This window comes from Microvirga guangxiensis (assembly GCF_900102135.1).
GTDB lineage: Bacteria > Pseudomonadota > Alphaproteobacteria > Rhizobiales > Beijerinckiaceae > Microvirga > Microvirga guangxiensis.
In genome coordinates, this window is record NZ_FMVJ01000005.1 from 212736 (window position 1) to 269938 (window position 57203).

The following is a 57203-nucleotide window of genomic DNA, read 5'->3' on the forward strand; positions in this document are numbered from 1 at the left end:
GAGATGATTTTTGGCAAGGAGAAGGTGACGTCGGGGGCGCAGTCGGACATTGAGCAGGCGACGCGTCTGGCGCGGATGATGGTGACCAAGTGGGGGTTCAGCCCTGAGCTTGGCACGGTGGCCTATGGCGAGAACCAGGACGAGGTGTTTCTGGGGATGCAGATGGGGCGTCAGCAGAACGTGTCGGAGGCGACCGCGCAGAAGATCGACTCGGAGGTGCGCCGTCTGGTGGAGACGGGCCTGAACGATGCGCGGCGGATCCTGACGGAGAAGGCGGCGGATCTGGAGGCTCTGGCGCGGGGTCTGCTGGAGTATGAGACGCTGACCGGCGAGGAGATCCGCAACCTGCTCGACGGACAGCCCCCCATCCGAGACACCGGTGATACGGTGACCCCGGCCCGCGGCTCCGCCGTTCCCACGACCCGGACCGGCCGTCCGCGGGAGAACGACGGCGGTATGGAGCCGCAACCGCAGGCTTAAGAATTTAAGCCCTTCCGAATTACCCAGAACGCTCGCATTCCAGCGAGCGTTCTTTTTTGTTTATCTGATCCCTCTAGCTTCATTGTCGTAAGAGAAGGTTCGCACTCTGTAATATTTACTCATCACTTGTGATGAGGCTTGGCGGGGTGAAGTCTTGACCCGGATCGGGGGGATTGCTTTGAAAAAAGCAAAGCATGCAGTCGCATAACGAGATCGGGAGCTGAAGCTCATGCGGAAATACTTCGGGACCGATGGCATCCGGGGACGGGCCAACGGGATCATCACGCCGGATCTGGCCCTGCGGGTCGGCCAGGCGGCTGGCCTCATGTTCCAGCAGAACGGCGATTACCGCCACCGGGTCGTGATCGGCAAGGACACGCGCCTGTCCGGCTACATGATCGAGAATGCCCTGGTCGCCGGATTCACCTCGGTGGGCATGGACGTGCTGGTGCTCGGTCCCATGCCGACCCCGGCCGTGGCCATGCTCACCCGTTCCATGCGCTGCGATCTCGGCGTCATGATCTCCGCCTCCCACAATCCCTACGAGGACAACGGCATCAAGCTGTTCGGCCCCGACGGCTTCAAGCTCAGCGACGAGACGGAGATGCGGATCGAGGCGCTGATCGATTCCGATCTGACCGCGCGCCTTGCAGGCTCCTCGGCCCTCGGCCGTGCCAAGCGCGTCGAGAGCGTCCAGGCCCGCTACATCGAATTCGCCAAGCGCACCCTGCCGCGCCAGCTCGATCTTGAAGGCATGCGGGTCGTGCTCGATTGCGCCAACGGCGCAGGTTACAAGGTGGCCCCTGAGGCTCTCTGGGAACTCGGGGCAGAGGTGGTCAGCATCGGCGTGGAGCCCAACGGCTTCAACATCAACCACGAGGTCGGCTCCACCGCTCCCGAGGCCCTGATCCAGAAGGTGCGCGAGCTGCGCGCGGATGTCGGCATCGCCCTCGACGGCGACGCGGACCGCGTGCTGATCATCGATGAGAAAGGCCAGAAGGTCGATGGGGACCAGCTCATGGCCGTCGTCGCGCGCTCCTGGAAGGAAGACGGACGCCTTTCGCAGCCGGGCATCGTGGCGACGATCATGTCCAATCTCGGCCTAGAGCGCTACCTGAACGGCCTCGACCTCAATCTCGTGCGCACGGCCGTCGGCGACCGCTACGTGCTTGAGCACATGCGCGCGCATGGCTTCAATCTCGGCGGCGAGCAATCCGGCCACATCATCATGTCGGACTACACCACGACGGGCGATGGCCTTGTTGCGGCGCTTCAGCTCCTCGCCGTCGTGAAGAGCATGGGCAAGACCGTGTCGGAAGTCTGCCATTGCTTCGAGCCGCTGCCGCAGATCCTGAAGAACGTGCGCTACAAGTCCGGCAAGCCGCTGCAGGAAGCCTCCGTGATCAAGGCGATCGAGGCGGGCCGCGAGCGGCTCGGGGCCTCGGGCCGCCTCGTCATCCGCCCCTCCGGCACGGAGCCGGTGATCCGCGTGATGGGCGAGGGCGACAACGAGGATGTCGTCACCAAGGTGGTGGATGACGTGGTGGACGCAGTTACCCAGGCCGCCTCCAAGGCCGCCGCTTAAGCGGTACCTCGCAACGCGTGTGAACACGGGCATGGATGGCAGCATCCATGCCCTTCTCTTTGCCTCCCTGCGCCGGGCCTTCGCGGCGGCGGCTCTGCAAGGACGCGAACAAGGCTAAGAATTAAGATTAACGCTCTCTTCACAGCCAAGGACTACCTTCTCATGCAACCGCCGACGGTTATCGCGGCGCGTGCTTGATGAGTGAAGAAGAGTACGATGAGTTTCATCAGGGCTGCGTTCCTGGCCGGCCTTGCCGGCATGTCCGCCTCGGCTGCGATGGCAGCCGATCTCCCGCGTCGGGTGGAGCTTCCACCCGCTCCGATCCTCGATACCACCGAGACCTGGTATCTGCGCGGCGATGTGGGCTACACGCATTACAAGCGCCCGGAAGCCGACTTCACGGCGGTGGCGCTCGCGGGCGGCATGACGCGTGAGAGCTTTCGCGACAGCGCGGTGCTCGGCATCGGCATGGGCTATCGCTTCAGCCCGATGTTCCGCGCGGACGTCACCCTCGATCACCGCTTCAACTCGCGCTTCAAGGGCCTGCCGTCCGGTGACGGCATCGCAGCGGGCTCCGTGTTCGACAAGGGCCGCTTCCAGTCTTCGACGCTGATGCTCAATGCCTATGCGGATCTCGGCACCTATCGCGGCCTCACGCCTTATGTGGGCGCCGGCATCGGCGTCGCGCGCAACGTGCTCGCCAACTACGTCCGCATCACCGACCCGGCTGCGGAAGATCGCCTGTCCGGCGGCGGTGATTACGACTTCGCCTGGGCTCTCATGGCGGGCCTGGGCTACAAGCTCTCCGACAGCTTCACCCTCGATCTCGGCTACCGCTATGCGAGCCTCGGCGATGTGAAGACGCGCGGTTACGAGACAGGTGCGGGCGCCGACGTGAAATTCATCGGCTCGCACGAGATGCGCCTGGGCGTGCGTTACGCGTTCCAGTAAGCACCCGGCTTCATCGGTTTGGGGACTCGCTCATAAAAGCGCCACCGCTTTTCCCTTCCCTCTTGCGGGGAGGGAAGTGCGTGCCAGATCCTTCAAAGAAAATCCGGAAAGCGGAGTCTTCGGATTGCATTGTGTTCGCGAGGCGCTCCAACAAAAAAGCCCCGGACAGAGCCGGGGCTTTCTGTTTGATCCGTCCTTCGCTTACTCAGCCGGATGGGCCGGAGGGTGCTGGACATGCGGGGCAGGGGCCTCGCCGTGCGGGCGCTGGCCTGTCTGAGCGCGCAGCTTGTCGAGCATCTCGCTCACATATGTGGCGGGCTTGGTGTAGCCGCCGATGAGGAGATAGATCGCAGGCACCACGAGCACGGTCAGCATCGTCGACATGGTCACGCCGCCGACGATCACCGTGCCGATGGCGTTGCGGGCTTCCGCGCCCGCGCCGGAGGACCAGGCCAGCGGGATCGCGCCGCCGATCATGGCGATCGACGTCATGAGGATCGGACGAAGGCGCAGCACCGAGGATTCGATCACGGCCTCGCGCACGGACATTCCCTGTTCGCGAAGCTGGTTGGCGAATTCGACGATGAGGATGCCGTTCTTCGTCATCAGGCCGATGAGCAGGATCATGCCGATCTGGCTGTAGATGTTGAGCGTCTGCCCCGTGATCACCAGCGCCGCCAATCCGCCCGTCACCGCGAGCGGCACGGTGAGCATGATGATGAACGGGTTGATCCAGCTTTCGAACTGCGCCGCCAGCACGAGGAACACCACCAGCAGCGCCATGCCGAAGGTGACATAGATCGCGTTCGAGGATTCGAGGAACTCCTGCGACTGGCCGGAATAGCCGATGCGCGCTTCCGCCGGCAGGTTCTCGCGCACGATCTGTTCCAGAACCGCAAGCCCCTCGCCGATGGACGCGGTGCCGACAAGGCCCGCGTCGATGGTGATGGCGCGCATCCGGTTGAAGCGGTTGAGCATCTGCGGGGCTGCGGCTTCGGTGAGCGTGACGAAGGATGAGAGCGGCACGAGCTCACCGTTCGTGGAACGCACGAAGGTGTTGGCGAGATCGTTCGGCGTGGCGCGGTCTTCGGCGCGTCCGCGCATGATGACGGAATATTCCTCGCCGCGGTTCACGAAGGTGGAGATCTCGCGCTCGCCGAACATCAGTTCGAGCGTGCTGCCGATATCCTGGACGGACACGCCGAGATCGGCGGCGCGCTGCCGGTCGATCTGCACGCGGATGTCGGGCTGGGATTCCCGGTAATTGGAATCCATGTTCACGAACATGCCCGTTTCCTGCGCCTTCTGCATGACGATGTCGCGCCATTCGCGCAGCGTGTTGTAGTCGGGGCCGCCGAGCACGAACTGGATTGGCTTCGACGGGCCGCGCTGGCCGAGGGAGCCGGGACTGATCGGCGACACGCGCGCGCCGGGGAAGTTCGCGACCTTGCGGTTGATGTCCTGCACCAGCTCCTGCTGGCTCACCGTGCGCTCGCCCCATGGAACGAGACGCACGATGATCATGCCGGAATTGACGGGCGAGGGGCGCGCGAAGCCCGGCGCCACCTGGCTGGTGATGGATGAGACGACGCCCTGCTCCTGATAGGGCAGAAGGATCTTCTCGACCTCCTTCACGCGCTCGCGGGTGTAGTCGAGGCTCGAACCCTCGGGGGCTTCGACGCGCACGATGATGGCGCCGCGATCCTCGGACGGCGCGAAGGTTTTCGGAAGCATCTGGAAAAGGCCGTAGGCCGACAGACACACCATGAAGCCGAAGGCCAGAATGACGAGGGGCGCTCTGAGAGCCCAGGTCAGGATCCTGCGATAGACATTGTTCATGCCCGTGAAGAAGGGCTCGGTCATCCTCTGGATGCGGCCGTGGGCCGGCACCATCAGCTTCGAGCACATCATCGGCGTGAGCGTGCGCGCCACGACGCCGGAGAAGAAGATGGCGGCGGCGAGCGTGATGCCGAATTCCCGGAAGAGCTGACCGGTATTGCCGGTCATGAAGGCGAGCGGCACGAACACGGCCATGAGGGTGGCGGTGGTCGCGATCACCGCGAAGCCGATCTCGCGCGCGCCGTCGAAGGAAGCGAGCAGCGGAGGCTGGCCTTCCTCGATGCGGCGATGGACGTTCTCGATCTCCACGATGGCGTCGTCCACCACGATGCCGATGGCGAGCACCACGGCGAGCAGGGTCAGCACGTTGATGGAGGCGTTGAAGAACGCCATCACCATGCAGGCCGCGATGATCGACACCGGAATCGCAACGATGGCGACGATGGTGGAGCGCCAGTCGCGCAGGAAGATCAGGATCACCAGGACGACGAGCCCGATGCCTTCGATGAGCGTATTCAGAACGCCGTCGATGGAAGCGCTGATGAACTGGCTTTCATCGTAGGAGATCTGGGCCGTGGTGCCGGGAGGAAGCGAGGATTTCAGGTTCTCCAGTTCCTCGCGCACGCCCTCGGCCACCGCGAGGGTGTTGGCCGTCGACTGGCGCACGACGCCGAGGCCCATGGCGACCTTGCCGCCTTCATAGAACTCGAACCGGTTGTCCTCGGGTCCGACCTCGACCCGGGCGACTTCGCCCAGACGCACGAGATAGCCGTTCTTGTTCGAGACAATGAGCTGCTCGAAATCCTGCTGGCTGGAGAGGCGGGAATCCGTCTTCACCGTGAATTCGCGCTGCGAGGATTCGATGCGGCCGCCTGGAAGCTCCACGTTCTGGCGCTGGATGGCGGAGGAGAGGTCCTGCACCGTGAGGCCGCGCGCCGCCAGCGCCGGGCGGTCGACCCAGATGCGCATGGAATAGCGCCGCTCGCCGGCGAGGTTGACGTTGGCGACGCCCGGCACGGTGGAGAGGCGGTCCACGTAGACGCGCTTCAGGAAGTCGCTGAGCTCGAGCGCGTCATAGGTGGAGGAGGTGACGCTGATCCACATGATGGCGGAGGCGTCGTCGTCCACTTTGCGGATCACAGGCTGATCCACGCCGTCGGGCAAGCGGCCAACCACGCGGAACACGGCGTCGCGCACGTCGGAGGTTGCGCCCTCGGGGTCACGAGACACGTCGAACTCGATGGTGACGGAGGAGCGCTCGTCACGGCTCTGGGAGCGGATCTGCTTGATGCCTTCGATGCCTGCGACCGCGCCCTCGATCACTTCCGTCACACGGCTCTCGATGACCTCGTTCGAGGCGCCGCGGTAAACCGTTGAGATGGACACGACCGGACGATCCACGCTCGGATATTCGCGGATCGGCAGATTCATGAGTGCGGCCAGCCCGCCCACGATCAGCAGCAGGCTCACCACGACGGCGAAGACGGGACGGCGGATGAAGAGGTCTGAAACCTGCATGGCTCTGGTCGTTCCGGTTAGATCAGAATAACGCGACGGTACACTCCTCCCCCATGTGGGGGAGGGGAGGGAGCTGTGTCCTGCAACGGCGCAACTACTTTGCCTCGGCCGCCTGCGCGGTGCCGATCGCGGTTGGCGCATTCAGCGTGCTGCGGGACGGCTGTTGGCGATTGGCTGCGGGTGCGGGTTGCGGATCCTGGGCGCTCGAGCCGAGCGGGCGGGCGATCACCTCGGCGCCGGGGCGCACGCGCTGGACGCCCAGCACCACGATGGTCTCGCCAGCCTTCAGGCCCTCCACGACCTCGACCTTGCCACCCTGGCGTTGGCCGATGGTGATGACGCGGCGCTCCACCTTGCTGTCCTTGACCGGATAGACCACATGGCGCAGGCCTTCGCTGACGATGGCCTCCTCCGGCACCACGACGGCTTCGTTGTTCGCCGAGACCTCAAGGGACACCGCGAGGAACATGCCAGGCTTGAGGGCTTCGTCGGGGTTCTCGAACTCGGCGGTGAGGCGCGCCGTGCGGGTGGCCTGATCGACGCGCGGGTCGATGGTGGAAACCTTGCCCTTGAAGGTGCGGCCCTTGTAGGCCGCGGAAATGGCATTCACCGTCTGGCCGGGTTCCAGGCGGGCGAGAAGATTCTCAGGCACCGCGAAGTCGAGACGGACCTTGGAGAGATCGTCGAGGGATGTGATGCGTGTCCCAGGCGCAATGTAAGCGCCGAGCGAGACGGCGCGGGTGCCGACGCGGCCGTTGAAGGGAGCCCGGATCGTCAGATCCTCCAGCCGCGCTTCGGCTGCCTTGCGCTGGGCCTGGGCCGAGGCAATGGAGCCTTCGAGGGATTTCATCTGGGCCGTCAGGTCTTCCACCTGGGCGCTGGTGCCGGCTCCGGTGCGGTTCAAGGCCTGGGCGCGCTCGAGCTTGATGGCGATCTCGTTCCTCAGCGCGACGGCGCGGTTGGCCTCGGCCACCGCCTGATCGATCTCGGCCCGGCGCTCGGCGGCGTCGAGCTGCACCAGCACGTCGCCTGCATTCACCTTCTGGCCTTCCTCGAAGCCGATCTGGTCGATGACGCCCGCCACCTTGGCGGTCACGGTGATGGATTCGTAAGCGCGGACGGTGCCCACGGCCTCGCGGACCTCCACGATGCGCCCGGTCTTGACCGTGTCGACCTCGACGGTCGCGGGCCCTGCGGCACCGCCCCGGTTGCCTCGAGCCCCGGCGGAAGCGCCCTGCTGCGCGGCCGGCTGGTTTCCTAGGTATCCGCCCTGATACGCATACCACCCGCCAAACCCTGCTGCCCCCAACAAGGCGATGACGGCGAGTTGACCGGACACACGCATGCTCGCTCCTTGAATTCTCAGAAGTCTTCTTCAGTCACGAAATATTCGGATGAGACCTAACACATCAAAGGTCAGGTCCCATGACTATAACGCAGCAAACACGATGTTTTGTATTACGATTTCGTAATCTGAGACTTTTATCCGCCGCCTAACGTTGCGCCATCCGCCTTGACCCTGGGCGTCTCTTCCGCCATACCGGTCGGCGGGACACCTCTCCCCACCGAGAGGCGCCCATCTGTAAGGATGGATCACATGACAGACCTGCCCAACGCGCGTCCGCGCGCGCCTTTCTTTTCATCCGGTCCCTGCGCCAAGCGCCCCGGATGGTCCTTAGCAAACCTGAAAACCGAATCCCTTGGCCGCTCGCACCGCGCGAAGCTCGGCAAGGCGCGCCTGAAGCTCGCCATCGACCTCACCCGCGAGGTGCTGGACGTGCCGGCCGATTACCGCATCGGCATCGTGCCCGCCTCCGACACGGGCGCCGTCGAGATGGTGCTGTGGTCGATGCTGGGCGCCCGCCCCGTCGACATGCTGGCCTGGGAGAGCTTCGGCGAGGGCTGGGTCACCGATGTGGTCAAGCAGCTGAAGCTCCCTGACGCTCGCGTGATCAACGCCCCTTACGGCGAGCTGCCCGATCTCTCGCAGGTCGATACGAAGAACCGCGATGTGGTCTTCACGTGGAACGGCACGACATCCGGCGTGCGCGTGCCGAACGCCGATTGGATCGCGGCCGACCGTGAAGGTCTCACCATCTGCGACGCGACCTCCGCAGCCTTCGCGCAGAAGCTCGATTTCTCGAAGCTCGATGTGGTCACGTTCTCCTGGCAGAAGGTGCTCGGCGGCGAAGCGGCTCACGGCATGCTCATCCTCTCGCCGCGCGCGGTGGAACGCCTCGAGACGTACAAGCCCGCCTGGCCGCTGCCGAAGATCTTCCGCATGACCAAGGGCGGAAAGCTCATCGAGGGCATCTTCGAGGGCGAGACCATCAACACCCCGTCCATGCTGGCGGTCGAGGACTACATCGACGCGCTCGAATGGGCGAAGTCCATCGGCGGCTTGGATGCGCTCGTCGCCAAGGCCGCCGCAAACGCGAAGGTCATCCTCGACTGGGTTGCGAAAACTCCGTGGATCGCAAACCTCGCGAAGGATCCGGCCACCGCTTCCAACACCAGCGTGTGCCTCGTCATCGCCGATCCCGACATCGTCGCGAAAGGCCCCCAGGCCGTGACGCAGGTTGCCAAGGGCATCACGTCCGCGCTCGAAAAAGAGGGCGTCGCTCTCGATATCGGCGCGTACCGCGATGCGCCTCCCGGCCTTCGCATCTGGTGCGGCGCAACGGTCGAGCAATCGGACCTCGAAGCGCTGACGCCATGGCTCGACTGGGCCTTCGCGCAGGAAAAGGCGAAGCTCGCGAAAGCGGCCTGATTTCATGCGTCATCCCGGACGCGGGCTAAGGCCGCGATCCGGGATCGCTTTCACCAGCTAAACTCCCATCACGATCCCGGCTCGCGCTGCGCTTGGCCGGGATGACGCCATAGGCACAGGTGCACCATGCCCGCTCCCCGCGTACTCATTTCCGACGCTCTGTCTCCCGCTGCCGTGCAGATCTTCAAGGATCGCGGCATCGAGGTCGATTTCCAGCCCGATCTTGGCAAGGACAAGGAGAAGCTCGCGGCCATCATCGGCGATTATGACGGTCTCGCGATCCGCTCCGCCACGAAGGTGACGGCGAAGATTCTCGAACAGGCCAAGAACCTGAAAGTGATCGGCCGCGCCGGCATCGGCGTGGACAATGTCGAGATCCCCGCCGCAACGGCGAAGGGCATCATCGTCATGAACACGCCCTTCGGCAATTCCATCACGACCGCGGAGCATGCCATTGCGATGATGTTCGCGCTCGCGCGCCAGATCCCGCAGGCCGACGCTTCGACGCAGGCCGGCAAGTGGGAGAAGAACCGCTTCATGGGCGTCGAGCTCACCGGCAAAGTTCTCGGCGTCATCGGCTGCGGCAATATCGGCTCCATCGTGGCCGATCGCGGCATCGGCCTTCGCATGAAGGTGATCGCCTACGATCCCTTCCTCTCGCCGGAGCGCGCGGTCGAACTCGGCGTCGAGAAGGTGGAGCTGGACGATCTGCTCCGCCGCGCCGACATCATCACCCTGCACGTGCCGATGACGGAGAAGACGAAGAACGTTCTCTCGGCGGAAAACATCGCCAAGACGAAGAAGGGCGTGCGCATCATCAACTGCGCCCGCGGCGGCTTGGTCGATGAGGTCGCGCTTCGCGCGGCGCTCGATTCCGGCCATGTGGCCGGTGCGGCCTTCGACGTGTTCGTCGAGGAGCCTGCGACGTCGAACCCGCTCTTCGGCCATCCCAACGTGGTCTGCACGCCGCATCTGGGCGCAGCCACCACGGAAGCGCAGGAGAACGTGGCGCTTCAGGTGGCCGAGCAGATGTCGGATTACCTGCTCCAGGGCGCGATCCAGAACGCGGTGAACTTCCCCTCGATCACCGCGGAGGAAGCGCCGCGCCTGAAGCCTTTCGTGGCGCTCGCCGACAAGCTCGGCTCCTTCCTCGGCCAGCTTACGGAAGCCTCCATCAAGGGCATTCGCATCGAGTATGAGGGCGCTGTTGCGGAGATGAACACCCGCGCGCTCACCTCCGCCGCCGTCACCGGCGTCCTGCGTCCCTTCCTGCAGGACATCAACATGGTGTCGGCCCCCGTCGTTGCGCGCGAGCGTGGCATCACGGTGGAAGAGGTCAAGCGCGAGAGCGCCGCGCGCGACTACGAGAGCTTCATCCGCATCGTCGTGGATGCGCAGGACATGTCCCGCCACGCCGGCGGCACCGTGTTCCAGGACGGCAAGCCGCGCGTCATCGAGATCCGCGATATCGCCGTGGATGCGGAATTCGCGCCGCACATGATCTATGTGCGCAACGACGACAAGCCCGGCTTCATCGGCCGCTTCGGCACATTGCTCGGCGAATCCGGCGTGAACGTTGCGACCTTCGCGCTCGGCCGCGACAAGCCCGGCGGCGATGCGATCTGCTTCGTCTCGGTCGATGAGCCCGTCTCGGACGAGCTCCTGCGCAAGATCGAAGAGATTCCACAGGTCAAGCGCGCCCGCGCGGTGCGGTTCTGAGAGTTGCGCCCCTTCCTCTTGAGGAGGGGGCTGCGCTCAATGGAGAAGAAATCTAACGAGCTCCGCCCGGGTCGCAGGAAAAATCAGGATCAGGCAGAGAATAATCTGGAGCAGGGTGATCAGCAGGAGTTGCGTGCGGAAAGGTTCCTTGCGCGTCTTGTGCCGTAGAATCCATCGCGCGGCGAAGGCTCCGAATGTGCCGCCGACAAGAGCAAATCCGAGAAGAGTTCCCTCGGATATGCGGTACTCCCCTGCTTGCGCTCTACGCTTGTCCACGGCGTAGGCGACGTAGGTGGCAGCGTTGATAAACAGGATGTAGAGAGCAAAATGCAACAACATTCAGAACTTGTATCTTGCGCTCTCCTCTTCTGCAAGCCAATCGCTGATTAGACCCCAATTCATGAGCGGCGCGCATCGCGCCGCGCGTATCGGAAAGTATCGAGAACAGGCATCATGACATCATCCTCCTCGCAACGCTTCGTCCTGACGCTCGCCTGCGCGAACCGTCCCGGCATCGTGGCCGCCGTGGCGGGGCATCTGTCGGACGCCGACCTCAACATTCTCGATGCCCAGCAATACGACGACACGCAGACGGATCGTTTCTTCATGCGCGTCGTCTTCGATCCCGTGAGCGGCGAGGCCAATCTCGCCGCTCTCAAGAGCGCTTTCGCGCCGCTCGGAGAGCGCTTCGGCATGACATGGACCCTCTGCGATCAAAGCGAGAAGCGCCGCGTCATGCTCATGGTCTCCAAGTTCGACCATTGCCTCGCCGATCTTCTCTATCGCTGGCGCATCGGCGAGCTCGACTTCGAGCCTGTCGGCGTCATCGCCAATCACCCTGTCGAGACCTACAGCCATGTGGACCTCGGCAAGGTGCCGTTCCACTACCTGCCGGTGTCGAAGAATACGAAGCTCGAACAGGAAGCGCAGGTCTGGGAGGTCATCCGCGAGTCACGGGCCGATCTCGTGGTGCTTGCGCGCTACATGCAGGTTCTGTCCGATGGCCTGGCCGCGAAGCTCGCAGGCCGCTGCATCAACATCCATCACTCGTTCCTGCCGAGCTTCAAGGGCGCGAAGCCCTATCACCAGGCCCATGCGCGCGGCGTGAAGCTGATCGGCGCAACCGCCCATTACGTGACGTCCGATCTCGACGAGGGGCCGATCATCGCGCAGGACGTGGAGTCGATCACCCATCGCGACAGCGCGGAGGATCTCGTGCGCAAGGGCCGCGACATCGAGCGGCGCGTTCTCGCCCGCGCGGTGCGCTACCACCTCGAGGACCGCATCCTGCTCAACGGCCGCAAGACGGTGGTGTTCGCGGATTGACGGTGTCGTCACCGGCCTCGTGCCGGTAATCCCTGCCTTCTCATAACTCAGTCCTCATCCTGAGAAGGTCGCAGATGTCGACGGGGTGAAAGGTTTACTTCCGCTCCGCTAGCCAGATGCCGCCCAGCACCAGGAGCAGGCCGAGCGCGTGGTAATAGGCGAAGGGCTCGCCGAGCAGCAGCACGGCAAGCAGCGCGCCGAAGACCGGGACGAGGTTGACGAATAATCCTGCCCGCGCCGGACCGATCAACTCCACGCCGCGAATGAAGAAGATCTGCGAGATAAGCGACGGAAAGAGGCCGATATACAGGAGGATCAGCCATCCTGTGAGGGTCGGCCATTGCACGGTGCCCTGCGCGATCTCCATCGCCAGCAGGGGGATCGACGTGAGAAACGCAACGCCTGCCATCGCCGTGAAGAAGACAAGTCCGGCTACGGGCGGGCGGCGGCGCAGGCCCAGCGTGTAGCCCGCATAGAACACACAGGCGATCAGCATCCACACGTCGCCGATATTGAGCGCGAGCGTCTTCAGCACCTCGAGATCCGCTTTCACCGAGACGAGCACCACGCCGAGGATCGTCACGATCATGCCGATGATCTGCAGCGGGATCACGCGCGCTCCGAAGAACAGGATGGTGCCGATGAGCACGAGAACCGGAATGGCGCCCTGAAAGATCGTGAGGTTCACCGCGCTCGTGTGATAGGCGGCGGCATAGAACAGGGCATTGAAAGCGGTGAAGCCCGCGGTGCCCATGAGGATCGTGTAGAGCCAGCGCGAACCGATCTTCGGCCATTCGGCGACGACCTGCGGCCCGATGAGGGGACCCAGGATGACGACCACGATGATCCAGCGGATGCAGGTGAGCAGCATGGGCGATACCTCGCCCACCGCCAGGCGCCCGGCAATGGCGTTGCCGCCCCACATGAGGGTGGTGAGGATCAGGAGCAGGTAAGCCTGGCCCCAAAGTCCCTTCCAGAGCGTTCGCAGGATTTTCATTACAGGATTTTCATGGAGGGGCTGACCTCATGGCGCTTGCCGCCGCGCGTGGTTTCGATAAACCAACGCCAACAATGAGCGGGTGATGCAGATGGCCTTAAGGTTTCTGGTGGTTGAGGGCAATACGCGTGGTGCAAGGGAGGCCCACAGGGCAGCCTATGGACAGATGCTCTCCGAGTCGTATGCGCAGGTGATTCACGAGGCCGAGCCGGAAGCCGTCTGCGACATCGCCTTCGCGGCGGACGAGGGCGCGAACCTGCCGGACCGGGCGGGACTCGAGAGCTACGACGGCATCGTGCTCACCGGCTCGCATCTCAGCATCTACGACCGCACGCCGGAGATCATGCGCCAGATCGACCTGATGCGGGCGATCTACGCCTCCCGCACGCCGTCCTTCGGTTCCTGCTGGGGGCTGCAGGTGGCGGCGGTCGCGGCCGATGGCGACGTGCAGAAGAACCCGCTCGGCCGCGAAGTGGGCTTCGCCCGTCGTCTGCGGCGCACGGAAGCGGGGAGGGGACATCCCATGCTCGAGGGCCGCCCCGAGGTCTACGACGCGCCCGCCATCCATCTCGACATGGTCACGACCCTGCCGAAGGACGCGACGGTGATTGCGACCAACCCGGTCTCCGAGGTCCAGGCTGCGGAGATCCGCCAGGACGGCGGCATGTTCTGGGGCGTGCAGTACCACCCGGAATTCAGCCTCGCCGAACTCGCCGTCATCATCCGGCAGCGAACGGAGCTGATGATCCGCGAAGGCTTCTGCCGCACGGCTGAGGAGGTGCACGCTTACGCGGACGACCTCACGACGCTCGACAGGGAGCCCTCACGCTTCGATCTCGCCTGGCGCCACGGCGTCGACGCCGAAGTGCTCGACACGACCCGCCGCACCCGCGAAATCCGCAACTTCATCGAGCATCGGGTGAAGGTGGAAAAGAGCGCGAGGGGGCGGGGCTGACGATCGTCACATCGTCGCTGGACGCTCAGAGCACATCCACGATGATGCGTTGAGACACAGGAGTGGCGGCGGACGGCGCCTGCACCACGAAGCCCCGACATCTCGTGGTGACAGGGCGGATGGGGGTGCGGTGCTTGTCGGCTCCGACCATGTAATTGACGGTGTAGTAGGTGTGACCGCCCACGAAAGCGGTTTCCTTGGTGTCGAAGACATATCCGATCTCGGTCGGATTGATCCGGTAGGTTGCCTGCGGCGGCCCGAGGGCCGCAATCCGTTCCGAAATCGGCCGGCCGATGTAGTCCGTGCATGAGACCGTCACGGTTTCGTGCGTCGTTGACACGCATCCTGCGGCGCCCAGGGCCATGCCCATAGCTACAATCGTTCTTTTCACGTCAGTTCCCCATGCCATCCATGAAGGAAGGATCTAGAGGAGGGGTTGCCCCAAGGGAAGCTGTCAAGCTTGCCGGTGCCGCGATTAGGGAAGAAGCTGCACTTCAGGCTCTTCCTCGCGGCGTGGCGGAGCGGGCTCCGGGAATCGTGTGATGGGTGGAGCGCGTGTTTCCCTCCCCCTTGCGGGGAGGGATCGAGGGTGGGGGTCGGAGTGTCGGAGCGCTGCGCTTCATCCAGAACGTACGACAGCCCTACAATGTCATGGCCGAGCTTGTCCCGGCCATCCCGATGTTCTTCCCTCTGCCCTCATCCTGAGGAGCAGCGCAGCTGCGTCTCAAAGGAGGCCTCCCGTGCACTCTGGATCCTCCTTCGAGACGGCCTTTCAGACCTCCTCAGGATGAGGCCGAGCATGAGGGGATCGAGGCTGGGGTCGAACAGTCAGAGCGCTGCGGCTGCTCTAGTGAACATGACGGCCCTACAGCGTCCCCTCTCCTGGGTGGGAGAGGGGCAGGGGTGAGGGACCGCCCTTTCCGGGTCAGGCAGTCCCTCACCCGGAGCTGCGCTCCGACCTCTCCCACCCGGGAGAGGTCTTCCCGTGTCTCACTGGTTTGAGGTCTCAACCAGTCAAACCACCCCCACCCCTGCCCCTCCCCGCAAGGGGGAGGGAACACGGCCAGGCTTGTCTGACGCTCCCGGCTCGGCTGTGGGAGGCGGCTGTCATGTTCTTACTTTGTTCTTGACTTCTGTCCTAAGCTCGGCCATAGTGTGGCGGTCTGCTTCTCGCGAGGGACGCGCCCGAGGCGTCGGTGGCGGAAAGCAGAGGCGGCTCTGAGATGCCGGCGGTCTCGCACCCGCCGGCCTCAGCGATCCGAGCGGGGAGGAAGAGGCGCTGAGCCTGATCGGGCAGGCTGCGTCGACGCTCCCCCAGCCTCGCCGGGTCTGGAGCACGCTCTCCAGCCCCGCGTGCCCAGCCACGCCGTATCGCGTCTCTGAGGGTTCGTCCCTGATGGCGCCGGAGTGCCGAGGCCGGATGGTGATGAAGCCGCGCGCGGGAGGCGTTGCGCTTTCCGAGCCCGGGCGGGAAACCCGTCCCGACCCCATCTTCGCGCGCTCCGCCCGAGCCTGCGAAGCCAATGCCTTCCGCGCCATCCCTCGGTCACGACGGATAGCCAGCACCAGCCGGAAGCCCTTTGCGTCCCAAGGCGCGAAGTCGCCTGTGCATGGATGGAGGTGGATCTGCCGAATGTGCCGGGCCAATCGATCCTCTGCACTGGAGAGTCTCCGCCGGAGCGCTATGGTTCATTCAACCCCAACCTCGATTCGATCATGCCCGCAAAAAACATCCCCTCTCTGAAGTCTGTCGATGAACTGACGCTCAAGGAAGCCCGTGCCGAGCACGAGGCGCTGAGCACCGAGATCGCGGAGCATGACCGGAGATACTACGAGGAAGATGCGCCTACGGTCTCGGATGCGGAATACGACACCTTGCGCAAGCGCTATGAGGCGCTGGAAGGGATGTTCCCTGAACTCAAGACGTCCGAGAGCCTGACGCAGAAGGTCGGCTCCAGGGCGTCCGAGAAATTCGCCAAGATCCGGCATCGGGTACCGATGCTCTCTCTCGCCAACGGCTTCGCCGACGAGGAGGTCGAGGAATTCGTCGAACGCATTCGCCGTTTCCTGCAATGGAAGGCGGATGCGCCGCTGGTGTTCACGGCCGAGCCCAAGATCGACGGGCTCTCGTTGAGCCTGCGCTACGAGAAGGGAAAGCTCGTCTCGGCAGCGACCCGCGGCGACGGCGCGGAAGGGGAGGATGTGACGGCGAACGCGCGCACGGTCGACGACATTCCGCATGTGCTGAAAGGCTCGGATATTCCCGACGTGTTCGAGGTGCGCGGCGAAGTCTATCTCTCACATAAGGATTTCGCTGCGATCAACGAGCGGCAGGAAGCGGCGGGCAAGCCGCTCTTCGCCAATCCGCGCAATGCGGCGGCGGGCAGTCTGCGCCAGTTGGATCCCAAGATCACGGCATCGCGCCCGCTCTGCTTTTTCGCCTATGCGTGGGGCGAGGTGAGCAAGATGCCTGCCGACACGCAATACGGCATGATGGAAGCACTGCGCGGTTTCGGCTTCACGGTGAACAAGCTCACGCGCCGCTGCTCAAGCATCGCGGAAATGCTCGAGCATTATCATGAGATCGAAACGGATCGCGCCAATCTCGGTTACGATATCGACGGCGTCGTCTACAAGGTCGACGATCTCGGTCTGCAGCAGCGCCTCGGCTTCGTGTCGCGCTCGCCGCGCTGGGCGCTCGCGCACAAGTTCCCCGCGCAGAAGGCGGTGACGGTGCTTGAGGGAATTGAGATCAATGTGGGCCGCACGGGCTCGCTCAATCCCATCGCACGCCTGCGCCCCGTCACTGTCGGCGGCGTGGTGGTGTCGAATGCGACCCTGCACAACGAGGATTACATCAAGGGCATCGGCGGCAACGGCGAGAAGATCCGTGAGGGCGTCGATATCCGCATCGGCGATACGGTGATCATCAACCGCGCGGGCGATGTGATTCCGAAGGTGCTCGATGTGGTGCTCGAGAAGCGCCTCGACGATGCGAAGCCGTATGAATTCCCGACCCAATGCCCCGCCTGCGGCAGCCATGCGGTGCGCGAGGTCAATCCGCGCACGGGCAAGGAGGATGCGGTGCGCCGCTGCACCGGCGGCCTCATCTGTCCGGCGCAGGCGCGCGAGCGTCTGAAGCATTTCGTCTCGCGCAATGCCTTCGACATCGAGGGCATGGGTGAGCAGCGCATCGACGAGTTCTACGAAGAAGGCCTGGTGCAGCGTCCGCAGGACATCTTTACCCTCGCGGAGCGCAACGCACGCAGCCTCAAGCGTCTGGAGAACCGGGAAGGGTGGGGCGCAACGAGCGTCAGCAATCTCTTCGCTGCCATCGAGGCGCGGCGCTCGATAGCACTCAACCGCTTCATCTTCGCGTTGGGCATCCCGCATATCGGCGAAACCTCCGCGCGATTGCTCGCACGCCACTTCCACACCTTCGATGCTCTGCGCGAAGCCGCCAAAGCCGCAGCCGATCCTGAGTCGGAAGCGCATGCGGAACTCACCGCCATCGGCGGCATCGGCCCCGTGGTTGCGGAAACCGTGGTCGAATTTTTCAAGGAAGAGCACAACGAGGAAATGCTCGACGCCCTGCTGGCGCAAGTGAATGTGGAACCGATGGAAGCGCCCGCGACTCTCAACTCGCCGGTGGCGGGCAAGACGGTGGTCTTCACCGGCTCGCTCGAACAGATGACCCGCGAGGAGGCCAAAGCCATGGCCGAGCGTTTAGGGGCCAAGGTTGCAGGCTCCGTGTCCAAGAAAACGGATATCGTTGTGGCCGGTCCGGGGGCGGGTTCGAAGCTCGCGAAAGCGGCCGAGTTCGGTGTTCAGGTGATGGACGAGGACGGCTGGTTCGCGCTGGTGGGGCGCAACGGGTCGTGAGCGGCTCCTCTATGACAAGCTACAAGCGCGAGATCCGCGCGGGCCTGCGCGACATCGCGCCCGTTGCCGTTGCAGCCGTTCCCATCGGCCTGCTCTTCGGCGCGCTCGCCGCCGCCAAGGGATTGTCGCCGGTGGAGGTTGCGCTGATGTCCGGCCTCGTCTTCGCCGGCGGCGCGCAATTCGCCGCGACCGAGGCGTGGCTTCACCCGGCTCCCATCGCGGCTCTCACCTTCGCGACGCTGCTCATCAATGCGCGCCATGTGCTCATGGGAGCGTCGCTGTCGCCGAAGCTGAAAATGTCTCGCTCCCAGCAGCTCCTCGCGATGTTCTTCCTCACTGACGAATCCTGGGCGCTCTCGGAGAGACGCGCGCTCGAAAGGCCGATCACGGGAGCCTATTGGGCTGTGATGGCCGTCATCCTCTGGTCGAACTGGACGATCTCCAGCACCCTTGGCGCAGTTCTAGGCTCGTTCATGGGCGACCCTGCGCGGATCGGCGCAGACTTCGCCTTCACGGCATTGTTCATCGGCTTAGTGGCGGGTTTCGGACGCAGCCGCGTGACGCTCGTGACGGTTGGCGTCAGCGCGGCGGTGGCGGCGCTTGTTCATTATTTCGTGGGCGCGCCGTGGCATGTGGCATCCGGCGCGTTGGCGGGTATCGCCGCCGCCTATCTCGCGGCTCCCAAGGAGGTACGCGAATGAGCCTCGATACGACAACCCTGCTTGCCATCATCGCGATGGCGGTCGTGACTTACATCACGCGCATCGCGGGACTTTACGTGGCGGATCGTCTCGTGCTCACGGGGCGCGCCAAGGCAGCCTTCGATGCGATCCCGCCTGCGGTGCTTGTCTCGGTGATCGCGCCGACGGCACTGACGACAGGATGGGCGGAGGCGATTGCCGCCGCCATCACCGCTGTCGTCGCCTTCCGGCTGCCTCTGCTCGCAACCATCGCCGTGGGCGTTGCCTCGGTCGTGCTGCTGCGCAATCTGCTCTAGCCAATCATGCGCGTGGCGTCTTCGAGACACGCGCGTGTCTCAGTATCGGGGTATGCTACTGCTGGAACTTGGCGCCAATCCCGATGCGAGTATGGCCTGTTAGACCGACAGATCGAAAACTGGAACCCAATGCCCGTCTACGAGCTGCTCGAAAACACCCCACTCAGGCTGCCCCCGATCTCTGCCCTTTACACGGACTGGTTTAATCCAATCGTGCTGACAGCCGGGCATCGGATCGGGAACTTCCTGCCAAGCCTCTAATTCAATGCCAAAGCGCGAGCGACAAGCCGCTTGAGCATCCTTTGTACATTCGTACCACTCGTCGGCAAAAGAGCCTTTGTCCTCCATTGATCGCGATAGGAAGAGGTAAACGCCATCGCTTGTTTCGCAGAGAATAACTCGCTTCACTTCATCTTCGGGATTACGGGCAAAGGCTAGCAGGCGCATTCACGTACCTATCGCGGATAGCTGCGCTAGCCGATGGGGCGCGTGGCGCTCTCAAGCCATGCGCGCGTATCGGCATCGAGATGCGGGCCGATCTTCTCGCGCACCTTCGCATGATAATCGTTGAGCCACGCGATCTCGTCCTTCGTCATGAGCGCAGGCTCCACGAGGCGCAGGTCGATGGGCGTGAAGGTAAGCGTCTCGAAGCCCAGCATCTCGCGGTCGCCTCCGGGGATGGCGCGCGGCTCCACGAGGATCAGATTCTCGATGCGGATTCCGTAATCGCCCTGCTTGTAGAAGCCGGGTTCATTGGAAAGCATCATGCCCACTTCGAGTGGCGTCGTACCGGTCTTGGCGATGCGCTGCGGCCCCTCATGCACGGAGAGATAGCTGCCGATGCCATGGCCGGTGCCGTGATCGAAATCGAGGCCGGCATCCCACAGAGGCTTGCGGGCGAAGGCGTCGATCTGCGCTCCTGTCGTGCCCTTCGGAAAAACGATGCGTGCGATGGTGATGTGGCCCTGCAGCACGCGGGTAAAGCGATCTCTCATCTCGGCTGTCGGCACGCCCACGATGATCGTGCGCGTGATGTCGGTTGTGCCGTCCTCGTATTGCGCGCCGGAATCGATGAGGAAGATCTGGTTGATCTCGAGTTTGCGGTTGCTCGACGTAGTGACGCGGTAATGGGGCAGGGCAGCATTGGGGCCCGCGCCCGAGATGCTCGGAAAGGAGATATTCCGCAGCGCGCCGGTTTCGATGCGGAAAGCCTCCAGCGCTTCGACCGCATCGATCTCCGAGAGCTGACCCTTGGGGGCTTCGTGGTCGAGCCACGCGAGATAGCGCGCCATGGCCACGCCATCGCGCAGGTGCGCTGCATGCGAGCCCGCGATCTCGGCCTGATTCTTTACCGCCTTCATGAGGGCGATGGGATCTGCGCCCACATCGACCTTGCCGCCCGCGGCTTCGATGCGTCGGATGAGAGCGACGGCGCCGGTTGCGGAATCCACGCGCACCTTGCCGCCTTTCTGGCCCAGTGCATCGAGAGCATTTTGGAAGGCCTCGATGGGCGCGAATTCGGCGAGCTCGCCGACAGCGGCGCCCGCCTCGTTGGTAATCTTCGCCGGATCGAAGAACAGGCTGGCGCGGCCTTCGCGAGGTAGCACCGCATATCCCAGCGGGAGTGGCGTGTGGCCGACATCGCCGCCGCGCAGGTTGAAGGCCCAGGCAAGGCTATGCGGGTCGGAAATAACCAGCGCGTCGAGCTTTGCCTCCGCCATTTTTCTGCGGATGCGTTCCAGCTTCGCCTCGGCTGTTTCACCCGCGTAGTCGATAGGGTGGGGCCGGACCGGCGCTTGCGGCGGGGCAGGGCGGTCGATCCAGATGACGTCGACCAGATTGATGTCGACCGGGGACAGCTTGCCGCCAGCCTTCGCTACTGCCTGCTCCAGGCGCTTCAGGCTGTCGCTCGTGTGCAGCCAGGGGTCGTAGGCAAGAACGCCGCCTTCCGGCAAATTAGCGCCGATCCAATCTTCCGCAGACATGTGGGCGAGCTGCACCGGGGCGATCACGGAAGTGTCGACCTGCTCCGCGGCTTGCACCGTATAACGCCCATCGACGATGAGAGCGGCCTTGCTTGTGAGGATCACCGCAGTGCCTGCCGACCCGGTGAAGCCCGTAAGCCAGGACAACCTCTCGGCGCTCTTCGGCACATACTCTCCCTGGTGCTCGTCGGCCCGGGGCACGATGAAGCCATCGAAGCCACGACGGCTCAGTTCGGAGCGCAGCTTGGCAATGCGGGCAGGGCCCTGAGAGGGGGAGGTCGTATCGTCGAAGAATTGGAACTGAGCCATCCGAAGGTCACCGGAAGTGGAATGAGGAAGGCAGCACGCTATGCCGGAGCCTTAAGCCCTGCAACCGTCATGCAGCGTAGAAGCATGGCTAGCCGATAGGCAATTTGCCCAAGCCATACTCGCCAGATGCCTCAGCATTAGCGTCTTCCGATTGTGCAGTGCAAAAGATGCATGGCTCTCATGCAAAGGGTCCGTCTACTACTAAAGTCGGGCATGGCTTATGTATAGCATAACAAGAACAGAGGAACGCTGAACCGAAGGGTCTCAACGCCAATCTGTTGGAGATGAGCCCATGAACACAGCCGTTTTATCCCCCGTCTATGCCGATCGGACCAAGGCCCCATCCACGTTTTTGCGGGTTGCCAAGAACGTCATGAAGGCTCTTGTCGAGAGCCGCGCCAGAAGCGCCGAGCGCGAGTTGCGCCGCCACCTGGCCCTCAGAGCGGACCTCAGCCGTAAGCAGGATCACTCCGCTGACTTCCTGCGCCAGACCACCGATCTGCCCTTCAAGATCTAACCCAAAAACCCAGTCCGAAGAGAGAAGAGTAAAGCCATGTTGATCGTTGTTGCCATGAAGCTCGTACGCGACGTTTTCGCCGATGCTTTCCAGCTCCGCCGCGAGATGATGAAGCGCTATCCCGGCGTCCTCGCCGAGTAAGCCTGACGAACCAATCGTTTATCGGCGGGGCTGCGGACGTGCGCTGCCTCGCTTCAGAACGAGGGCTGCCCAGCCTTCAAGATTGTAGCGCCGCTGGAGATACCAGCCCTGATGCGCATAGGCCGACAGCACGCCCGGTACGTCATGGCCAAGCAGCCCTGAGAGAATGAGCGTCCCGTCATTGCTCGCGACCCGAGCCAGAGAGGGCGCCAGGATCCGCAGGGGCTTTGCCAGAATGTTGGCGAAGACGAGGTCGAAATGACCCGGCCGGTCGGCTTCGGCGTTGCGCGTGCCGGGGCCCACATAGAGCCTCATCCACGGCCCAATCCCGTTGAGACGCGCATTCTCCTTCGCCACCCGCACCGCTTCAGGATCGATATCGCCTGCAACCACAGGGCGCTTGAGCACCTTGGCAGCGGCGAAGGCCAGGATACCCGTGCCGGTGCCCACATCGAGTACATGGCGGGGTGTGCGGATCTTCAACTCATCCACGAACGCCTGGAGGCAGCTTAGCGTCGTGCCGTGGTGGCCCGTGCCGAAGGCCAGGCCCGCCTCGATTTCGATGGCGATGTCGTTGGTGCGGCGATGCTCCCGGTCATGGGAACCGTGAACCAGAACGCGGCCGGCCCGAACGGGCCTCAGGCCCTCAAGCGAAGCCTTCACCCAATCCTTCTGCTCCAAGGGCAGGAACACGCCCTTGTCCGCCTCCTCGCCGACGATGGGGCGCACGAGATCGCGGATGGCAGTCTCGTTCGGCTCATGGGCAAAGTAGGCCTCGAGCAGCCATGGGCCGTCCTCCACCGTCTCGAAGGCGGCCACCGCCGTCTCGGCGGGGTCGAAAATCTCTCCGATCAGATCCGTCATGGCGCGCGCCGAGCGCTCGTCCGTCGTGATGCGGAAGACATGGGTGGGGCGGTTGGGGTGCAGACCTTCAAGCATGGGGCTGCTCTAGCACCCCCTGTGCTCTCTCTCAAGCGATCACAAGCAGGGGCAGAGGAGGAACCGCCCGGATTCAGGCCCGTTCTTCAAGCGCTAAGCGTATTCCCCACGATGCTTGAAGCGGCGCTTGAGCGCCTGCAGGAGACCCCCATGTCCGGACGTCTTTTCGATAAGGTCGCCATCATAACCGGTGCCGGTACCGGCATCGGTGAGGCCATTGCCCTCAAGTTCGCCCGCGAAGGTGCGCGCCTGCTCCTCGTCGGCCTCCCTGACGATCCGGTGGAGGATGTGGCGCAACTCATCAACAGGGCAGGGGGCTTCGCCGAGATTTATCTGGGCGACATTGCCGAGGAGCACCACGCTCAAGCTGCGGTCGAGGCGTGTATGAGCGCCTATGGGCGCATCGACGTACTCGTCAACAATGCAGGCGTGTTCCTGGCTGTGGCCGAAACGCAGGATTACCCCATCGACAAATTCGACGAGACCTTCCGTTCGAACGTGCGCTCGGTGTTCCTGATGACGAAGTTCGCGCTGCCTTACCTGCAGGAGACTCAAGGCAACATCATCGCAACCGGCTCGGAGGCTGGCATGCTCGGTCATCCGAAGAACACGCCATACGGCGGCACGAAGGCTTTCATCCATTCGTTCATTCGGGGCATTGCAGCAGAACAGGTGCCCTATGGCGTGCGGGCAAATTGCGTGTGCCCCGGACCCATCGATACGGCATGGACGCACAAATCCACCGGACCGATGGATGCTGAACTCGCAACGATGATCACACAGGCTACACCTATGGGACGACGGGGGACCCCGGAGGAAGTGGCGAATGTATTCTGCTTCTTGGCATCGGACGAGGCGAGCTTCGTGACTGGCGCGCTTTATATGGTGGATGGTGGCATCACGATCTCGAAAGGCCCGGTCGGGGCGAAGGCGTCCTCAAGTTTCAAGAAACAGCCGAAGGGAACCTTGCCCACACGCCACTCGCACGATGGGCTGAAAAACAAGGACTACGAGACGCTAACCTGATGAGCGGGATGCCGGCTCCTAAGCCGGCATCAACTCTCTTGCCGGTTCGAGGATCTTGAGACGTTCCGCCTCTATGGATTTGTAGTGACGCTGCAGATCCGTGATGTAATCGCGCACGATGGGCGCAGCATCACGCTTGCGGGCAAGCTGCATGTGGAAGACGAGTTGGCTGCCCGTAGTGAACATCGTCTCTGCGCTGATTAGATAAAATTCGAACATCCGGCAGAAACGCTCATCGTACATGGCGGCGATCTTCTCCCGATTGGCCTCGAAGCGCTTGTGCCAGTGGTTCAACGTCTTGGCATAATGGACGCGGAGGAACTCGAGGTCCGTCACCCAGAGAGAATTCTGCTCGGTCACCGGAAAGACCTCCGACAGGGCAGGGGAATAGGCGCCAGGGAAGATGTACTTGCGCAGCCATGGGCTTGCAGTGCCAGGCGGGCTCATCTTGCCGATGGAGTGCAGCACCATCAATCCGTCATCATCGAGCAGCGCATTGATCTTGGCAAAGAACTCTCCGTAATGATGAACGCCCACATGCTCGAACATGCCCACCGACACGATGCGGTCGAAGCGCCGGTCGACCTTGCGGTAATCGAGCAACTCAAAGCGCACGCGATGCGATAGGCCAGCGCGCCGTGCTTTCTCGTTCGACAATTCATATTGCTCTTTAGAGAGCGTGACGCCCGTAACATCCACATCTTCCATGGCAGCAAGGTAGAGCGCGAGATCGCCCCAGCCGCTGCCAATGTCGAGAATTTTCAGTCCAGGCTTGAGCTGCAGCTTCGCGGCGATGAGACGCAGCTTGTTCTGCTGCGCCTCTTCCAGCGTATCGTCCTCGTTGACGAAGTAGGCGCAGGAATACTGCATCCCCTTGTCGAGAAAGAGCCGGTAGAAATCGTTCCCGAGATCGTAGTGATGCGCCACGTTTTGTTGCGCCTTGCCGACCGGGTTGGCTTGCTGAAAGCGTTTCACGGTACGCGAAACGCGCTTCAGCACGCTCTGCAGCGGGTAATTCGCCAGGGTCGAGCGGTTCATTGAGAACAGGTTGAGAAAATCGCGCAGGCTCGAGCCGTCCTCGAAGCTCATGCGCCCGTCCATATAGGCCTCGCCTGCGTGAAGCTCGGGATTCAGGAAGAGCTTGTGGTATAGCGACTTGTCCGTCAGCCGCATTGTTACGCTGGGACCTGGCTTCTCACCACCGAAGACATGCACGCCGCCCTCGGCATCTACCACCTTCAAAGTACCTGCGCGGATGAAGGATTTGAGCATATGGGACAGGGGAAACATCTAAGCCTCATCGGTCGCATCGAAGATGCAGGATAGTTCCACAGTTACGGGCAGGTGACCAGAGGGTTAGATCAGAGCCTCTCTAATGTAGAGGTTATCCTGAGAAGTCGGGGAACAACCGTGAATCGCTCTTGTTGAAAGGCAGTCGTGTGCCGGGCTGAGTAGCCCTTCAAATTCAACATCAAGGAGCAGCCGATGTTCTTCCGTCAACGGCAACTGGCTTATCACGCCAAGCCGGAAAGACCCGATCCGCTTTTCGCTAAGATGCTTCAGGAGGCTCTCGGGGGACAATGGGGTGAGATGAGCGTGATGATGACTTATCTCTTCCAGGGCTGGAACTGCCGCGGTTCGCAGAAGTACAAGGATATGATCATGGATATCGGGACCGAGGAGATCGGTCACGTCGAGATGCTCGCCACCATGATCGCGCGTCTGCTCGAAACCTCGCCTGTCGACCAGCAGGAGGAGATGGCAAAGAATTCCGTGATCGGGGCCGTCATGGGCGGCGCCCGTGTCGAAGACGCTATCGTCGCCGGCATGAACCCTCAGCACTACATCGTAGCCGGATTAGGCTCCAGGCCAACGGACAGTACCGGTAATCCCTGGTCGGCAACTTACATCATAGCAAGCGGCAATCTGCTGGCGGATTTCCGGTTCAATGTGACGGCTGAGAGCCAAGGCCGGCTGCAGGTTGCCCGTCTCTACAATATGACGAACGATAAGGGCGTGCGCGATATGCTCTCCTATATGCTCGCGCGCGATACGATGCACCAGAATCAATGGCTTGCCGCAATCGAAGAACTCAAGGCGGATGGTCTGGAGGACACACCAGTGCCCTCGAATTTCCCGCAAGAGCTTGAGAAGGGCGAAGTCGCCTATCAGTTCCTCAACCACTCGGAAGGCATGGAAAGCCAGGAAGGCCGCTGGGCCAAAGGCCCTTCGCCGGATGGGAAGGGCGAATTCACTTACGTGGATCGTCCTCCTGCCTTCACGGAAGACGAAGGCAAGCTCAATCCGGTCGATCCGAGAACCTACGGCACACCACCTATGCCGGTTCCGCCGTCCGCGGCTGAGTGATCATCCAGTCTGATGGCCGGGCTCGACCCGGCCATTTCCATCTTCTTCCCTCACACAAGCCCTCATTCCAAAGAGCGTAGCATCCGAGAGATGAAAGCACCTCTCGTGCTCTCTGGATGACACTTCGAGGCGCCGCTTGCAGCAGCTCCGAGGAAGGTATTGGTATGATGAAGTGCTCTGCCTAGCCCAGCGCCTCGACGAAGCTGTCGAGCACCATTTTGCGCCCGGCCTTGTCGAACTCCACCGTGAGTTTGTTGCCGTCGACGGCCTCGATGGTGCCGGGTCCAAACTTCGTGTGCAGCACGCGTCCTCCGACGGCAAAGCCTGACGTGCCGGTGGACTTCGCCACCAGCTCGCCTTCGATCATCATTGGGCCGCGACGCTCGCCTGACCGCCGCGCCGAATAGCCGCCATCTTCCGTATTAGCGCGATGCGCCTGTGCGCGCTGCCAGCCAGGCGTCTGATAGGACGAGCCGCTGAAGGGCTGCATGCGGTCGAAGCGTGAACCACCGTAACCGCCGCCATAGGAGAAATTCGCTGGGGCTTCCACGATCTCCACATGGCCTTCCGGCAGGTCGTCGATGAAACGGCTGGGAACGGTCGAGTTCCACAGGCCATGGATACGCCGGTTGGAGGCGAAGTAGATTTTCGCACGACGCTTCGCGCGGGTAAGGCCCACATGAGCGAGGCGGCGCTCTTCCTCCAACCCGGCACGGCCGCTTTCATCCAAGGCGCGCTGATTGGGGAAAAGCCCTTCCTCCCAGCCAGGCAGGAATACCGTGTCGAACTCCAGACCTTTTGCAGCGTGGAGGGTCATCAGGCTCACGCGCTCGATGGTGTCCGTCTCGTTCGCTTCCATCACGAGAGAGACATGCTCCAGGAAGCTCTGCAGATCTGGGAACTCTTCCATGGAGCGTACAAGCTCCTTGAGGTTTTCCAGGCGGCCTGCCGCATCGGCGGATTTTTCTTTCTGCCACATGTCGGTGTAGCCGGATTCTTCCAGCACTGCCTGCGCGACTTCCGATTGAGACATGGTTTCGGAGAGCTTCGACCAACGCCCGAAGGAAATGAGCAGGTCGCGCAAGGTCGCGCGCGGCTTGGGCTTCAGCTCGTCGGTCTCGACGATGAAACGCGCCGCTTCCACCAATGGCACGCGGGCCGCGCGGGCATGATTGTGCAGGACTTGGATCGTCGCATCACCAAGGCCACGCTTGGGCACGTTGACGATACGCTCAAACGCAAGATCGTCGGCAGGCTGATTGACGACGCGCAGGTAGGCCAGGGCATCACGAATTTCCGCGCGCTCATAGAAGCGTGGGCCGCCGATGACACGATAAGGAACGCCGAGTTGCACGAGCCGGTCTTCGATCTCGCGCATTTGAGCCGAGATGCGGACCAGAATAGCGACTTCCGAGAGCGGATGTTTCTTGGCTTGAAGAGCCTCGATTTCCTCACCGATGAGGCGTGCCTCCTCCTCCGAGTCCCAGGCGCCGGTAATCGACACCTTCTCGCCAAGCTCGTCTTCCGTGTGAAGAGTTTTTCCGAGACGGCCCTGGTTCTTGGCGATCAGAACGGAGGCTGCGGAGAGGATATGGCCGGTAGAGCGATAGTTCCGCTCAAGCCGGATCACGGTAGCGCCGGGGAAGTCGTGCTCGAAGCGAAGGATGTTGTCCACTTCCGCGCCGCGCCAGCCATAGATCGACTGATCGTCGTCGCCCACGCAGCACAGGTTCTTGCGCTTCTGCGCGAGCAGGCGCAGCCAGAGATACTGCGCGACGTTGGTGTCCTGATATTCGTCCACCAGCATGTAGCGGAACCGTTCCTGATACTGCTCAAGAATATCCGGATGCTCCCGCCACAGGCGGAGACATTCGAGCAGCAGGTCTCCAAAGTCGACCGCATTCAAGACCTTCAGGCGTTCCTGATAGGCACGGTAAAGCCTGCCGCCCTTGCCGTTGGCAAAGGCTCCCGCTTCTCCGGCGGCCACCTGATCGGGCCCGAGGCCGCGGTTCTTCCAGCCGTCGATGAGACCGGCGAGCTGGCGCGCCGGCCAACGCTTCTCGTCGATGCCCTCGGCCTCGATCACCTGCTTCATCAGGCGTAGCTGGTCATCGGTGCCGAGAATGGTGAAATCGGAGCGCAGGCCGACAAGCTCCGCATGACGCCGCAGGATCTTGGTGCCGATGGAGTGAAAGGTCCCGAGCCATTGCATGCCCTCGGCCACTTCGCCGATGGCGCGGCCGATGCGCTCGCGCATCTCTCGGGCGGCCTTGTTGGTGAAGGTTACCGCCAAGATCTGTGACGGCCAGGCTTTACCGGTGGCGATCAGATGGGCGATGCGGGTGGTGAGCACCCGGGTCTTGCCGGTGCCGGCGCCGGCGAGCACGAGGACCGGCCCCTCGGTCGCTTCCACGGCAGCGCGCTGCTCTGGGTTCAAGCCGTTCAGATAAGCGAGTTGGGGCGCAACCGCAGCACGGGCGCGGGCGCTTAGGGAACCGGCGGATGGCTGGTGCGCCAGATCGTCTTGAGGATCGGGGCTGTTATCAGGCTGATTCATCGGCGGGACCATGGATCAAAAGGCGAACGGCGTCGAGCCCGGAAATGCCGATTTTCATGAGGTTAGACGGGCGGCTCAAGGCTCGTCGATATTGTCGGAAACGGCTCTCATCGCCATATGGGGATGACAGGTCCGAAAGGAATGTCCCATGCGTTTGCTTGTCACGGCTGCCATTTGCCTTGGCCTTATCCTGCCGCTCGCTGCGGAGGCTCAGACTTCACGATTGCCGAGCAAAAGCCGGTCCGAGCGCCAAGTGGAGGACATCAACCGCAATATCGAGCAGAACCAGCGCCTGAACGATGTTCAGCGGCAGATCCAGACGGAGCAGAACCAGCTCAGGCAGGATATCGACCGGCAGAGGCTGTTCTCCAATACGCCATCGCCGTTCCGCAATTGCCCTGTGGGCGCGGCAGGATGCTAATGCCGAGTGCCTAGGGCAAGAAGGCTCTCGTGCTTCTCCAGTTTTTCCGGAATACCGATGATCCGTCCTATGTCCGACGGCCTTTTGAGGCGTGCATGGGCAGCCTTCATCACGGCGAGATTGGCAGCGATATCGTCAGGGAAGGGGGAGACCTTCCGGGTTTCCATGTTCACATGGAGAGACAGCCCCTCCATGGTTGCGGCGACCCAGCCTTCAACCGCGTGTCGGATTTCCAAGTAATAGTGGATACGCTTCTCGTCGTAGTCGATGAGCTGAAGGGTGACGCGAACCTGATCGCGTAGCTTAAGTTCCCGCTTATAGAGGGTGTGGATCTCGGCGGCGAAGAAGGAGCCCTTGCGCTCCTCGGTATATTCGCGCCCCAAGCCGACGACGCTAAACCCCTCTTCTACTGTGCGGTCAAACAGCACGTGATAATAGGCCATATTCATATGACCGTTATGGTCGATCCAGGCCGGCTCGATCCGCATCGTGGACGATACGAACGGAGCGAAGAAGAACACCGGAGCCTTCTTCTCCATGATCAGTTCTTTCCCTCGAAGCCGATCACAATCGTCACCTTTCTGGAAAACAGGAATTGAATGTTAGCACATATCCTGTCGCGATCCATGGGCATATTGGCCCAATTATTCTCTGAAGTATTGCGTTAAAGCCCATTTTGGTAGGTATGGATAACGAATACCGCAATCGGAACCGCTACCAAGATGAACGCCATTCTCTCGCCCAGCCGCCCCAAGCCTTCGGAAGCCACCATCTCGGACCTGACGACGGAACTCTCCAGGCGCTTTGGGGATCGGGTCTCAACCTCGGCTGCTATACGCGAGCAGCATGGCCATACGCTTACTTGGGTTAAAAATCAGCCACCGGATATTGTGTTCTATGCGCGCACGACAGAGGAAGTGTCCGAGATCGTGAAGCTTTGCGCTGAAAAGCGTGTTCCGATCGTTCCATTTGGCACAGGCACTTCGCTCGAAGGCCACATCAACGCACCCGACGGCGGTGTTTGCATCGATCTGAGCCTCATGAAGCGGATCATCGCCGTTCATGAAGAGGACCTAGACTGCGTGGTCGAGGCGGGTGTCACCCGTAAGGAGCTGAACGAGCATTTGCGCGACAAAGGCTTGTTCTTCCCCATCGATCCGGGAGCGGACGCCTCCATCGGCGGCATGGTCGCTACGCGCGCCTCGGGCACCAACGCGGTACGCTACGGCACGATGAAGGACGTGGTGCTCTCGCTCACCGTCGTGCTGCCGACCGGTGAAATCGTGAAGACCTCAAGCCGCGCCAGGAAAAGCTCCGCCGGCTATGATCTCACCCGCCTGATGATTGGCTCTGAGGGGACCCTCGGCATCGTGACCGAGATCACGCTCAAGCTGAACGGCATTCCGGAAGCCATATCGGCCGGAATTTGCCCGTTCCCTACGGTCAAGGCGGCTTGCGATGCGGTAATCCTCACCATTCAGTCCGGCATTCCGATGGCCCGCATCGAGTTGCTGGACGAAGTGCAAGTGAAGGCGGTGAACCTTCATTCGAAGCTCGATCTTCCCGAGAGTCCCTTGTTGCTGCTGGAATTCCACGGCTCGGAAGCAGGTGTGCAGGAGCAGGCCGAGCGTTTTGGCGAGATTGCGGCAGAGTTCACCGACAAGCCTTTCGTATGGGCCACGAAGCCTGAGGAACGCTCGCGCCTGTGGCAGGCGCGGCACGATGCCTATTGGGCAGCACGCGGCCTGCGTCCCGGGGCGCAGTCCGTCGCTACGGATGTCTGTGTGCCGATTTCTCGCCTTGCTGAGTGCGTGGCCGAAACGAAGCGGGACATCCTCGAGAGCGGCATGATTGCCCCCATCGTAGGGCATGTGGGGGACGGCAATTTTCACGTTCAGCCGCTCGTGAATGCCGATGACCCTGCGGAAGTGGCGGCTTGCGAGGCCTTCGTGGATCGTCTCGTGAAGCGGGCCGTTGCCATGGAGGGGACCTGCACCGGCGAGCACGGCGTAGGGCAAAAAAAGATGAAGTACTTGGAAATTGAACACGGAGCAGATGCGCTGAACCTCATGCGTGTCTTGAAACGGGCCATGGACCCTCACAACATCATGAATCCTGGTAAGATCGTTGCACTTTGACGGTGGAAGAAGCGCCCGATGCGCTCCCGATCTCACGATCCATGGTCTAAAGAGCTAAAGTGAAACGGAGAAGAAGAACCTCTTGCGCGATATCCTGACGATCATCGCAGGCGTTGTGATCCTGATCCTGGCGATTGCCGTGGCAGTGCCTCCTCTCCTGAATTGGGAGGATTACCGCGACACCATTGACGGGATGATCGCGCGCGCGTCGGGTACGGAAGCCCGCACGACGGGGAACATCTCCATTCGCTTGCTGCCCGAGCCGAGGATCATCCTTGACCGGCTGCAACTGGGCGGCAAGACGCCGGATTCCCCTACGCTGACTGCCGACAACGTTCTGGCCGAGATCGCGCTTACGCCGCTTCTGCGCCAAGAGGTTCGCTTTACCGAGACCCGGATCGGCAGGGCCGATATCCGCGTTCCCGTGTCCGGCAAGGGAGATTGGCGCCTGCCGCCCGACCTTGTCTCGGGCAGTGGGCGCAGCCGTGAATGGGCGATCGAGAGCCTCCGTATAGGCCAGCTTCTCGTCACCACCCAGGCAACGACTACAGGCCATACGAACCAGGCTTTTGCGGAAAACGTCCAGATCGAAGGCCAGAAGCTCATTGGTCCCTGGCGGGTTGAGGGCACCACGTCAGGCGTGCCTTTCCGCTTGGTCACGGGAGAACTCGCCGAGGATAAGAGCGTGCAGGTCAAGCTCTCGGGCGGTGGCGACATCTACCCGCGCTTCGATCTCGATGCCCGCGTCGCACTGGACGATCCAGCAGCCGGGACCAATGTCCCGAGCGTTTCCGGAAAGGCCAAGGTGCTCTTTGGCCCCCCTGCGCAGATCGCCGCTGCCGGAATTCCCATCCCCATCGCTGTCGAATCCGAATTCAAGACAGCTGATGGCGCAGTAGCCCTGAGCTCCGTCACGTTGGAGGCCGGCGAAGGCGGTGCGAGCCTGCGCATGGCGGGCGAAGGCAGCATCGGCATCGCCGATCCGCGCATTGCCTTGAAGCTCGAAGGAAGACGGCTCGATGCCGACAGCTTCATCCTGTCCTCGAACGGAAGGGACTTCGCGTCGCGCCTCAAGGAGTGGTCGCTTCCCCCGATTACGATTCCGATCGATCTCGACCTTAAGATCGACAGTATCGGACTTGGCCAGGAAGATCTGACCGGTGCCAATCTTCGCCTGTCCCTCGACCGCGGAAAAGCGCGGCTGGAGCGTGTGGAGTTCAATGCGCCTGGCGAAACGCGTGTGGCCGTGGAAGGCGAGCTCGGTCTCACCCAGGGTGGCATCGAAGGCAAGGTGGCGCTGGCCTCGAACGCTTCGGATCGCCTCGCGCGCTATCTCGACCGTATCAAGATCCGCTCGCCGTTTCTCGACGTTCTCGATGGGCGGCCCGTCGAGGCCTCGTCCGACGTGGTATTCAACAATCCGGTTCTGTCTCTCAATCGGATGCGCCTGAAGATCGGCGATGCAGTGACGACAGGCAATCTGCGCTATACCGCGCCAGAGGCCGACGAGCGCGGCAAGCTGGAAGCACAGGTTGCGATCCAGAACCTGAACCTCGATCACCTGCCGCAGGTTTCCAGCGTGTTCGAGGCTACGCAGAATGTGGATGTGGGGTTCATCCTCGAGGCGCGCGGCGTCAGCGCGGGTAAGAGTTCAGCTACCGGTCGCATCACGGCGCGCATCCTCTCCGACGGTCAGGCGCTGCTCGTGGAGAATCTCGATATCGTAGATCTTGCAGGCGCCAACGCACGGGTAAGCGGACGTATCGCGCCCGACGGTTCGGGGAGCATCAACGGCAGGGTTACGGCACAGCGTGCTGCTCCCCTTGTCGATCTGATCGGCAGCGTATGGATCGGCGGCGTTTCCAGGCTTGTGCCGTACTTCATTCGAGAAGGCGCGCTCAACGTGCAGGTGGGAACCGAGCGCGTTGCTCCGCCGCCCGGCTCGACCGAGGTGCGCCTGCGCACGATGATGAAAGGGACGGCTGCGGGTGGCAGCATCGAAGGCAGTGTGGATTCCGTCGATGGACGTACCGAGAGTCTCAATCTCACGCTTGCAACGGAGAACACGGGCCGCTGGGTGAACCGTACCAACATGGCTGGGCTCAATCGTCCTTCCAGGGTCGATCTGCGCGGCACCCGGGTCGGGTCGGGTCAGTTCAACGTAACCTTCGCGGGCAATGTCGCAGGCGCGCAGATAACGACCTTGAGGCCCTTCGCTCTCAGCGCGAGTGATGATGTGGTGGATAGCGGCGAGGCGGAGTTCGTCACGGCCGACGTCACCCCATTCCTGCTGCTCTTGGGAGATGGCGCGGGCGTGAAGCCACCTGTTCCGGTGAAGGCGCGTGTGACTTTGGGGCGTGAGCGCGATGCAAGTCGTCTGGATGTGACGGGCGCGGTTGCGGGCAACGCCGTTCAGGCTGGCCTCAACATCCGCTCGCGCTCGGAGATCGGCGGCGAGATTTCCCTCGACAGGCTTTCACTGCCATGGCTGTCGGCAGCTCTTGCGCTCAACGTGCCCGGCGATCCGAACGCCACTGCCATCTGGTCCAACGCCACGTTTGGGCAGAGCGGGCGCCTCGTGAGCGGCGGACAGGTAATGTTCCGGGTCGGCACGCTCGATCTGGGACGCGGCATCCAGAGCACGCGCGCGAGCTTTACTGTCGAGGCGCAGTCGGACGGCATTTCGATCCGCAATCTCGATGCCAGTATCGGCACCGGACGCCTGACGGGTTCCACGACCATCACGCGCGAGGGCGCCAAGGCGACGGTCGTCGGCGAGGGTGCAATCGATAGCGTTCCACTCTGGGCTCTGGCTGGCTCGTCGCCCATTGAGGCCGTTCTGTCCGGCAATCTCAAGTTCGGCACGGCAGGCGAGAGCATGTCGCAACTCGTGTCGGCGCTGGGAGGGGCGGGTGAGTGGAGGATCACGAAGCTGCGCATCCCAGCCGCCGACCCCGCCGTATTCGATCGCGCCCTCAAGAAGGCCTTGGCTGAGAACGAGCCGCTCGTTGAAGGCAAGGCGGAAGCCATCATCAATGAGGAGCTGGCGCGCGCTGCTCTCACGGCGCAGACGGTCACCACATCCGCCGCTCTTGTCGGCGGTTCTCTGCGGCTTTCGCCTTTCGTGATGGATGGCGGGCCATCCATATGGCAGGGCGCTGTGACGTTCGATCTCAACACACTTGCACTCGATGCGCGCGGATCGCTTGTGTCCAAGACGTCACCGGCTGGTTGGTCGGGCGCTACTCCGTCCATAGGGTTGAACTGGCGTGGCTCGATTGCCGCTCCGGCACGTGAACTCGATGCGGGACCATTCCGGAACGGGCTTGCTGCCATCGTGCTCAAGCGCGAACTCGAAAAGATCGAGGCCTTCGAGCGCGCTGCTGCGGAACGCCAGCGCCAGATTCAGGCGCAGCAGGAGGCCGAGCGTCAGCGCATGAAGGCTGCTGCGGAAGAGGCTGCGCGTCAGGCAAAAGCAAGGGCCGAGGCCGAGAAGGCTCGTCTCGAAGCGGAGCGCCTGCAATCGGAGCAGCAGCAGCGGCCGGACGAAGAGGAGCCGGCATCGGCACCTACGCCATTTCAGATGACTTTGCCACCGCTGAATCCGCAGGTTGAAGTCGGCGCTCCGCCGCGCATTCACGGCTCTCCCGACCGTTAAGGCTTCCGTTCAAAGTCAGCGGTTGCGCAGGTCCATCAACACGAATACGCGGATCGCCGACGAGAGGTTCTGCTCACCGCGTTCCGCATCGATGCGTCCGATCAAGGCTTGAATGGAGAGCTTTTCGCGCTCTGCGATCTCGCGCAGGATCTGCCAGAAGGGCTCTTCGAGGGAGATGCTGGTGCGGTGACCGGCAATCGAGACGGAGCGTTTGACGATGCCGGCGCCCATTCAAGGCTTCTCGTTGTCGTCGCGCTTGTGAGCGTCGATACGGCGCTGAGCGAGATCACGCTCTGCCTTCGTCAGTTCCTTCTCGGCCTTGGTGCGGCCGAATGTGACGCGGTTCTGGTCGGCGCGGGCCTCTTTCTCGGCCCGCGCCTTGTTCTTGCGAGCCTGGCGCAGATTGATGATCTCGGCCATGGCGCGATTATCGCTTATTCGCCCGGCTGAAGCATCGTCTCGGGACGAACGACGGCATCGAAGTCCTCGGACGAAACGCCGGCCTTGAGGGCCTCTTCCTTCAGCGTCGTGCCGTTCTTGTGCGCGGACTTCGCGATGGCGGCGGCCTGATCGTAGCCGATCTTCGGGGCCAGCGCCGTCACGAGCATGAGCGAACGTTCCATCAGCTCCTTGAGGCGCTCCCGGTTCGGCTCGATGCCGACGACGCAGTTGTCGGTGAAGCTGACCGCGCCGTCCGCGAGCAGGCGGATCGACTGCAGCACGGCATTCACGATCACCGGCTTGAACACGTTGAGCTCGAAATGGCCCTGGCTGCCGGCGAAGGTCACCGTGGTTTGGTTGCCTGCCACCTGGCAGCACAGCATGGTCATGGCTTCGGCCTGGGTGGGGTTCACCTTGCCGGGCATGATCGAGGAACCGGGCTCGTTCTCCGGCAGGGAGATCTCGCCGATGCCGGAACGCGGGCCGGAGCCCATGAGGCGGATGTCGTTGGCGATCTTGAATAGGCCCGCCGCGAGGCTCGCCAGCGCGCCATGGGTGAAGACGAGGGCGTCTTTCGAGGCCAGAGCCTCGAACTTGTTCGCTGCCGAAGTGAAGGGGAGAGCCGTGAGCTCCATGACCTTCGCGGCAAAGCGGTCCGCGAACTCGGGATGCGCGTTGAGGCCGGTGCCGACGGCGGTGCCGCCCTGGGCCAGCGCATAGATGCCGGGAAGGGTCGCCTCGATGCGGGCGATGCCGAGCCGGACCTGAGCGGCATAGCCGGAGAATTCCTGGCCGAGGGTGACCGGAGTCGCGTCCTGCAGATGCGTACGGCCGATCTTTACGAGGTCCTTGAAGGCTTCCTGCTTCTCTTCAAGGGCCTTCAGCAGATGCCTCAGGGCAGGGAGCAGGCGATCGTTGATCTCGCGCGCCACGGCGATGTGCATGGCGGTCGGGAACGAGTCGTTGGACGACTGGCCCATATTGACGTGATCGTTCGGGTGAACCGGCTTCTTGCTGCCGCGCTCGCCGCCGAGGCGCTCGATGGCGAGGTTCGAGAGCACCTCGTTCATGTTCATGTTGGATTGGGTGCCCGAGCCGGTCTGGTAGACCACGAGCGGGAATTGATCGTCATACTTGCCCTGCACCACGTCGGCGGCGGCCGATGCGATGGCGTCGGCAAGCTTCGGGTCCAGCTTGCCCAGATCCTTGTTCACCAGCGCGGCGGCCTGCTTCACCATGGCCAAGCCATGGACGAGGGGGAGCGGCATCCGGTCCGTGCCGATGCGGAAATTCTGGAGCGAGCGCTGCGTCTGGGCACCCCAGAGCTTGTCGGCGGGAACTTCGATGGGGCCGAAGGTATCTGTTTCGGTACGGGTGAGCGACATCCTGACCTCTTTCGATGGAGTTGGGTGTTCTTATCTCAAACTCAGGCTCCCGCAACAGCCAAGGCCGCATACGAGCGTTGTAAATTCGGATGACCGATACCCTGGATACCCCCCTTTTTCGCCCTCCGGCCCCCAAGCCCCTGCAGGAGCCGCCGGGGCTGCTCGCGTTCCTGCTGGCCCTTCGCCGGAACCCGCTGACGACCTGGACCGAGCGGCATTTCAGCGAGCCCATCATTTCGGGCAGCGGGGCTCTGGGGCGGATCACGGTGGTGAACGATCCGGACGTCATCCGCCACATCTTCGTCGACAATGCCGCCAATTACCGGAAGGACGACCTGCAGCTCCGGGTTCTCGCCCCCGGTCTGGGGAAGGGCCTGCTGACTGCGGAGGGCGAGGAGTGGAAGCTCCAGCGCCGCACGATCGCGCCTCTGTTCCCGCCGCGTGTCGTGTCCGGGTTCTTCCCGGCCATGGTCGAGTCCGCCGAGCGCCTCGTGCGCCGCTGGCAGCGGCGCCCTGAGGGCAGGGAGGTCGACATCTCCCTCGAGATGACCCGCGTCACCCTCGACGTGCTGGAGCGGACGATCTTCTCGAAGGGCGTGGCCCGCGACCCGGATGCCCTGGGGCGTGCCATCACCCGCTATTTCGAAGGCTTGGGACGCATCGACCCGGTCGATATCTTCGGCTTGCCGGATTGGGTGCCCCGCATCGGACGCTGGCGGGCGCGACCGGCCATCCGCTTCTTCGAGGAGCTTGTGAACGAACTGATCCGGGACCGGAAGGCCTTGCTGGAGCGGGGCGAGGCTGCGCCGCGCGATCTTCTGACCTTGCTTCTGGAAGCAGCCGATCCGGAAACCGGCAAGGGACTCAGCGACCTGGAGGTGGCCGCCAACATCGTCACCTTCATCGGCGCCGGTCACGAGACCACGGCCAATGCCTTGTCCTGGGCGATCTACCTGATCTCGCAGGACGAGCGTGTCCGTGCGCGGATCGAGCGGGAGGTGGACGAGGTTTTGGGCGCGGGGGCCTTCGAGCCGCAGCATGTCGAGCGGCTTGTCTATACCCGGGCCGTTCTGGATGAGGCGATGCGCCTCTACCCGCCGGCTCCTTTCCTGAGCCGAGCCGCCATCGCGGACGATCGGATCGGCGATCTCACGATCGAGGCAGGCACTGTGGTCACCATCGCGCCTTATGTGCTCCATCGCCACCGCACGCTCTGGGACGAGCCCGACGCCTTCAGGCCCGAGCGCTTCCTGCCGGAGGAGAAGGCGAAAATCGACAAGTTCGCCTATCTGCCTTTCGGCGCAGGACCCCGCGTCTGCATCGGAGCTACTTTCGCGCTACAGGAGGCCGTGATCGTACTGGCCACCATCGTCCGGGCCGTTCGCCTCGACCTCAAGGAGGGCCACAAGGTGACGCCGCTCCATCGCATCACGCTGAGACCTCATGAGGGGCTGCCGATGAGGCTGACTTATCGCCGGGAGAGTTGAGCCAGAGGGAGTGAGCGTTAGGGAAGCGCCGCTTGGGCTACTCTTGTCTGTCAAAGAGCATGCGGGAATGGCCTCGCGAGCTTGTTGCTCCGAGGGTGATGGTCGAGGGAGGGCGCGAGGAGGCGTCCGGCTCGTGTGTCTAATGTGTGAAGAACCTGACGGCTCCTCGCGCACGGTTCTTTTAGGCGTACACCGCATCTTGCAGCGATGGGCCTCCCGGCCCGGCTTGCGAGGCCTGACCCAGGACCGCTCCCGGCTCCACAATCACGACGCCTCGCGAGCGCGCCCCTCGGTGAGCCAGGACATCCCAAGATATAGCCAAGGTTAGGATCATTGTCAAGAACAAAGTGAGAACATAACATCCGCTGCTGTGCTTGGGTAAGGCGCGTGTTTCCCTCCCCCTTGCGGGGAGGGGCAGGGGTGGGGGTGGTCCGACCGGGTGAGCGGATGAACCAGTGAGACGCTGGAATACCTCTCCCGGTTGGGAGAGGTCGGAGCGCAGCTCCGGGTGAGGGACTGCCTTGTCCGGAGAGGGCATTCCCTCACCCCTGCCCCTCTCCCACCCGGGAGAGGGGATGTGCTGTAGGGCTGTCATGTTCACTGGATCAGCAAAGCGCTTCGACATTCCGACCCCCACCCCTAACCCCTCCCCGCAAGGGGGAGGGAACACGCGCACTCGTCACGCGACTCCGCGCTCGGGCAGCGAGCCCGCGGGGCGACGTCTCGACAGATTGGGATTGAGCGGGCTGACCCGGAGAACCGTCAGTTCTTCTTGCGGAAAGCGTCGAGGCTCACGACCTCGGCCGTGCCGGCGGCGTTGGCGTCCGCGGCTTCGGGCTTGGAAGCGTCCTCCTGCAGGCTCTTCTCGCTCTTGGCGGCCGGAGCCTTCTCGGGGGCAGGCTTCTTCTCCGCAGCCGGAACGGCTGGCTTGCGGGGCTGCTTCAGCTCCACGGGCTCCGATCCACGGATCTGCTGCGGCGCGGGGGGAGCTTCGTTGATTTCCTCTTCCTCATCGTCCTGGCCATCGAACTTGAGGCCGAACTGCACGGAGGGGTCGAAGAAACCGGTGAGAGCATCGAAGGGAATGAGCAGCCGCTCGGGAACGCCGGAGAAGGAGAGGCCCACCTCGAAAGTGTGCTCGGTGACGTTCATGTCCCAGAACTGATGCTGGAGAACGATGGTCATCTCCTGAGGATATTTCTCGCGCAGGCGGTTCGACAGGCGAACGCCGGGGAAATCCGTCTGGAAGGAGATGTAGAAATGGTGCTCGCCCGGCAGGCCATCCTTGCAGTCGATCAGCACTTTGCGCACGACGCCCTTCAAGGCGTCCTGCACCAGAAGATCGTAGCGGATCAGGTCTTTGCCGGCCATAGGCGATCCCTATTCAGAAACAAAAGTGGAGGCTTCTGTTGCCAGGTGCCTCCGAACCCCGCCTAACGGTGCTACCCGCTAGGGCTTTGAGTCGGCTTTAGGGACCGCTTACGCAGCCACTGCAACCGGAGCATAGTTGTCGTTGGCAACTATAAATAGGCCCGATAACGGCGGAACCATGCCGAGCGAAAGTCTACCCTTTACGCCCTCGTCGATCCTATTTCGCCCCCGCCGAAACCCAGGATCGAGCCTGGGCTTTGGTGGAGGCGCCGGGTACCGCCCCCGGGTCCGATGGGTTTATTCCGATAGCCGTTTATCGCCATAGCCGGTCTGGCGACCGGCAAGCCCAATATAGGTGGCGCGATTGAAATTTGAAAGAGTGTGCGCGGCGAGATCGGCGAGGAAATGCATATTCGCAGATCCATGGCGGCGGCTTTCGGTATGCCCTTCAACAAGTCATTTGCGAAAATTAAATGATTCACAGGAATAGAAAATTCCTGACTCGGAGGGCAGGTTCGGCTGCCCTATGATGAGGGGAGGAGCGACCATGCAAGCCTATCACGATCTTCTCCGCCGCATCATGGATGAGGGCGTCCGCAAGGACGACCGGACCGGGACCGGGACCATCTCCGTCTTCGGCCACCAGATGCGCTTCGATCTCAGCGAGGGGTTCCCGCTCGTCACGACGAAGAAGCTGCACCTGCGCTCGATCATCCACGAGCTTCTCTGGTTCCTGAAGGGCGACACCAACATCCGCTACCTGCAGGAGAACGGCGTCACGATCTGGGACGAGTGGGCGGATGAGAACGGCGATCTCGGCCCCGTCTACGGCAAGCAATGGCGCTCATGGGCAAAGCCCGACGGCGGCACTGTCGACCAGATCAAATGGGTGCTCGACGAGATCCGCCGCAATCCCGATTCCCGCCGCCTGATCGTCTCCGCCTGGAATCCGGCGGAGCTCGACAAGATGGCGCTCGCGCCCTGCCATTGCCTGTTCCAGTTCTATGTGGCGGAGGGCCGGCTCTCCTGCCAGCTTTACCAGCGTTCGGCGGACGTTTTTCTCGGCGTGCCGTTCAATATCGCATCCTACGCCCTGCTCACGCACATGATGGCGCAGGCGACCGGGCTGCAGCCGGGCGATTTCGTGCATTCCTTCGGCGATGCGCACCTCTATCTCAACCATCTGGAGCAGACGCGCCTGCAGCTCTCCCGCGAGCCGCGGGCTTTGCCGAAGCTCAGGCTCAATCCGGCGGTGAGGTCGCTGTTCGATTTCACCTTTGATGACATCGCCATCGAGGATTACGATCCTCACCCCGCCATCAAGGCGCCCGTTGCGGTCTGACGCTCATGGACAGGCGCGAGGCTATTCAAAGCGCCGTTCGGGTTCTGGCTCCGCGAATCCCGAAACATGAATTCGAGTCCGTGACGGATCATGCGCTCGGCAGCCGGGGCCTTCATACCGCGTCGCCCGAGACCGCGGCGTGGCTGTCGATCACGGCCTATATCCGTCATCGTCTGACCGATTACGACAACCTGCTCGACGAAGGCTACGACGTGGACAGCGCGCGTTTCTTCGTCCTCGACGACATGAACGGCATTCTCGAGGAATGGGGCTCGCCGCGGCGCATCCAGGCCGAGGACGAGGCGGAGTAGGCATGCGGCGTATGACAAAGAACAGGCCCGCTTCGGCCGTCGTTACTTCTTCCTGGAAGGTGGCATGACATTTCCTCTCATCCTCGTGGTGGCCGTCGCCGAGAACGGCGTGATCGGACGCGACAACCAGCTTCTCTGGCGGATCAGAACCGACCTGAAGCGCTTTCGCGAGCTCACCATGTCCAAGCCCATGATCATGGGCCGCAAGACCTTCGAATCTATCGGCAAGCCCCTGCCGGGCCGTGAAACCATCGTGCTCACGCGCGATTCCGGCTTCTCGGCTCCCGGAATCCATGTGGTCCATGGCTGGGATCAGGCCGTGTCGAAGGGAGAGGAGCTTGCAACGGCGATGGGAGCGGGGGCGATTGCCGTCGTCGGGGGCGCCGAGATCTATAGAATCGCTTTGCCTCACGTGCAGACAATATACCTCACGGAAGTCGCGGCATCTCCGGCAGGAGATGCGTTCTTTCCCCCAGTCGATCGGTCACTCTTTCGTGAAACGGCGCGGATATCTCATCCAAAAAGCCCGGATGACGAGCACCCGTTTACCTTTATTGACTTCGAAAGACGCTCCTGAGCCACGCCAAGGTTGACGAAAGGCTTTTTAATCCCCAATTCGCAGGCTTGACAGGCGGAAGAGGCAACACCCAAAAACCGTCTACCAGTCCATCGGCTTTCCGGCCGGTCTTTATCAGAGTGAGGAAAGGCGTCCTATGCCTTGGAGTAACCAAAGCGGCGGCGGTGGCCCCTGGGGGCAACGTGGCGGATCAGGCGGCGGCAAGAGCCCATGGGGCTCGGGCGGACCGCAGGGCAATGGCAATCCGCCCGACCTTGAGGATATTCTGCGCCGTGGCCAGGATCGCCTGAAGGATTTCATCCCCGGCGGCGGCTCCATGGGCGGCAAGGGCATCATCCTCATCGTTCTGGGCGCCATCGCCATCTGGTTGCTGACCGGCTTCTATACGGTCCGGCCCAATGAGGTCGGCATCAACATGATCTTCGGGAAGTACAGCTCCAGCAGCGGCGAAGGTCTGCGCTACAACTATCCCTATCCGATCGGCCGGGTGATCAAGCCCGACGTGACCAGGCAGCAGCGCGTCGAAGTGGGGTATCGCTCCACCGCGACGGGGCAGGGGCGCCCTCGCGACGTGATTGAAGAGAGCCTGATGCTCACCGCCGACGAGAACATCGTCGATATCGATTTCGACGCGGTGTGGCAGATCAATCCTGCGCGTCCGCAGGATTATGTGTTCAATCTCCAGAATCCCGACGGCACCATCAAGTCCGTGGCCGAGAGCGCCATGCGCGAGGTGATCGGCCGCCGCAACATCCAGGCCATTCTCACCACCGAGCAGGCGAGCATCGCGACCGAAGTGCGCCAGATCATGCAGGAAGCGCTCGATGCTTACGGCGCAGGCGTGCTCATCAACGTGGTGCAGCTCCAGGCCGCGCGTCCGCCGTCCGAGGTCCAGCAGGCCTTCTTCGACGTGAACGCCGCACAGCAGGACGCCGTGCGCGTGCAGAACGAGGCTTCGGCCTATGCCAGCCGGATCGTGCCCGAGGCACGAGGCGAGGCGGCCCGCACCGTCCAGCAGGCGGAGGCCTATCGCGAGCAGTCCGTGGCCGACGCCACCGGTCAGGCCGCGCGCTTCAGCCAGGTTTACGAAGAGTACCGCAAGGCTCCGGATGTCAGCCGCGAGCGCATTTTCCTCGAAACCATGGAGCGCGTCTTCGGCAGCGTGGACAAGATCATCGTGGACCAGAACGGGCAGGGGGTCGTGCCTTTCCTGCCGCTCACCCAGGGACAATCCCAGCCGCCGCAATCCCAGAACAACACCAACCAGGGGGCTACGCGATGAATAACCCCGTCCTTCGCACAGGGCTCCTGATCCTTCTGGTTCTGGTCGCCATCGTTCTCTACAGCGCAACCTTCATCGTCCAGCAGACGCAATACGCACTCGTCCTGCGCTTCGGCGCGGTGCAGTCCGCGATTTCCGAGCCGGGCCTGAAGTTCAAGCTGCCGCTGGTCGACAACGTCACCTACTTCGAAAAGCGCGTTCTCGATCTCGACCTGCCCGTGCAGACGCTTCTGTCCGCCGACCGGCAGAACCTGGAGGTCGACGCCTTCACCCGTTACCGCATCGTCGATCCGCTGCGCTTCTATCAGGCAGTGGGTTCGATTTCCCTCGCCAACCAGCGCCTGCAGAGCTTCACCAACTCCGCCATGCGCAACATCCTGGCCAGCGCCTCGCGAGATGCCATCGTGCGCACCGAGCGTCCGCAGCTGATGGAACGCATCCAGGAGGATGTGAACCGTCAGGCCGGCAGCCTCGGCATCGAGATGATCGACGTGCGTCTCACCCGCGTCGATCTGCCCAACGCCAACAGTCAGGCGGTTTATCAGCGCATGCGTACGGAGCGTGAGCGCGAGGCCGCGGATCTTCGCGCCAACGGCAACCAGCAGGCGCAGACCATCCGCGCCCGCGCCGAACGCGAGGCAACCATCATCCGCGCCGAGGCAAACCAGAGGGCGGAAGAGCTGCGCGGTCAGGGCGACGCCGACCGTAACCGCATCCTCGCCGAGGCGTTCGGCCGGGATCCCGAGTTCTTCGCTTTCTACCGGTCCATGCAGGCCTACGAGGCGGGTCTCAAAGGAAGCGGGACGCGTCTCGTTCTGAGCCCCGACTCGGAATTCTTCCGCTACTTCAACGGGTCCAACGCTCGGCCCAATGGAGGAGCCTCCACAACAACCCCGGCTCCCCAGCCGGCTCCTGCACAGTAAGATCTGATGTTGGATTTGATTGCAGCCCTCGGCCTCGCTCTCGCGGTCGAGGGCATTTTGTTTGCCGCTTTCCCTGACGGGATGCGCCGCGCCATGTATGAGGCGGCGCACAGCCCGAGCGACCAGATGCGCCTCGTCGGCATCATCTCGGCCTTTGTCGGCCTCGGTATCATCTGGCTCGTGCGCTGGGTTGGTTGAGGAACAAAGCCTTGCGTTGCCCGAAGATGGCCTCCGCTTTCGGAGACAAGGCGCGGGAGCGGTCCAGCTTCCGCCGCATTCGCCGCTTGAATGGCGGGCAAGAACGACAATCTATATCTCATTCTCCAAGAGAGGGTTCTCGATGACTCATGCCACGAATGCGCTGGCGCTCTCCGTAACGGCGCTGCCCCAGCGTCCCTTGCGCCGACTGGCCGCGTCCTTCTTCGCGGTCGTGACGTTTGTCGCGGCAGCGATGCCGCTTCCCGCCACAGCCCGTTCGGCTCCGGAATCCTTCGCCGATCTGGCGGAGGAGGTGACCGGCGCCGTGGTCAACATTTCGGCCTCGACCACCGTTGAGGCCCGCAACCGCACCCTGCCTCAGCTTCCGCCCGGAACGCCGTTCGAAGATCTCTTCGAGGAGTTCTTCAATCGTCGCGGCCAAGGTGGCGGCGGCGAGAATGCGCCTTCGCGTCCCCGCAGCTCGAACTCGCTCGGCTCCGGCTTCGTGATCGACCCGTCGGGCATCGTGGTCACCAACAACCACGTGATCGGCGAGGCCAACGACATCAGCGTGATCTTCTCCGACGGCACGCGCCTGAAGGCCGAGATCGTGGGCAAGGATTCCAAGGTGGATCTCGCGGTCCTTCGCGTGAAGCCCGACAAGCCTCTCAAGGCCGTGAAGTTCGGCGATTCCGAATCCATCCGCCCCGGCGACTGGGTGATGGCGATCGGCAATCCCTTCGGCCTCGGCGGCTCCGTGACGGCCGGTATCGTGTCGGCGCGCGGCCGCAACATCGAGTCCGGTCCCTACGACAACTACATCCAGACGGACGCTTCCATCAACAAAGGCAATTCCGGCGGTCCGCTGTTCAACATGAACGGCGAGGTCATCGGCATCAACACCGCGATCCTCTCGCCTACGGGCGGCTCGGTGGGCATCGGCTTCGCCGTTCCCGCCTCCACGGCCGTTCCGATCATCGATCAGCTTCGCGAGTTCGGTGAAACCCGCCGCGGCTGGCTCGGCGTTCGCATTCAGAACGTGGACGACGCCACTGCAGAGGCCCTCAGCCTCGGCACCGCTCGCGGCGCGCTGATTGCAGGCATCGACGAGAAGGGCCCCGCCAAGCCGGCAGGCCTCGAAGTCGGTGACGTGATCGTCAAGTTCGACGGCAAGGACGTCAAGGATTCCCGCGATCTGCCGCGCATCGTGGCCTCCACGCCCGTCGGCAAGGAGGTCGATGTCGCCATCGTCCGCAAGGGCCAGGAGATGACCAAGAAGGTCACTCTGGGCCGACTTGAGGACGGCGAGAAGCAGGCCAGCCTTCAGCAGCCTTCGGGGGATGCTCCCACGGTCACGCGCCAAGCTCTGGGGCTCAGCATGTCCGGCATGTCGGACGAGCTGCGCCGTCGCTACAACCTGAAGGACGACCTGAAGGGCGTGGTCATCACCCGAGTGGATCCCAACTCCTCGGCCTCCGACAAGCGGATCCAGGCCGGTGAGGTGATCGTCGAGGTCAATCAGGAGCCGGTGACGAACCCGGCCGACGTGACCAAGAAGATCGACGACCTCAAGACACAGGGCCGCAAGTCCGCGCTGCTCCTGGTCTCCAACCCTCAGGGCGAGGTCCGTTTCGTGGCGCTGTCCATCGAATAAGGTCTTCCAGGATCGATGAAAAGGCGGCTCCGGCCGCCTTTTTTATTGGCGTTTCGTTCTGAATAAAGAACGTTTCGGTTGACATAGCGTCCAGGATAGGGGCATCTGAGGGCCTTGGCTCCTTCAACGCGGGTCTTATTGCGGCTCGCGGCTTCGATGATGAATTCCGATGACCCAGACCGTATTTCCCGTCCCCGCCAGCCTAGAAGCCTCCGCGCATGTGAATGCCGAAACCTATGAGGCGCTCTATCGTCAATCCATCGACGACCCTGAGACGTTCTGGCGCGAGCAGGCGCAGATCCTCGACTGGGCGAGGCCCTTCACTCAGGTGAAGAACACACGTTATTCGCCTGATGACGTCACCATCGAATGGTTTGCCGATGGCCGGCTGAACGCATCCTACAATTGCCTGGACCGTCACGCTGCCGTGCGCGGAAACGAGGCTGCGATCCTGTGGGAGGGCGACACGCCCGGCGAGACGAAACGGATCACATGGAGTGAGCTGCACAGTGAAGTATCGCGTCTCGCCAACGCGCTGAAGAAGCTCGGCGTGAAGAAGGGCGATTTCGTCAGCATCTATCTGCCCGTCATTCATCAGTCGATTGCAGCAATGCTCGCCTGCGTGCGCATCGGGGCTGTGCATTCCGTGGTGTTCAGCGGCTTTTCGTCGGAAGCGCTCGCGGGCCGCATCGAGGATTGCCGCTCGCGTGTTCTGATCACCGCCGACGAAGGCATGCGCGGCGGCAGATACGTTCCGCTGAAGAAGAACGCGGATGCGGCGCTCGAAGGTCTTCCTTTCGTCGAGCATGTTCTCGTGGTTCGCCGTACGGGGCGCGATGTTCCGATGAAAACAGGGCGCGACCGCTGGTACGATGAGGCGCTGGCCGAGGTGCCGGATACGTGCGAGCCGGTTGATGTGAGTGCGGAAGATCCTCTCTTCGTGCTCTACACATCCGGCTCCACTGGAAAGCCGAAAGGCATGCTGCATACGACAGGCGGCTATCTTGTCCATGCTGCCGCGAGCTTCAAGGCGATGTTCGACTATCACCCCGGCGACATCCATTTCTGCACGGCGGATGTGGGTTGGGTGACGGCACACACCTACCTGATCTACGGGCCTCTCGCGAATGGCGCGACCATCGTGCTGTTCGAAGGCGTGCCCACATGGCCCGATGCATCGCGCTGGTGGCAGATCGTCGAGACCTACAAGGTCAACATCTTCTACACCGCGCCGACCGCGGTTCGCTCGTTGATGCGCGAAGGCGAAGAGCCTGTCCGCAAGCACGATCTGTCGTCGCTGAAGGTTCTGGGTTCCGTGGGCGAGCCGATCAATCCCGAGGCGTGGCTCTGGTATCATGAGGTCATCGGCGGAGGGCGCTGCCCCATCGTCGATACCTACTGGCAGACCGAGACCGGCGCCGTGCTGCTGTGCCCGTTGCCGGGTGCGATGGCGCAGAAGCCCGGCTCTGCCGCAAGGCCGTTCTTCGGCGTGCGTCCGGAGCTTCTCAGCAGCGACGGCACGCCCGTCGAAGGCGAGGGATCAGGAAGCCTGTGCTTTGCGGATTCATGGCCGGGACAGGCGCGCACGATCCTCGGCGACCGCGAACGCTTCCTGAAAACCTATTTCAGCGCCTATCCCGGCTTCTACTTCACCGGCGACGGCGCGCGGCGCGATGCGGATGGCTATTACTGGATCACCGGCCGCCTGGACGATGTGATCAACGTGTCCGGCCACCGCCTCGGCACGGTCGAGGTGGAGGCCGCGCTCGCATCCCATCCCGCTGTCGCGGAAGCCGCCGTCGTGGGCTTTCCGCATGAGATCAAAGGGCAGGGCATCTTCGCATTCGTGACGTTGAAGGAGGGCATGGCGGAGAGCCATGATCTGCAGTCCGATCTGGTTCGGATCGTGCGGGCCCGGATCGGACCCATCGCCACTCCGGACCGGATCGAATGGGCCAGCCAGCTGCCGAAGAACCGCTCCGGCAAGATCCTGCGCCGCATTCTGACGCGCATCGCCGCGGGCGATTTCGAGAACCATGGCGACACATCGACCGTGGCCGATCCTGCCGTGGTTGCCGATATCGTCCGGCGGATTCAGCTTCAGCCTGCCTGACCGCCCAATCTTTGTCATAAAGGTCGTAGCTTATCAGCATCGGTTGCGTGCCGGAGGAGCCGCAAGGACATTCCCTCCGGCAATCCGATGCCTTGTCATCCAGTTCTGTACCCCAGTCAGTTCCATGAATTTTCAATGAGGCACAGCCGCTGGCCGTGACGGCTCGAGCGCGCGAATGACCCGCCCGATGATCAAACGGGGCATCAGGAGCAGAAGCTATGAGCACGATCACGACCAAGGACGGGACAGAGATCTTCTACAAGGATTGGGGCGAGGGGCAGCCCATCGTGTTTTCCCATGGCTGGCCGTTGAGCGCGGATGCCTGGGATGCGCAGATGTTCTTCTTCGGCGAGCGCGGCTACCGCGTGATCGCGCACGACCGGCGTGGACATGGGCGCTCAAGCCAGACATGGACCGGCAACGACATGGACACCTATGCGGACGATCTCGCCGCATTGATCGACCATCTCAACCTGAGGGATGCGATCCTCGTCGGCCATTCGACAGGTGGCGGCGAGGTGACGCGTTATCTCGGTCGCCATGGCACGCAGCGCGTCTCCAGGGTGGCCCTGATTAGTGCGATCCCGCCTTTGATGCTGAAGACCGAGGCCAATCCGCAAGGAGCGCCGATCGAGGTCTTCGACGACATTCGAAAGAACACCTACCTCAATCGGCCGCAATTCTTCTACGATCTTACGCTCCCCTTCTATGGGTTCAACCGGGAGGGCGCGAAGGTATCCGAGGGCATTCGCATGGCCTTCTGGCTGCAAGGCATGCAGGCCGGAATCAAATCGGCCTATGACTGCATCAAGCAGTTTTCAGAATCCGATCTCACGGAAGACCTGAAGAAGATCGATGTGCCGACGCTGGTTCTGCATGGCGACGACGATCAAATCGTGCCGATCGCAGCATCCGCCATGCTGTCATCCAAGCTCTTGCCGAATGCGACGTTGAAGGTTTACCCCGGCGGAGCGCACGGATTGGCGCAGCTTGAGGTCGAGCGGTTCAACAACGATCTTCTCGCATTCATTCAGGCATGACGCGGTCGGTTGCGGCGTCGCTTAAGATGCCGCAACGATCTCGTCGGCGCGATAGCCTTGCGCATAGAGAAGCGCAGTCAAATCGGCGTGGTCGATGCGCGCGTGAGCGGCGGCGGCGACCGCAGGTTTTGCGCGGAATGCCACCCCTAGTCCTGCTCCACCCAGCATGGCGAGATCATTGGCGCCGTCGCCGACGGCCATGGTCTCGTGATGTTCGAGCTTGAAGCGATCACGCAGTTCGACCAGCGTCGCGAGCTTCGCCTCGCGGCCGAGGATCGGCTCCTCGACGAGGCCTGCGAGCTTCTCGCCGTTGAGGATCAGGTGGTTGGAGCGATGCTCGTCGAAGCCGATCTTCGCGCCGATGGGGCCGGTGAACAGGGTGAAGCCGCCGGAGACGAGGCAAGTGTAGCCCCCGTTCTTGCGGATGGTCTGAACCAGCGCCCGTCCGCCGGGGGTGAGGGTGATGCGCTTCTCGACGATCTCGTCCACCACGCCGACCGGCAGGCCTTTCAACAGCGCCACGCGCTCCCGCAGGGCGGGCTCGAAGGCGATCTCGCCGCGCATGGCGCGCTCGGTGATCTCCGAGACCTCTGCCTTGAGCCCCACGTAATCGGCAAGCTCGTCGATGCATTCCTGGGCGATCATGGTGGAGTCCATGTCCGCCAGGAACAGGCGCTTGCGGCGAGTGGCGGCAGGCTGCACGACGATGTCGACAGGCTGGCCCTCCAGGGCCGAGCGCAGGGATGCTTCGACCGTCTTTGCCTCGGCGGGAGTGGAGAGAACCAGATCCGCTGCAATTCCCCTTGCCAGAACGTTGCGTTCCGTCTCATGTCCCACCGCACGGACCGCCAGGGCCACGAGATCGTCGGTCACGACCGGCTGGGACGGGTTGGCGATCAGGGTCGCGACGAGGGAGCTTTGAGAAGACGCCATGAGGAGACCGGGCTGTGAGTGATGGAAAGGTCGGTGCGGTTCTCATTGCAGGACCGACCGCATCAGGCAAGTCCGCCCTGGGCATCAAACTGGCTCAAAGCCTCGACGGCGTGGTGATCAATGCCGATTCCATGCAGGTCTATCGCGACCTTCGCGTCATCACGGCCCGCCCGACACCCGACGAGGAGGCGCAGGCTCCTCACCGTCTCTACGGTCATGTGGACGCTGCCGTGAACTTCTCCGTCGGGCGCTACATGGCCGATGCAACTCAGGTGCTGTCCGAGGTCCGGAGCCGCGGTCAGCTCCCGATCTTCGTGGGTGGAACGGGGCTTTACTTCAAGGCCCTCACGGAAGGTCTCTCGGATATTCCGACCGTTCCGGAAGAGGTTCGCGAGGAGGTGCGCCGGGAGAGCGAAGGCCTGGAAACGCCCGAGCTTCACCGCCTGCTGACGGAGCGCGATCCCGAGACGGCCAGAACTTTGCGCCCCTCCGACCGCCTGCGGGTACAGCGGGCGCTCGAAATCTTTGCGGCTACGGGGCAGCCGCTCATCTCCTTCCACGGAGCCCGCCAGCCGGGGCCTTTGAACGACATCCCCCTCATCAAGCTGTTCCTCGCGCCTGAGCGGGAGGAGCTGCGCCGCCGCATCGACACCCGTTTCCTCGCCATGATGGAGCAGGGGGCGCTGGAGGAGGTGAGGGCGTTGGGCGAGCGCAACCTCGATCCCATGCTTCCCGCCATGCGGGCCCACGGCGTACCCGGCCTCCTGGCCTATCTGCGCGGCGAGATTTCACGCGATGAGGCGGTCAGCAAAGGCCAGGGCGACACGCGCCGTTACGCCAAGCGCCAGTTCACCTGGTTCCGCCACCAGCTGCCGGATTGGGATTGGGTGGAGCCGGAGAGGGGCTATGAGGCCGTGGTGGCGCGCCTCAATGCCCCGTTAGATAGCCCACGGCCATCTGATAGAAGGTGATGAAGATCTCGAACACGATCAGGAGCACGATGATCAACTCGAGACGCAGCGAGCGCTCCGTGTCGATGATGTCGGTGAGGGCCTGGGCGGTATCGCCGAGCACTTCGAGCTTGCTGTGGAGGGCCGCGGCGCGCTCCTTCAGCTCGTACTCGTCCTCGAGGCGCGCATAGAGGCGCTCGAGGTCGGGCCTGTCCCAGAGCACGTCCGGTTTTTCCTCCACGGCCACGCCGCCGGACATGCGCTGGCGCACCAGGAGGGCATGGCCCACCTGCTTCATGATCTTGCGGCGGTCGCGCGGGCGGCGGCCCTTCTGCGCGAGGTGCTGGACGGAAGGCTCCACCAGTTCGAAGGCGGCCGTGGCCTCGCGCTCGTCGCGGGCCAGCGTCGCGCTTTTGGAGAGCGCGTCGGCGATCAGGATGAGCCGTTCGGTGGAGAGCTCCTTGATGTAGATAGGCCCGCCGGGCGGGATCTGGTCGTCCCGGTCGGGGGAGATCTCGATGATCGCGGTTTCCTCCTCGTGCCTCGCGAACTCGCCCTGGATGCGCTGGCGCAGGCCGCGGATCACCTCGTCCTCCTCGAGCGGGGTAAGGCCGACGAGCACAGCCACGCCATAGCGGAACAGGGCTACGAAGCCATCCTGGCCGGCGCGGAAGGCGAGGGGGGTGGTGGACAGAACGTCGCTGCGCTCAAGGCCTGCCACGTCGAGACGGTCGCCGAGAAGAAGGGCGCGGGCGGTCAGGCGCTGATTTTGCATCGGGGCGCCTGTCGAAGAGATGATATCGGTCATGGTCATACGACTAAAATAGGACGGGCACCTTAAAAGCTAAGGCGCGTTCTGCCAACGGGTCCCGCTTGACCGACCGAAATGGATCATATAGCGTCGGCGCAACTTTTGAACCGAGAGCTGCCCAAATGCGCAAGCTTATTCTCGTAGTACGAGCGCCATCGACGGAGCGGGATTGATCCCCGCAGGTCCGGCGATGGCGCACAGGCCCCCTCAGGGGCCTTTTTTATTGCCCAAAACACCAGAACACCGCACACATAAACACCAAAGACCCGACGGAGCGAAGACCATGAGCGAGACGATGACCGGAGCCGAAATGGTGATCCGAGCCCTGCAGGACCAGGGAGTCGAGCATGTGTTCGGCTATCCTGGCGGCGCGGTGCTTCCCATCTACGATGCGCTCTTCCATCAGGAGAAGGTGCGCCACGTGCTGGTGCGCCATGAGCAGGGGGCTGTTCACGCTGCGGAAGGCTATGCCCGCGCCTCGGGCAAGCCGGGCGTGGTGCTGGTGACGTCAGGGCCCGGCGCGACGAACGCCATTACGGGTCTGGCTGACGCCATGATGGACTCGATCCCTCTGGTCTGCATCACCGGCCAGGTGCCCACGCATCTCATCGGCTCCGATGCGTTCCAGGAATGCGACACGGTGGGCATCACGCGCCACTGCACGAAGCACAACTATCTGGTCAAATCCATCGAAGACCTCCCGCGTGTTCTGCACGAGGCCTTCTACGTGGCGCAGAACGGCCGTCCGGGCCCGGTGGTAGTGGACCTGCCGAAGGACATCCAGTTCAAGGCAGGCCAGTACGCCCGCCCCCTGAGCAACCAGCACAAGACCTACCGCCCCACCGTGAAGGGCGACATGGACCATATCCGCGCGGCCATCGAGCTCATGGCGAACGCCAAACGCCCGGTGTTCTATACGGGCGGCGGCGTCATCAATTCCGGCACGCAAGCATCTGCATTGCTTCGTGAGCTGGTGCAGCTCACAGGCTTTCCCATCACCTCCACGCTCATGGGGCTCGGCGCCTATCCGGCTTCCGACAGGCAATGGCTCGGCATGCTCGGCATGCACGGCACATACGAAGCCAATCTCGCGATGCATGAATGCGACGTGATGATCAATATCGGCGCGCGCTTCGATGACCGCATCACCGGCCGCCTCGATGCCTTCTCGCCGTTCTCCAAGCGCATCCACGTCGATATCGATCCTTCTTCCATCAACAAGACGGTGAAGGTGGACATTCCGATCGTCGGCGATTGCGCGCATGTTCTGGAAGACATGGTGCGCCTGTGGCGCCAGGGCGCGAAACAGGCGGACAAGGGTGAGCTGCAGGAGTGGTGGAACAAGATCGAGGGCTGGCGTGCGCGCAACTGCCTCGCCTACAAGAACTCGAAGGAAACCATCAAGCCGCAATATGCGGTGCAGCGCCTGTACGAACTCACCAAGGATCGCGCGCCCTACGTGACGACCGAGGTCGGCCAGCATCAGATGTGGGCTGCGCAGTATTTCAGGTTCGATGAACCGAACCACTGGATGACCTCCGGCGGCCACGGCACCATGGGCTACGGCCTGCCGGCGGCTGTGGGCGCGCAGCTTGCGCACCCTGATGCTCTCGTTATCGACATCGCGGGCGAAGCCTCGATCCAGATGATGCTGCAGGAGATGTCGACGGCCCTGCAATACAACCTGCCGATCAAGGTGTTCATCCTGAACAACGAATACATGGGCATGGTGCGCCAGTGGCAGGAGCTGCTGCACGGTGGACGTTACTCGCAGAGCTATTCGGAATCGCTGCCCGATTTCGTCAAGCTCGCGGAAGCTTATGGCGGCGTCGGCATCCGCTGCGACAACCCGGCCGAACTCGATGCGAAGATCATGGAGATGATCAACGTGAACCGCCCGGTGATCTTCGACTGCATCGTCGACAAGACGGAAAACTGCTTCCCGATGATCCCGTCGGGCAAGGCTCACAACGAGATGCTGCTCAACGATTATCTCGGAGAAACCGGGACCGACATCGGCTCCGTGATCGACGAGAAGGGCAAGATGCTGGTGTGATTTCAGGAAAGAGTGCTTGACCATGCCGACCCTCGTCATCGCCAACAAGTGCTACTCGTCCTGGTCGCTGCGCCCCTGGCTGCTGATGAAGCAGCTGGGCGTGGCCTTCGATGAGATCATGATTCCGCTCGACCTGCCCGACACGAAGGAGAAGGTGCTCAGGCATTCTCCGGCTGGGAAGGTGCCGATCCTCATCGACGGTCGTGCGACCGTGTGGGAAAGCCTCGCGATCATGGAGTACGTGAGCGAGACCTTCGCCCCTGCATGGCCCGAAGATCGCGAGGCCCGCGCCATGGCGCGCTCGGTCGCAGCGGAGATGCATGCGGGTTTCATGGCTCTGCGCAGCGCCTGCCCAATGAATCTCGGCAAGAAATACGCCTCGAAGGATCGCGGCGAGGCTGTCGCGCGCGACGTGGCGCGCTTCTCCGAGATCGTGCGCCAGGCGCGTGAGCGCTTCGGTGCGGGCGGACCGTTCCTCTTCGGTGCATTCTCGGCAGCGGACGCCATGTATGCGCCGCTCGCGACGCGCCTCGAAACCTATTCCATTGCTCTCGATCGCGAAACCCGCGCTTACGTCGATGCGATCCTCTCGCTTCCCGCCTTCCAAGAGTGGCGCTCCGAGGCACTGAAGGAAAGCTGGATCGTCGATGCCGACGAAGCCGACGAAGAGCCCATCGAAAATTACCGCAACGCCGCCTGACGCTCAGATAAAGCCGGATAACGAACATGCTCCAGATGAAAACCCACTATCCCGATGCGACCCGCGTCGAACCCGTCAACCGGCACACGCTCGCCATCGTCGTGGACAACGAGCCGGGCGTCCTCGCCCGCATCGCCGGCCTCTTCTCGGGCCGCGGCTACAATATCGAGAGCCTGACCGTCACGGAGACGCAGCACGAGGCGCATATCTCGCGCATCACCATCGTGACGACTGGGACGCACAGCATCATCCAGCAGATCAAGAGCCAGCTGGAGCGCCTCGTGCCCGTGCATCGCGTGGTCGATCTCACGCTGACCGGCGAAGCGGTGGAGCGCGAGCTCTGCCTCGTGAAGGTCGTTGGCAAGGGCGATCATCGCGTGGAAGCCATGCGTCTTGCCTCAGCCTTTGGCGCGCGCACGTTGGATGCCACGCTCACCTCCTTCGTCTATGAAATGACCGGCACCACCGACGAGGTCGAGCGCTTCATCAAGCTGATGACGGCGGTGGGCCTCGTGGAAGTCTCCCGCACCGGCGTCGCCGCCATGGCGCGCGGTGCGGAAGGGATCATGTAGGAGGTCAGCCTCTGAACTCGCTCTCTTGCAGGAAGGCTTCCTCCTCCGGTGTCGTCTCTCGTCCGAGAATGGCGTTGCGGTGGGGGAAGCGGCCGAAGCGGGCGATGATGTCGTGATGGTGGCGCGCCCACTTGATGGAATCCTCGCTGAGGGTTTCGTTCAGGGCCACCGAGCGTTCCTGGTGCCGCAATGACTCGGAATGCATGAAGGGCAGGTAGAAGAAACGGCGGAACTCCGGTTCCACCTTGTGGTCGAACTCACGCTCGATGGCGCGCTCTGCCGCCATCAGGGCGACGGGATCGGTCTTGTAGGTCTCGCGCTGTCCCCGGAACATGTTTCTCGGGAGCTGATCGAGGAGAAGAACAACGGCGAGCGCGCCCTCGGGGGTGAGTTCCCATTCGTTGAGGTCGCCCCTGGCAGCGGCCTCGTAAGTGGGCATGAAACGGTCCCGGCAGGCTTGGTCGAAGGCTTCGTCCTTCGAGAACCACTTGTCGGGGCCGGCTTCGCGCCAGAAGGCGAGAACTTCATCGGGAGTGGCGAGGCGCTGCATGCGACTTGTCCTTGTGAGAAGAGGTTGCTCGTAACCGATCTAGAGCATGAGCGAGTTCTTTGAACTCTCAAGGCTCGGACCGTTTGTAAGGAAGGGCAAATCCACCATTTCAGGCGGATAGCGCATTTTTCCTACAAACTTCGACTTGTCAGCGCAGTTTTGTTCGTTAAAAGCGGCGCGGGACAAAATAAATGTTGCGTGAGGCTTTCGCCCGAGCGCAGCGCCAACGAAGACTGGGGCGGGGAGCCCCTGAAACACAAGGACTAGAGCACCATGCGCGTGTATTACGATCGCGACGCCGATATCAATCTGATCAAGGGCAAGAAGGTCGCCATCGTCGGCTACGGCAGCCAGGGCCATGCTCATACGCTGAACCTGCGCGACTCCGGCGTGAAGGACATCGTGGTGGCGCTTCGCAAGGGCTCTCCCTCCGCCGCCAAGGCCGAGAAGGCTGGCATCAAGGTCATGGAAGTGGCCGAAGCCGCCAAGTGGGCCGACGTGGTCATGATGCTCACCCCTGACGAACTGCAGGCCGACATCTACCGCAACGACCTGCACGATAACATGAAGCAGGGCGCTGCTCTCCTGTTCGCCCACGGCCTCAACGTGCATTTCAACCTCATCGAGCCCCGCAAGGATCTCGACGTGCTCATGGTCGCCCCGAAGGGCCCGGGCCACACGGTTCGCTCCGAGTACCAGCGTGGCGGCGGCGTGCCGACCCTCATCGCGATCCACCAGGATGCCACGGGCAATGCCCACGACATCGCGCTGTCCTACGCTTCCGCCAATGGCGGCGGCCGCGCCGGCATCATCGAAACCACCTTCAAGGAAGAGTGCGAGACCGACCTCTTCGGCGAGCAGGTGGTGCTCTGCGGCGGTCTCGTCGAGCTGATCAAGGCTGGCTTCGAGACCCTGGTCGAGGCGGGCTACGCCCCCGAGATGGCCTATTTCGAGTGCCTGCACGAAGTGAAGCTCATCGTCGACCTCATCTACGAGGGCGGCATCGCCAACATGAACTATTCGATCTCGAACACCGCCGAATACGGCGAGTACGTGACGGGTCCGCGCATCATCACGCCCGAGACGAAGGCCGAGATGAAGCGCGTTCTGGAGGACATCCAGACCGGCAAGTTCACCCGCGACTGGATGCTCGAGAACAAGGTCAACCAGACCTCGTTCAAGGCCGTGCGCGCCCGCAACGCCGCTCACCCCATCGAGGACGTGGGCGCCCGCCTGCGCGACATGATGCCGTGGATCAAGGAAAAGGCGCTGGTCGACAAGACCAAGAACTGATCTTCGCGAAAGAGCGACAACGAAAAAGGGGCGGAAATTTCCGCCCCTTCTTTTTTGTTCGCGTGAGACGGATCAGAGCGCGTGGCCAGCCAGCGCGGAGACTGCGATCAGCGCGCAAAGGTGAAACCCAAGGCTCG

The 57203-nt window shown here is 62.8% G+C and carries 49 protein-coding genes, 1 other RNA gene and 1 pseudogene (1 of these 51 only partly in view); 31 read left to right on the forward strand and 20 right to left on the reverse strand.

The window, feature by feature from the left end; genetic code table 11:
* From BLP10_RS09860 to BLP10_RS09870, 3 genes and pseudogenes are all read left to right on the forward strand, one after another.
* A pseudogene (locus BLP10_RS09860) lies at positions 1-480 on the forward strand (ATP-dependent zinc metalloprotease FtsH); the annotation flags it as partial.
* A gap of 229 nt (positions 481-709) precedes the next feature.
* Positions 710-2065, forward strand: coding sequence for a phosphoglucosamine mutase (glmM, locus tag BLP10_RS09865; protein ID WP_091133854.1), 1356 nt, complete (start codon positions 710-712; stop codon positions 2063-2065).
* Positions 2066-2281: 216 nt separating this feature from the next.
* Positions 2282-3016: an outer membrane protein gene (locus tag BLP10_RS09870; RefSeq protein WP_091133856.1), complete on the forward strand. Its 735-nt coding sequence runs from the start codon at positions 2282-2284 to the stop codon at positions 3014-3016.
* A 201-nt stretch (positions 3017-3217) separates the two neighbouring features.
* Here the strand turns inward: BLP10_RS09870 and BLP10_RS09875 are convergent, their stop codons facing one another.
* Both BLP10_RS09875 and BLP10_RS09880 read right to left on the reverse strand, forming a co-directional pair.
* Entirely contained in the window at positions 3218-6373 is a 3156-nt protein-coding gene (locus BLP10_RS09875; RefSeq protein ID WP_091133858.1) for an efflux RND transporter permease subunit, read from the reverse strand.
* 94 nt (positions 6374-6467) lie between these two features.
* Positions 6468-7718, reverse strand: coding sequence for an efflux RND transporter periplasmic adaptor subunit (locus tag BLP10_RS09880; protein ID WP_091133860.1), 1251 nt, complete (start codon positions 7716-7718; stop codon positions 6468-6470).
* Between the two features lie 252 nt (positions 7719-7970).
* On the opposite strand from BLP10_RS09880, the gene BLP10_RS09885 reads away from it, so the two are divergent.
* Positions 7971-9143, forward strand: coding sequence for a phosphoserine transaminase (locus BLP10_RS09885; protein ID WP_091133862.1), 1173 nt, complete (start codon positions 7971-7973; stop codon positions 9141-9143).
* A 126-nt stretch (positions 9144-9269) separates the two neighbouring features.
* Positions 9270-10862, forward strand: coding sequence for a phosphoglycerate dehydrogenase (serA, locus tag BLP10_RS09890; RefSeq protein ID WP_091133864.1), 1593 nt, complete (start codon positions 9270-9272; stop codon positions 10860-10862).
* Positions 10863-10898: 36 nt separating this feature from the next.
* Here the strand turns inward: serA and BLP10_RS09895 are convergent, their stop codons facing one another.
* Complete coding sequence (locus BLP10_RS09895; protein ID WP_091133867.1) at positions 10899-11201, reverse strand: DUF1294 domain-containing protein; 303 nt, start codon at positions 11199-11201, stop codon at positions 10899-10901.
* Between the two features lie 114 nt (positions 11202-11315).
* Between BLP10_RS09895 and purU the strand changes: the two genes are divergently transcribed.
* A complete protein-coding gene (purU, locus tag BLP10_RS09900) occupies positions 11316-12188 on the forward strand; it encodes a formyltetrahydrofolate deformylase (protein WP_091133870.1) in 873 nt (290 codons plus the stop codon).
* Between the two features lie 94 nt (positions 12189-12282).
* Here the strand turns inward: purU and BLP10_RS09905 are convergent, their stop codons facing one another.
* On the reverse strand, positions 12283-13185 hold the full coding sequence (locus BLP10_RS09905; protein ID WP_091133871.1) for a DMT family transporter: 903 nt from the start codon (positions 13183-13185) through the stop codon (positions 12283-12285).
* Positions 13186-13270: 85 nt separating this feature from the next.
* Here BLP10_RS09905 and BLP10_RS09910 point away from each other — a divergent pair, with 85 nt between their 5' ends.
* Positions 13271-14140 carry a type 1 glutamine amidotransferase gene (locus BLP10_RS09910; protein WP_244510470.1) on the forward strand — a complete coding sequence of 290 codons (870 nt, stop codon included), beginning with the start codon at positions 13271-13273 and terminating at the stop codon, positions 14138-14140.
* 25 nt (positions 14141-14165) lie between these two features.
* Here BLP10_RS09910 and BLP10_RS09915 read toward each other — a convergent pair whose 3' ends face one another.
* Positions 14166-14531, reverse strand: coding sequence for a hypothetical protein (locus BLP10_RS09915; RefSeq protein ID WP_139165461.1), 366 nt, complete (start codon positions 14529-14531; stop codon positions 14166-14168).
* A gap of 1325 nt (positions 14532-15856) precedes the next feature.
* Between BLP10_RS09915 and ligA the strand changes: the two genes are divergently transcribed.
* From ligA to BLP10_RS09930, 3 genes are read left to right on the forward strand one after another with little or no spacing between them, the layout of a single operon-like run.
* Positions 15857-18022 carry an NAD-dependent DNA ligase LigA gene (gene ligA, locus BLP10_RS09920; protein ID WP_091134301.1) on the forward strand — a complete coding sequence of 722 codons (2166 nt, stop codon included), beginning with the start codon at positions 15857-15859 and terminating at the stop codon, positions 18020-18022.
* Between the two features lie 11 nt (positions 18023-18033).
* Positions 18034-18723 carry an AzlC family ABC transporter permease gene (locus tag BLP10_RS09925; RefSeq protein WP_091133874.1) on the forward strand — a complete coding sequence of 230 codons (690 nt, stop codon included), beginning with the start codon at positions 18034-18036 and terminating at the stop codon, positions 18721-18723.
* On the forward strand, positions 18720-19019 hold the full coding sequence (locus BLP10_RS09930) for an AzlD family protein (RefSeq protein WP_091133876.1): 300 nt from the start codon (positions 18720-18722) through the stop codon (positions 19017-19019). Before BLP10_RS09925 ends, BLP10_RS09930 begins: the two co-directional genes overlap by 4 nt.
* Positions 19020-19118: 99 nt before the next feature.
* Here BLP10_RS09930 and BLP10_RS22805 read toward each other — a convergent pair whose 3' ends face one another.
* Together BLP10_RS22805 and BLP10_RS09935 are read right to left on the reverse strand one after the other, a co-directional pair.
* Entirely contained in the window at positions 19119-19466 is a 348-nt protein-coding gene (locus tag BLP10_RS22805) for a hypothetical protein (protein WP_139165462.1), read from the reverse strand.
* Between the two features lie 26 nt (positions 19467-19492).
* Complete coding sequence (locus BLP10_RS09935; protein WP_091133878.1) at positions 19493-21313, reverse strand: aminopeptidase P family protein; 1821 nt, start codon at positions 21311-21313, stop codon at positions 19493-19495.
* 292 nt (positions 21314-21605) lie between these two features.
* Here BLP10_RS09935 and BLP10_RS09940 point away from each other — a divergent pair, with 292 nt between their 5' ends.
* Positions 21606-21830 carry a hypothetical protein gene (locus tag BLP10_RS09940; RefSeq protein WP_091133880.1) on the forward strand — a complete coding sequence of 75 codons (225 nt, stop codon included), beginning with the start codon at positions 21606-21608 and terminating at the stop codon, positions 21828-21830.
* A 159-nt stretch (positions 21831-21989) separates the two neighbouring features.
* On the opposite strand, the gene BLP10_RS09945 is transcribed toward BLP10_RS09940, so the two are convergent.
* Complete coding sequence (locus BLP10_RS09945) at positions 21990-22910, reverse strand: 50S ribosomal protein L11 methyltransferase (protein WP_091133882.1); 921 nt, start codon at positions 22908-22910, stop codon at positions 21990-21992.
* A 150-nt stretch (positions 22911-23060) separates the two neighbouring features.
* Here BLP10_RS09945 and BLP10_RS09950 point away from each other — a divergent pair, with 150 nt between their 5' ends.
* Complete coding sequence (locus tag BLP10_RS09950; protein ID WP_091134302.1) at positions 23061-23936, forward strand: SDR family NAD(P)-dependent oxidoreductase; 876 nt, start codon at positions 23061-23063, stop codon at positions 23934-23936.
* 18 nt (positions 23937-23954) lie between these two features.
* On the opposite strand, the gene BLP10_RS09955 is transcribed toward BLP10_RS09950, so the two are convergent.
* Entirely contained in the window at positions 23955-25226 is a 1272-nt protein-coding gene (locus BLP10_RS09955; protein ID WP_091133883.1) for an SAM-dependent methyltransferase, read from the reverse strand.
* A gap of 195 nt (positions 25227-25421) precedes the next feature.
* Here BLP10_RS09955 and BLP10_RS09960 point away from each other — a divergent pair, with 195 nt between their 5' ends.
* Entirely contained in the window at positions 25422-26303 is an 882-nt protein-coding gene (locus BLP10_RS09960) for a manganese catalase (RefSeq protein WP_091133885.1), read from the forward strand.
* A gap of 181 nt (positions 26304-26484) precedes the next feature.
* On the opposite strand, the gene BLP10_RS09965 is transcribed toward BLP10_RS09960, so the two are convergent.
* Positions 26485-28860, reverse strand: coding sequence for an ATP-dependent helicase (locus tag BLP10_RS09965; RefSeq protein ID WP_091133887.1), 2376 nt, complete (start codon positions 28858-28860; stop codon positions 26485-26487).
* 148 nt (positions 28861-29008) lie between these two features.
* Between BLP10_RS09965 and BLP10_RS09970 the strand changes: the two genes are divergently transcribed.
* Positions 29009-29281: a tol-pal system YbgF family protein gene (locus BLP10_RS09970; protein WP_091133888.1), complete on the forward strand. Its 273-nt coding sequence runs from the start codon at positions 29009-29011 to the stop codon at positions 29279-29281.
* On the opposite strand, the gene BLP10_RS09975 is transcribed toward BLP10_RS09970, so the two are convergent.
* Positions 29278-29820, reverse strand: a complete 543-nt coding sequence (locus BLP10_RS09975; protein WP_175493858.1) for a thioesterase family protein — start codon at positions 29818-29820, stop codon at positions 29278-29280. The two genes, BLP10_RS09970 and BLP10_RS09975, sit on opposite strands and share 4 nt — an antisense overlap.
* Positions 29821-30003: 183 nt before the next feature.
* Here BLP10_RS09975 and BLP10_RS09980 point away from each other — a divergent pair, with 183 nt between their 5' ends.
* Both BLP10_RS09980 and BLP10_RS09985 read left to right on the forward strand, forming a co-directional pair.
* Complete coding sequence (locus BLP10_RS09980; RefSeq protein WP_091133891.1) at positions 30004-31419, forward strand: FAD-binding oxidoreductase; 1416 nt, start codon at positions 30004-30006, stop codon at positions 31417-31419.
* Between the two features lie 82 nt (positions 31420-31501).
* The gene (locus BLP10_RS09985) at positions 31502-35077 is read left to right on the forward strand and encodes an AsmA family protein (protein ID WP_091133893.1); all 3576 of its coding nucleotides are present in this window, start codon (positions 31502-31504) and stop codon (positions 35075-35077) included.
* Between the two features lie 15 nt (positions 35078-35092).
* Here BLP10_RS09985 and BLP10_RS09990 read toward each other — a convergent pair whose 3' ends face one another.
* Genes BLP10_RS09990 through fumC form a run of 3 tightly spaced genes read right to left on the reverse strand, consistent with a single transcriptional unit; the run spans position 35093 to position 36903 of the window.
* The gene (locus BLP10_RS09990) at positions 35093-35308 is read right to left on the reverse strand and encodes a ribbon-helix-helix domain-containing protein (protein WP_091133895.1); all 216 of its coding nucleotides are present in this window, start codon (positions 35306-35308) and stop codon (positions 35093-35095) included.
* Positions 35309-35497: a DUF4169 family protein gene (locus tag BLP10_RS09995; RefSeq protein ID WP_091133897.1), complete on the reverse strand. Its 189-nt coding sequence runs from the start codon at positions 35495-35497 to the stop codon at positions 35309-35311.
* 14 nt (positions 35498-35511) lie between these two features.
* The gene (gene fumC, locus BLP10_RS10000) at positions 35512-36903 is read right to left on the reverse strand and encodes a class II fumarate hydratase (RefSeq protein ID WP_091133899.1); all 1392 of its coding nucleotides are present in this window, start codon (positions 36901-36903) and stop codon (positions 35512-35514) included.
* An 89-nt stretch (positions 36904-36992) separates the two neighbouring features.
* Here fumC and BLP10_RS10005 point away from each other — a divergent pair, with 89 nt between their 5' ends.
* Positions 36993-38390 carry a cytochrome P450 gene (locus tag BLP10_RS10005; protein ID WP_091133901.1) on the forward strand — a complete coding sequence of 466 codons (1398 nt, stop codon included), beginning with the start codon at positions 36993-36995 and terminating at the stop codon, positions 38388-38390.
* Positions 38391-39152: 762 nt separating this feature from the next.
* Here BLP10_RS10005 and BLP10_RS10010 read toward each other — a convergent pair.
* A complete protein-coding gene (locus BLP10_RS10010) occupies positions 39153-39761 on the reverse strand; it encodes an SspB family protein (protein ID WP_091133903.1) in 609 nt (202 codons plus the stop codon).
* 24 nt (positions 39762-39785) lie between these two features.
* Positions 39786-40142, reverse strand: a transfer-messenger RNA (tmRNA) gene (gene ssrA / locus BLP10_RS10015).
* A gap of 166 nt (positions 40143-40308) precedes the next feature.
* On the opposite strand from ssrA, the gene BLP10_RS10020 reads away from it, so the two are divergent.
* From BLP10_RS10020 to BLP10_RS10060, 9 genes are all read left to right on the forward strand, one after another.
* Positions 40309-41103, forward strand: coding sequence for a thymidylate synthase (locus tag BLP10_RS10020; RefSeq protein ID WP_091133906.1), 795 nt, complete (start codon positions 40309-40311; stop codon positions 41101-41103).
* Between the two features lie 5 nt (positions 41104-41108).
* Positions 41109-41414, forward strand: a complete 306-nt coding sequence (locus tag BLP10_RS10025; protein ID WP_091133908.1) for a DUF2293 domain-containing protein — start codon at positions 41109-41111, stop codon at positions 41412-41414.
* Between the two features lie 64 nt (positions 41415-41478).
* Positions 41479-41991, forward strand: a complete 513-nt coding sequence (locus BLP10_RS10030) for a dihydrofolate reductase (RefSeq protein WP_091133910.1) — start codon at positions 41479-41481, stop codon at positions 41989-41991.
* 136 nt (positions 41992-42127) lie between these two features.
* A complete protein-coding gene (hflK, locus tag BLP10_RS10035; RefSeq protein ID WP_091133911.1) occupies positions 42128-43273 on the forward strand; it encodes an FtsH protease activity modulator HflK in 1146 nt (381 codons plus the stop codon).
* Entirely contained in the window at positions 43270-44196 is a 927-nt protein-coding gene (gene hflC / locus BLP10_RS10040) for a protease modulator HflC (RefSeq protein ID WP_091133912.1), read from the forward strand. Before hflK ends, hflC begins: the two co-directional genes overlap by 4 nt.
* A 6-nt stretch (positions 44197-44202) precedes the next feature.
* Positions 44203-44394, forward strand: coding sequence for a DUF2065 domain-containing protein (locus BLP10_RS10045; RefSeq protein ID WP_091133914.1), 192 nt, complete (start codon positions 44203-44205; stop codon positions 44392-44394).
* 142 nt (positions 44395-44536) lie between these two features.
* Positions 44537-46048, forward strand: a complete 1512-nt coding sequence (locus BLP10_RS10050) for a DegQ family serine endoprotease (RefSeq protein ID WP_091134304.1) — start codon at positions 44537-44539, stop codon at positions 46046-46048.
* A gap of 169 nt (positions 46049-46217) precedes the next feature.
* Positions 46218-48161, forward strand: coding sequence for an acetate--CoA ligase (gene acs, locus BLP10_RS10055; protein WP_091133916.1), 1944 nt, complete (start codon positions 46218-46220; stop codon positions 48159-48161).
* Positions 48162-48379: 218 nt separating this feature from the next.
* Positions 48380-49201 (forward strand): alpha/beta fold hydrolase, encoded by an 822-nt coding sequence (locus tag BLP10_RS10060; protein WP_091133917.1) that lies wholly within the window; start codon positions 48380-48382, stop codon positions 49199-49201.
* Between the two features lie 21 nt (positions 49202-49222).
* Here the strand turns inward: BLP10_RS10060 and serB are convergent, their stop codons facing one another.
* A complete protein-coding gene (serB, locus tag BLP10_RS10065; RefSeq protein ID WP_091133920.1) occupies positions 49223-50134 on the reverse strand; it encodes a phosphoserine phosphatase SerB in 912 nt (303 codons plus the stop codon).
* A 14-nt stretch (positions 50135-50148) separates the two neighbouring features.
* On the opposite strand from serB, the gene miaA reads away from it, so the two are divergent.
* Positions 50149-51105, forward strand: a complete 957-nt coding sequence (gene miaA / locus BLP10_RS10070; RefSeq protein WP_091133922.1) for a tRNA (adenosine(37)-N6)-dimethylallyltransferase MiaA — start codon at positions 50149-50151, stop codon at positions 51103-51105.
* On the opposite strand, the gene BLP10_RS10075 is transcribed toward miaA, so the two are convergent.
* On the reverse strand, positions 51062-51859 hold the full coding sequence (locus BLP10_RS10075; protein WP_425286945.1) for an RMD1 family protein: 798 nt from the start codon (positions 51857-51859) through the stop codon (positions 51062-51064). The genes miaA and BLP10_RS10075 overlap by 44 nt on opposite strands.
* A 319-nt stretch (positions 51860-52178) precedes the next feature.
* Here BLP10_RS10075 and BLP10_RS10080 point away from each other — a divergent pair, with 319 nt between their 5' ends.
* The 3 genes from BLP10_RS10080 to ilvN are packed head-to-tail and all read left to right on the forward strand — an operon-like array spanning position 52179 to position 55223.
* Entirely contained in the window at positions 52179-53951 is a 1773-nt protein-coding gene (locus BLP10_RS10080) for an acetolactate synthase 3 large subunit (protein WP_091133925.1), read from the forward strand.
* Positions 53952-53973: 22 nt separating this feature from the next.
* Complete coding sequence (locus BLP10_RS10085; RefSeq protein ID WP_091133927.1) at positions 53974-54651, forward strand: glutathione S-transferase family protein; 678 nt, start codon at positions 53974-53976, stop codon at positions 54649-54651.
* A gap of 26 nt (positions 54652-54677) precedes the next feature.
* A complete protein-coding gene (gene ilvN / locus BLP10_RS10090; RefSeq protein WP_091133930.1) occupies positions 54678-55223 on the forward strand; it encodes an acetolactate synthase small subunit in 546 nt (181 codons plus the stop codon).
* Between the two features lie 4 nt (positions 55224-55227).
* Here the strand turns inward: ilvN and BLP10_RS10095 are convergent, their stop codons facing one another.
* Positions 55228-55773 (reverse strand): DUF924 family protein, encoded by a 546-nt coding sequence (locus BLP10_RS10095; RefSeq protein WP_091133933.1) that lies wholly within the window; start codon positions 55771-55773, stop codon positions 55228-55230.
* Positions 55774-56046: 273 nt separating this feature from the next.
* On the opposite strand from BLP10_RS10095, the gene ilvC reads away from it, so the two are divergent.
* Positions 56047-57066: a ketol-acid reductoisomerase gene (ilvC, locus tag BLP10_RS10100; protein WP_091133934.1), complete on the forward strand. Its 1020-nt coding sequence runs from the start codon at positions 56047-56049 to the stop codon at positions 57064-57066.
* Positions 57067-57138: 72 nt separating this feature from the next.
* Here ilvC and BLP10_RS10105 read toward each other — a convergent pair whose 3' ends face one another.
* Positions 57139-57203, reverse strand: the 3' portion of a protein-coding gene (locus tag BLP10_RS10105; RefSeq protein WP_091133935.1) for a hypothetical protein. The gene runs 289 nt beyond the window's last position; the window shows 65 of its 354 coding nt (coding positions 290-354); its start codon lies beyond the right edge, outside the window; its stop codon occupies positions 57139-57141.

Bases quoted from the DNA above. Each gene is read 5' to 3' on its own strand.
- glmM (WP_091133854.1), top strand. From the start codon at position 710: ATGCGGAAATACTTCGGGACCGATGGCATCCGGGGACGGGCCAACGGG.
- BLP10_RS09870 (WP_091133856.1), top strand. From the start codon at position 2,282: ATGAGTTTCATCAGGGCTGCGTTCCTGGCCGGCCTTGCCGGCATGTCC.
- BLP10_RS09875 (WP_091133858.1), bottom strand. From the start codon at position 6,373: ATGCAGGTTTCAGACCTCTTCATCCGCCGTCCCGTCTTCGCCGTCGTG.
- BLP10_RS09880 (WP_091133860.1), bottom strand. From the start codon at position 7,718: ATGCGTGTGTCCGGTCAACTCGCCGTCATCGCCTTGTTGGGGGCAGCA.
- BLP10_RS09885 (WP_091133862.1), top strand. From the start codon at position 7,971: ATGACAGACCTGCCCAACGCGCGTCCGCGCGCGCCTTTCTTTTCATCC.
- serA (WP_091133864.1), top strand. From the start codon at position 9,270: ATGCCCGCTCCCCGCGTACTCATTTCCGACGCTCTGTCTCCCGCTGCC.
- BLP10_RS09895 (WP_091133867.1), bottom strand. From the start codon at position 11,201: ATGTTGTTGCATTTTGCTCTCTACATCCTGTTTATCAACGCTGCCACC.
- purU (WP_091133870.1), top strand. From the start codon at position 11,316: ATGACATCATCCTCCTCGCAACGCTTCGTCCTGACGCTCGCCTGCGCG.
- BLP10_RS09905 (WP_091133871.1), bottom strand. From the start codon at position 13,185: ATGAAAATCCTGCGAACGCTCTGGAAGGGACTTTGGGGCCAGGCTTAC.
- BLP10_RS09910 (WP_244510470.1), top strand. From the start codon at position 13,271: ATGCAGATGGCCTTAAGGTTTCTGGTGGTTGAGGGCAATACGCGTGGT.
- ligA (WP_091134301.1), top strand. From the start codon at position 15,857: ATGCCCGCAAAAAACATCCCCTCTCTGAAGTCTGTCGATGAACTGACG.
- BLP10_RS09925 (WP_091133874.1), top strand. From the start codon at position 18,034: ATGACAAGCTACAAGCGCGAGATCCGCGCGGGCCTGCGCGACATCGCG.
- BLP10_RS09930 (WP_091133876.1), top strand. From the start codon at position 18,720: ATGAGCCTCGATACGACAACCCTGCTTGCCATCATCGCGATGGCGGTC.
- BLP10_RS22805 (WP_139165462.1), bottom strand. From the start codon at position 19,466: ATGCGCCTGCTAGCCTTTGCCCGTAATCCCGAAGATGAAGTGAAGCGA.
- BLP10_RS09935 (WP_091133878.1), bottom strand. From the start codon at position 21,313: ATGGCTCAGTTCCAATTCTTCGACGATACGACCTCCCCCTCTCAGGGC.
- BLP10_RS09940 (WP_091133880.1), top strand. From the start codon at position 21,606: ATGAACACAGCCGTTTTATCCCCCGTCTATGCCGATCGGACCAAGGCC.
- BLP10_RS09945 (WP_091133882.1), bottom strand. From the start codon at position 22,910: ATGCTTGAAGGTCTGCACCCCAACCGCCCCACCCATGTCTTCCGCATC.
- BLP10_RS09950 (WP_091134302.1), top strand. From the start codon at position 23,061: ATGTCCGGACGTCTTTTCGATAAGGTCGCCATCATAACCGGTGCCGGT.
- BLP10_RS09955 (WP_091133883.1), bottom strand. From the start codon at position 25,226: ATGTTTCCCCTGTCCCATATGCTCAAATCCTTCATCCGCGCAGGTACT.
- BLP10_RS09960 (WP_091133885.1), top strand. From the start codon at position 25,422: ATGTTCTTCCGTCAACGGCAACTGGCTTATCACGCCAAGCCGGAAAGA.
- BLP10_RS09965 (WP_091133887.1), bottom strand. From the start codon at position 28,860: ATGAATCAGCCTGATAACAGCCCCGATCCTCAAGACGATCTGGCGCAC.
- BLP10_RS09970 (WP_091133888.1), top strand. From the start codon at position 29,009: ATGCGTTTGCTTGTCACGGCTGCCATTTGCCTTGGCCTTATCCTGCCG.
- BLP10_RS09975 (WP_175493858.1), bottom strand. From the start codon at position 29,820: ATGGAGAAGAAGGCTCCGGTGTTCTTCTTCGCTCCGTTCGTATCGTCC.
- BLP10_RS09980 (WP_091133891.1), top strand. From the start codon at position 30,004: ATGAACGCCATTCTCTCGCCCAGCCGCCCCAAGCCTTCGGAAGCCACC.
- BLP10_RS09990 (WP_091133895.1), bottom strand. From the start codon at position 35,308: ATGGGCGCCGGCATCGTCAAACGCTCCGTCTCGATTGCCGGTCACCGC.
- BLP10_RS09995 (WP_091133897.1), bottom strand. From the start codon at position 35,497: ATGGCCGAGATCATCAATCTGCGCCAGGCTCGCAAGAACAAGGCGCGG.
- fumC (WP_091133899.1), bottom strand. From the start codon at position 36,903: ATGTCGCTCACCCGTACCGAAACAGATACCTTCGGCCCCATCGAAGTT.
- BLP10_RS10005 (WP_091133901.1), top strand. From the start codon at position 36,993: ATGACCGATACCCTGGATACCCCCCTTTTTCGCCCTCCGGCCCCCAAG.
- BLP10_RS10010 (WP_091133903.1), bottom strand. From the start codon at position 39,761: ATGGCCGGCAAAGACCTGATCCGCTACGATCTTCTGGTGCAGGACGCC.
- BLP10_RS10020 (WP_091133906.1), top strand. From the start codon at position 40,309: ATGCAAGCCTATCACGATCTTCTCCGCCGCATCATGGATGAGGGCGTC.
- BLP10_RS10025 (WP_091133908.1), top strand. From the start codon at position 41,109: ATGGACAGGCGCGAGGCTATTCAAAGCGCCGTTCGGGTTCTGGCTCCG.
- BLP10_RS10030 (WP_091133910.1), top strand. From the start codon at position 41,479: ATGACATTTCCTCTCATCCTCGTGGTGGCCGTCGCCGAGAACGGCGTG.
- hflK (WP_091133911.1), top strand. From the start codon at position 42,128: ATGCCTTGGAGTAACCAAAGCGGCGGCGGTGGCCCCTGGGGGCAACGT.
- hflC (WP_091133912.1), top strand. From the start codon at position 43,270: ATGAATAACCCCGTCCTTCGCACAGGGCTCCTGATCCTTCTGGTTCTG.
- BLP10_RS10045 (WP_091133914.1), top strand. From the start codon at position 44,203: ATGTTGGATTTGATTGCAGCCCTCGGCCTCGCTCTCGCGGTCGAGGGC.
- BLP10_RS10050 (WP_091134304.1), top strand. From the start codon at position 44,537: ATGACTCATGCCACGAATGCGCTGGCGCTCTCCGTAACGGCGCTGCCC.
- acs (WP_091133916.1), top strand. From the start codon at position 46,218: ATGACCCAGACCGTATTTCCCGTCCCCGCCAGCCTAGAAGCCTCCGCG.
- BLP10_RS10060 (WP_091133917.1), top strand. From the start codon at position 48,380: ATGAGCACGATCACGACCAAGGACGGGACAGAGATCTTCTACAAGGAT.
- serB (WP_091133920.1), bottom strand. From the start codon at position 50,134: ATGGCGTCTTCTCAAAGCTCCCTCGTCGCGACCCTGATCGCCAACCCG.
- BLP10_RS10075 (WP_425286945.1), bottom strand. From the start codon at position 51,859: ATGCAAAATCAGCGCCTGACCGCCCGCGCCCTTCTTCTCGGCGACCGT.
- BLP10_RS10080 (WP_091133925.1), top strand. From the start codon at position 52,179: ATGAGCGAGACGATGACCGGAGCCGAAATGGTGATCCGAGCCCTGCAG.
- BLP10_RS10085 (WP_091133927.1), top strand. From the start codon at position 53,974: ATGCCGACCCTCGTCATCGCCAACAAGTGCTACTCGTCCTGGTCGCTG.
- ilvN (WP_091133930.1), top strand. From the start codon at position 54,678: ATGCTCCAGATGAAAACCCACTATCCCGATGCGACCCGCGTCGAACCC.
- BLP10_RS10095 (WP_091133933.1), bottom strand. From the start codon at position 55,773: ATGCAGCGCCTCGCCACTCCCGATGAAGTTCTCGCCTTCTGGCGCGAA.
- ilvC (WP_091133934.1), top strand. From the start codon at position 56,047: ATGCGCGTGTATTACGATCGCGACGCCGATATCAATCTGATCAAGGGC.